The 56032-nt window shown below is 67.0% G+C and carries 54 protein-coding genes (2 of these 54 cut by a window edge); 24 read left to right on the top strand and 30 right to left on the bottom strand.

Features of this window, described 5'->3' with window-relative positions; all coding sequences use genetic code 11:
- From fhcD to AC1RU4_RS15400, 3 genes are all read right to left on the bottom strand, one after another.
- On the bottom strand, window positions 1-33 hold the start of the coding sequence (gene fhcD, locus AC1RU4_RS15390; RefSeq protein ID WP_492891975.1) for a formylmethanofuran--tetrahydromethanopterin N-formyltransferase. Its footprint begins 879 nt before the window's first position; the window shows 33 of its 912 coding nt (coding positions 1-33); the start codon lies at window positions 31-33; the stop codon falls past the left edge of the window.
- A 151-nt stretch (window positions 34-184) separates the two neighbouring features.
- Window positions 185-1837: a formylmethanofuran dehydrogenase subunit A gene (locus tag AC1RU4_RS15395; RefSeq protein ID WP_492891976.1), complete on the bottom strand. Its 1653-nt coding sequence runs from the start codon at window positions 1835-1837 to the stop codon at window positions 185-187.
- Between the two features lies 1 nt (window position 1838).
- Entirely contained in the window at window positions 1839-2786 is a 948-nt protein-coding gene (locus AC1RU4_RS15400; protein WP_492891977.1) for a formylmethanofuran dehydrogenase, read from the bottom strand.
- Here AC1RU4_RS15400 and AC1RU4_RS15405 point away from each other — a divergent pair.
- Complete coding sequence (locus AC1RU4_RS15405) at window positions 2745-3098, top strand: hypothetical protein (RefSeq protein ID WP_492891978.1); 354 nt, start codon at window positions 2745-2747, stop codon at window positions 3096-3098. The two genes, AC1RU4_RS15400 and AC1RU4_RS15405, sit on opposite strands and share 42 nt — an antisense overlap.
- Here AC1RU4_RS15405 and AC1RU4_RS15410 read toward each other — a convergent pair.
- A complete protein-coding gene (locus AC1RU4_RS15410) occupies window positions 3085-3465 on the bottom strand; it encodes a 4a-hydroxytetrahydrobiopterin dehydratase (RefSeq protein WP_492891979.1) in 381 nt (126 codons plus the stop codon). The two genes, AC1RU4_RS15405 and AC1RU4_RS15410, sit on opposite strands and share 14 nt — an antisense overlap.
- A 165-nt stretch (window positions 3466-3630) precedes the next feature.
- Between AC1RU4_RS15410 and AC1RU4_RS15415 the strand changes: the two genes are divergently transcribed.
- The 3 genes from AC1RU4_RS15415 to mch all read left to right on the top strand — a co-directional run bounded on the left by AC1RU4_RS15415 (window position 3631) and on the right by mch (window position 6877).
- The gene (locus AC1RU4_RS15415; RefSeq protein WP_492891980.1) at window positions 3631-4659 is read left to right on the top strand and encodes a beta-ribofuranosylaminobenzene 5'-phosphate synthase family protein; all 1029 of its coding nucleotides are present in this window, start codon (window positions 3631-3633) and stop codon (window positions 4657-4659) included.
- 92 nt (window positions 4660-4751) lie between these two features.
- The gene (locus AC1RU4_RS15420; protein ID WP_492891981.1) at window positions 4752-5648 is read left to right on the top strand and encodes an NAD(P)-dependent methylenetetrahydromethanopterin dehydrogenase; all 897 of its coding nucleotides are present in this window, start codon (window positions 4752-4754) and stop codon (window positions 5646-5648) included.
- A gap of 272 nt (window positions 5649-5920) precedes the next feature.
- Window positions 5921-6877 (top strand): methenyltetrahydromethanopterin cyclohydrolase, encoded by a 957-nt coding sequence (gene mch / locus AC1RU4_RS15425; RefSeq protein ID WP_492891982.1) that lies wholly within the window; start codon window positions 5921-5923, stop codon window positions 6875-6877.
- Between the two features lie 43 nt (window positions 6878-6920).
- On the opposite strand, the gene AC1RU4_RS15430 is transcribed toward mch, so the two are convergent.
- Window positions 6921-7877, bottom strand: coding sequence for a LysR family transcriptional regulator (locus AC1RU4_RS15430; RefSeq protein ID WP_492891983.1), 957 nt, complete (start codon window positions 7875-7877; stop codon window positions 6921-6923).
- A 179-nt stretch (window positions 7878-8056) separates the two neighbouring features.
- On the opposite strand from AC1RU4_RS15430, the gene AC1RU4_RS15435 reads away from it, so the two are divergent.
- The 9 genes from AC1RU4_RS15435 (at window position 8057) to AC1RU4_RS15475 (ending at window position 17806) form a co-directional block, all read left to right on the top strand.
- Entirely contained in the window at window positions 8057-9121 is a 1065-nt protein-coding gene (locus tag AC1RU4_RS15435) for a class 1 fructose-bisphosphatase (protein WP_492891984.1), read from the top strand.
- Between the two features lie 10 nt (window positions 9122-9131).
- Window positions 9132-10007 (top strand): phosphoribulokinase, encoded by an 876-nt coding sequence (locus tag AC1RU4_RS15440; RefSeq protein ID WP_492891985.1) that lies wholly within the window; start codon window positions 9132-9134, stop codon window positions 10005-10007.
- An 83-nt stretch (window positions 10008-10090) separates the two neighbouring features.
- Window positions 10091-12046, top strand: a complete 1956-nt coding sequence (gene tkt / locus AC1RU4_RS15445; protein WP_492892063.1) for a transketolase — start codon at window positions 10091-10093, stop codon at window positions 12044-12046.
- Window positions 12047-12057: 11 nt separating this feature from the next.
- Window positions 12058-13143, top strand: a complete 1086-nt coding sequence (gene fba / locus AC1RU4_RS15450; protein WP_492891986.1) for a class II fructose-bisphosphate aldolase — start codon at window positions 12058-12060, stop codon at window positions 13141-13143.
- 102 nt (window positions 13144-13245) lie between these two features.
- Window positions 13246-14715 carry a form I ribulose bisphosphate carboxylase large subunit gene (locus tag AC1RU4_RS15455; RefSeq protein ID WP_492891987.1) on the top strand — a complete coding sequence of 490 codons (1470 nt, stop codon included), beginning with the start codon at window positions 13246-13248 and terminating at the stop codon, window positions 14713-14715.
- Window positions 14716-14744: 29 nt separating this feature from the next.
- Complete coding sequence (locus tag AC1RU4_RS15460) at window positions 14745-15164, top strand: ribulose bisphosphate carboxylase small subunit (protein ID WP_492891988.1); 420 nt, start codon at window positions 14745-14747, stop codon at window positions 15162-15164.
- Window positions 15165-15383: 219 nt separating this feature from the next.
- A complete protein-coding gene (gene cbbX, locus AC1RU4_RS15465; protein ID WP_492891989.1) occupies window positions 15384-16316 on the top strand; it encodes a CbbX protein in 933 nt (310 codons plus the stop codon).
- 88 nt (window positions 16317-16404) lie between these two features.
- Window positions 16405-17085 (top strand): ribulose-phosphate 3-epimerase, encoded by a 681-nt coding sequence (gene rpe / locus AC1RU4_RS15470; RefSeq protein WP_492891990.1) that lies wholly within the window; start codon window positions 16405-16407, stop codon window positions 17083-17085.
- A 4-nt stretch (window positions 17086-17089) separates the two neighbouring features.
- Window positions 17090-17806 (top strand): HAD family hydrolase, encoded by a 717-nt coding sequence (locus AC1RU4_RS15475; RefSeq protein WP_492891991.1) that lies wholly within the window; start codon window positions 17090-17092, stop codon window positions 17804-17806.
- Between the two features lie 62 nt (window positions 17807-17868).
- Here the strand turns inward: AC1RU4_RS15475 and AC1RU4_RS15480 are convergent, their stop codons facing one another.
- Window positions 17869-19443: a DHA2 family efflux MFS transporter permease subunit gene (locus AC1RU4_RS15480; RefSeq protein WP_492891992.1), complete on the bottom strand. Its 1575-nt coding sequence runs from the start codon at window positions 19441-19443 to the stop codon at window positions 17869-17871.
- Window positions 19444-19453: 10 nt separating this feature from the next.
- Window positions 19454-20638: an HlyD family secretion protein gene (locus AC1RU4_RS15485; RefSeq protein WP_492891993.1), complete on the bottom strand. Its 1185-nt coding sequence runs from the start codon at window positions 20636-20638 to the stop codon at window positions 19454-19456.
- A 127-nt stretch (window positions 20639-20765) separates the two neighbouring features.
- On the opposite strand from AC1RU4_RS15485, the gene AC1RU4_RS15490 reads away from it, so the two are divergent.
- Window positions 20766-21416: a TetR/AcrR family transcriptional regulator gene (locus tag AC1RU4_RS15490; RefSeq protein ID WP_492891994.1), complete on the top strand. Its 651-nt coding sequence runs from the start codon at window positions 20766-20768 to the stop codon at window positions 21414-21416.
- A 61-nt stretch (window positions 21417-21477) separates the two neighbouring features.
- Here AC1RU4_RS15490 and AC1RU4_RS15495 read toward each other — a convergent pair whose 3' ends face one another.
- The 10 genes from AC1RU4_RS15495 to AC1RU4_RS15540 form a co-directional block, all read right to left on the bottom strand.
- Window positions 21478-23673: a xanthine dehydrogenase family protein molybdopterin-binding subunit gene (locus AC1RU4_RS15495; RefSeq protein ID WP_492892064.1), complete on the bottom strand. Its 2196-nt coding sequence runs from the start codon at window positions 23671-23673 to the stop codon at window positions 21478-21480.
- A gap of 17 nt (window positions 23674-23690) precedes the next feature.
- Entirely contained in the window at window positions 23691-24158 is a 468-nt protein-coding gene (locus AC1RU4_RS15500; RefSeq protein ID WP_492891995.1) for a (2Fe-2S)-binding protein, read from the bottom strand.
- A gap of 38 nt (window positions 24159-24196) precedes the next feature.
- Entirely contained in the window at window positions 24197-24583 is a 387-nt protein-coding gene (locus AC1RU4_RS15505) for a c-type cytochrome (protein WP_492891996.1), read from the bottom strand.
- A gap of 282 nt (window positions 24584-24865) precedes the next feature.
- Window positions 24866-25759 carry a LysR family transcriptional regulator gene (locus tag AC1RU4_RS15510; RefSeq protein ID WP_492891997.1) on the bottom strand — a complete coding sequence of 298 codons (894 nt, stop codon included), beginning with the start codon at window positions 25757-25759 and terminating at the stop codon, window positions 24866-24868.
- A gap of 125 nt (window positions 25760-25884) precedes the next feature.
- Entirely contained in the window at window positions 25885-27096 is a 1212-nt protein-coding gene (locus tag AC1RU4_RS15515) for a (R)-mandelonitrile lyase (RefSeq protein WP_492891999.1), read from the bottom strand.
- Window positions 27097-27139: 43 nt separating this feature from the next.
- A complete protein-coding gene (locus AC1RU4_RS15520) occupies window positions 27140-27847 on the bottom strand; it encodes a DUF4405 domain-containing protein (protein WP_492892000.1) in 708 nt (235 codons plus the stop codon).
- A 70-nt stretch (window positions 27848-27917) separates the two neighbouring features.
- A complete protein-coding gene (locus AC1RU4_RS15525; RefSeq protein ID WP_492892001.1) occupies window positions 27918-28388 on the bottom strand; it encodes a cytochrome P460 family protein in 471 nt (156 codons plus the stop codon).
- A gap of 59 nt (window positions 28389-28447) precedes the next feature.
- On the bottom strand, window positions 28448-29776 hold the full coding sequence (locus AC1RU4_RS15530; RefSeq protein WP_492892002.1) for a multidrug effflux MFS transporter: 1329 nt from the start codon (window positions 29774-29776) through the stop codon (window positions 28448-28450).
- Window positions 29777-29781: 5 nt separating this feature from the next.
- Window positions 29782-30522, bottom strand: a complete 741-nt coding sequence (locus AC1RU4_RS15535; protein WP_492892003.1) for an SDR family oxidoreductase — start codon at window positions 30520-30522, stop codon at window positions 29782-29784.
- Window positions 30523-30581: 59 nt separating this feature from the next.
- Window positions 30582-31571, bottom strand: coding sequence for an aldo/keto reductase (locus tag AC1RU4_RS15540; RefSeq protein ID WP_492892004.1), 990 nt, complete (start codon window positions 31569-31571; stop codon window positions 30582-30584).
- A 364-nt stretch (window positions 31572-31935) separates the two neighbouring features.
- On the opposite strand from AC1RU4_RS15540, the gene AC1RU4_RS15545 reads away from it, so the two are divergent.
- The 3 genes from AC1RU4_RS15545 to AC1RU4_RS15555 are packed head-to-tail and all read left to right on the top strand — an operon-like array spanning window position 31936 to window position 35675.
- Entirely contained in the window at window positions 31936-32685 is a 750-nt protein-coding gene (locus AC1RU4_RS15545; protein ID WP_492892005.1) for a gluconate 2-dehydrogenase subunit 3 family protein, read from the top strand.
- Between the two features lie 3 nt (window positions 32686-32688).
- Window positions 32689-34455: a GMC family oxidoreductase gene (locus tag AC1RU4_RS15550; RefSeq protein ID WP_492892006.1), complete on the top strand. Its 1767-nt coding sequence runs from the start codon at window positions 32689-32691 to the stop codon at window positions 34453-34455.
- The gene (locus tag AC1RU4_RS15555) at window positions 34452-35675 is read left to right on the top strand and encodes a c-type cytochrome (RefSeq protein ID WP_492892007.1); all 1224 of its coding nucleotides are present in this window, start codon (window positions 34452-34454) and stop codon (window positions 35673-35675) included. The genes AC1RU4_RS15550 and AC1RU4_RS15555 overlap by 4 nt, the downstream gene beginning before the upstream one ends.
- A gap of 171 nt (window positions 35676-35846) precedes the next feature.
- Here AC1RU4_RS15555 and AC1RU4_RS15560 read toward each other — a convergent pair whose 3' ends face one another.
- The 3 genes from AC1RU4_RS15560 to AC1RU4_RS15570 form a co-directional block, all read right to left on the bottom strand.
- On the bottom strand, window positions 35847-36692 hold the full coding sequence (locus AC1RU4_RS15560; protein ID WP_492892008.1) for an aldo/keto reductase: 846 nt from the start codon (window positions 36690-36692) through the stop codon (window positions 35847-35849).
- A gap of 129 nt (window positions 36693-36821) precedes the next feature.
- Complete coding sequence (locus AC1RU4_RS15565; RefSeq protein ID WP_492892009.1) at window positions 36822-37421, bottom strand: cupin; 600 nt, start codon at window positions 37419-37421, stop codon at window positions 36822-36824.
- Between the two features lie 30 nt (window positions 37422-37451).
- Entirely contained in the window at window positions 37452-38351 is a 900-nt protein-coding gene (locus AC1RU4_RS15570; RefSeq protein WP_492892010.1) for an NAD(P)-dependent oxidoreductase, read from the bottom strand.
- Window positions 38352-38489: 138 nt separating this feature from the next.
- On the opposite strand from AC1RU4_RS15570, the gene AC1RU4_RS15575 reads away from it, so the two are divergent.
- A complete protein-coding gene (locus AC1RU4_RS15575) occupies window positions 38490-39386 on the top strand; it encodes a LysR family transcriptional regulator (protein ID WP_492892011.1) in 897 nt (298 codons plus the stop codon).
- 147 nt (window positions 39387-39533) lie between these two features.
- Here AC1RU4_RS15575 and AC1RU4_RS15580 read toward each other — a convergent pair whose 3' ends face one another.
- Window positions 39534-40196 carry a GntR family transcriptional regulator gene (locus AC1RU4_RS15580; protein WP_492892065.1) on the bottom strand — a complete coding sequence of 221 codons (663 nt, stop codon included), beginning with the start codon at window positions 40194-40196 and terminating at the stop codon, window positions 39534-39536.
- 232 nt (window positions 40197-40428) lie between these two features.
- Here AC1RU4_RS15580 and AC1RU4_RS15585 point away from each other — a divergent pair, with 232 nt between their 5' ends.
- The 5 genes from AC1RU4_RS15585 to AC1RU4_RS15605 are packed head-to-tail and all read left to right on the top strand — an operon-like array spanning window position 40429 to window position 45450.
- Entirely contained in the window at window positions 40429-41406 is a 978-nt protein-coding gene (locus tag AC1RU4_RS15585) for a Bug family tripartite tricarboxylate transporter substrate binding protein (protein ID WP_492892012.1), read from the top strand.
- Between the two features lie 18 nt (window positions 41407-41424).
- On the top strand, window positions 41425-41943 hold the full coding sequence (locus tag AC1RU4_RS15590; RefSeq protein WP_492892013.1) for a tripartite tricarboxylate transporter TctB family protein: 519 nt from the start codon (window positions 41425-41427) through the stop codon (window positions 41941-41943).
- 10 nt (window positions 41944-41953) lie between these two features.
- A complete protein-coding gene (locus AC1RU4_RS15595) occupies window positions 41954-43507 on the top strand; it encodes a tripartite tricarboxylate transporter permease (RefSeq protein ID WP_492892014.1) in 1554 nt (517 codons plus the stop codon).
- Window positions 43508-43523: 16 nt separating this feature from the next.
- Complete coding sequence (locus AC1RU4_RS15600; protein WP_492892015.1) at window positions 43524-44345, top strand: sugar phosphate isomerase/epimerase family protein; 822 nt, start codon at window positions 43524-43526, stop codon at window positions 44343-44345.
- A 58-nt stretch (window positions 44346-44403) separates the two neighbouring features.
- Window positions 44404-45450, top strand: coding sequence for an AbrB family transcriptional regulator (locus AC1RU4_RS15605; protein WP_492892016.1), 1047 nt, complete (start codon window positions 44404-44406; stop codon window positions 45448-45450).
- A 28-nt stretch (window positions 45451-45478) separates the two neighbouring features.
- Here the strand turns inward: AC1RU4_RS15605 and AC1RU4_RS15610 are convergent, their stop codons facing one another.
- The 9 genes from AC1RU4_RS15610 to AC1RU4_RS15650 form a co-directional block, all read right to left on the bottom strand.
- On the bottom strand, window positions 45479-46720 hold the full coding sequence (locus AC1RU4_RS15610) for an MFS transporter (protein WP_492892017.1): 1242 nt from the start codon (window positions 46718-46720) through the stop codon (window positions 45479-45481).
- Entirely contained in the window at window positions 46717-47556 is an 840-nt protein-coding gene (locus AC1RU4_RS15615; protein WP_492892018.1) for an SDR family NAD(P)-dependent oxidoreductase, read from the bottom strand. Before AC1RU4_RS15615 ends, AC1RU4_RS15610 begins: the two co-directional genes overlap by 4 nt.
- A 17-nt stretch (window positions 47557-47573) precedes the next feature.
- A complete protein-coding gene (locus AC1RU4_RS15620; protein ID WP_492892019.1) occupies window positions 47574-48833 on the bottom strand; it encodes an aspartate aminotransferase family protein in 1260 nt (419 codons plus the stop codon).
- Between the two features lie 31 nt (window positions 48834-48864).
- Window positions 48865-50151, bottom strand: coding sequence for a TRAP transporter large permease (locus AC1RU4_RS15625; protein WP_492892020.1), 1287 nt, complete (start codon window positions 50149-50151; stop codon window positions 48865-48867).
- Window positions 50152-50157: 6 nt separating this feature from the next.
- The gene (locus tag AC1RU4_RS15630; protein ID WP_492892021.1) at window positions 50158-50664 is read right to left on the bottom strand and encodes a TRAP transporter small permease; all 507 of its coding nucleotides are present in this window, start codon (window positions 50662-50664) and stop codon (window positions 50158-50160) included.
- Window positions 50661-51650 carry a TRAP transporter substrate-binding protein gene (locus AC1RU4_RS15635; RefSeq protein ID WP_492892022.1) on the bottom strand — a complete coding sequence of 330 codons (990 nt, stop codon included), beginning with the start codon at window positions 51648-51650 and terminating at the stop codon, window positions 50661-50663. Before AC1RU4_RS15635 ends, AC1RU4_RS15630 begins: the two co-directional genes overlap by 4 nt.
- A gap of 197 nt (window positions 51651-51847) precedes the next feature.
- On the bottom strand, window positions 51848-52786 hold the full coding sequence (locus AC1RU4_RS15640) for a LysR family transcriptional regulator (RefSeq protein ID WP_492892023.1): 939 nt from the start codon (window positions 52784-52786) through the stop codon (window positions 51848-51850).
- A gap of 140 nt (window positions 52787-52926) precedes the next feature.
- Complete coding sequence (gene aroE / locus AC1RU4_RS15645) at window positions 52927-53775, bottom strand: shikimate dehydrogenase (protein WP_492892024.1); 849 nt, start codon at window positions 53773-53775, stop codon at window positions 52927-52929.
- 23 nt (window positions 53776-53798) lie between these two features.
- On the bottom strand, window positions 53799-55364 hold the full coding sequence (locus AC1RU4_RS15650; RefSeq protein ID WP_492892025.1) for a GMC oxidoreductase: 1566 nt from the start codon (window positions 55362-55364) through the stop codon (window positions 53799-53801).
- Window positions 55365-55503: 139 nt separating this feature from the next.
- On the opposite strand from AC1RU4_RS15650, the gene AC1RU4_RS15655 reads away from it, so the two are divergent.
- Window positions 55504-56032 carry the 5' portion of a helix-turn-helix domain-containing protein gene (locus tag AC1RU4_RS15655; protein ID WP_492892026.1) on the top strand. The gene runs 332 nt beyond the window's last position, so only the first 529 of its 861 coding nucleotides appear in the window; it begins with the start codon at window positions 55504-55506; the stop codon falls past the right edge of the window.

Here is a 56032-nt window from a genome sequence, read left to right on the forward strand (position 1 = left end):
ACTGTCGCGGATTTCGACGCCGTTGACGATCATCGGACGGCTCCCGGAAGCATCCTTCGAGGCCCGGCGATGCCGGGCGCCTCAGGATGACGTCTGTCCTCCAGAGCCACGTCATCCTGAGGTGCTCGCGCAGCGAGCCTCGAAGGATGCGGCAGCCGAGCGCCATCTCTCATGAAACCCGCCATCACGACACCCCCTCGCAGGCGAGTACCGTCGGCCCGGCGCCGCCGCGCAATTCGTCGTCGCGCACGCGGAAGTGCCGCGCCTTCAGCCCGATGCTCTCGTCGAACCAACGGTCCAGCCGGCCCTCGATGCCGCGGTCGAATTGCGGCCGCACCACATGGGTCGTGCCCTTGGCGAGGTCCACCACCGCGCCGTCCCGGACGATCAGCCGTCCGTCCTTGAACACCAGCTTCGCCTTCGAGAACATCGCCTCGCGGTTGGCGTCCTCGTCATGCACGGCGATGTCGGCCACCGCGCCGGGCGCCAGATGGCCCTTGTCCTTGAGCCCGAGAATGCGCGCCGGCGCCGCCCGCGTCAGGATGGCGATCTCCTCCAGCGAATATTCGCGCTTGATCTCCGCCAGCAGCGTGTGCTTCTGCGCCGCCTTGTTCAGCCCGGCCAGCTGGGCGTTGCGGAAGTCGCGGTCCATCAGCAGCCGGATCAGGTGCGGATAGGTGGTGAACGGCCCGCCATTGGGATGGTCGGTGGTGAGGAAGATCCGCCACGGGTCCTCCACCAGCAGGAACAGCTCCAGCCCGATCGCCCATTGCAGCGCGTTGACGAAATTGCTGTCGCGATAGGCGAACGGCACCACGCCGCAGCCGGCATCGAGCTCGATATCCATGCCGATGGATTTCTTCGGGCTGGCGAGGCCGCGATTGCGGTACTGCGCCATGTAGTCGGCCGAGGCCGTCACCGTCTGGCCGAACATCACCTGCCCGACATCCACCGAGATGTTCGGATGGGCATTCACCATCGCGGCGATGCGCGCCGCGGCGGAGGAGAACCGCCGGTCGCCCTCGGTGCCGTAGGAATGGAACTGCAGATGGGTGAGGTGCAGCCGCTGCCCCTCGGTGGCGGCGATGGTGGCGAGCGTGGTCTCGTCATTGCCCGGCACGCCGAGATTGCAGCCATGCAGGTGGATCGGGTGCGGCACGCCGAGCTCGGTCACCGCGCGGATCAGCGTGGTCAGCACCCGGCGCGGCGTCACCTCGTAATGCGGGTTGGCCTCGTCGAGATCGAGCGAGCGGGCGTTGAACTTGAAGGCGTTGATGCCACCGGGGTTGACGATCTTGACGGCGAAGGCCTGCGCCGCCTCCAGCATCCAGCCGACATAGGCATTGATTTCCCGCTGCGGCGCGCCTTCCGCGATCAGGTTCAGGATGAAGTCGTCATTGCCGAGCACCAGATAGGCGCCGGTGTCGAGATTGGGGATGTCCGCCATTTCCAGATGCGCGGCGCGCGCATTGGAGCCCAGCATCGCCGGCTCGAACACCGTGGTGTAGCCGAGCTCGGCATAGCGGCAGCCGGTGGCATGGGCGGTGGGCACCGCCCGCCCGCCGCCGCAGCCGCAGAAACTGCCGGGCAGCTCGGGAAAGGCCCGCCGGTCCTCCTGCATCAGCAGCCGGGCGAGGTTCATCTTGCCGCCGGCGATGTGGCTGTGCAGGTCGATGCCGCCGGCCATGACGATGGCGCCGCCGAGTTCGTACCCGGCGTCGACCTTCTCCCGCGTCGCCTCGACGATGCGGCCGTCGAGAATTTCCACGTCGCGGGCCACGGCGTTCTCGCCGTTCGCCGGGTCGAGCACGCGCCCACCCGTCAGCCTGATGCGCATTCTATCCCCCCGCTATAAGGCGCACAGCCTCGGCGACGCTGGGGAGCGTCGCGACGCGCAAGGCGCCGAGCGGCAGGCTCACAATCGAATCCATTCTGAACACGGTGCCGGCATGGTCGACACCCGGCGTGCCCACCGGGATGAACACCGCCGGCTCGCGCTCGAACACCGTCTCCGGGTGGCCGAGCACGATCACCGGCCCGTCGAAAGCCGGCGGCGGCGCCGGCCGGAAGGCCGACACCCAGACCAGCAGGTCGGCATCCCCGAGCGCCGCGTCGGTCGAATACAGCGCCGGGTCATGGTCGGAGGCGGCGCCGCGAACGGCGGTGCGCAAGGGATAGCCGAGCCGCCACAGCATCAGCTGGTTGATGCCGATGAGGTTGTCGCGCCCGCCGAGCGGGAACACCCCCGCCCGCGTGGTGACGTTCAGCGCGTCCACCAGCCGCGTCGCCCGCTCGGCGACCAGGTCCGCCGCCTCCAGCGTCGCCGAATTCCACATCGCGACCGCGTAGGACGCGCCCTTCAGCAGGACGGCGGCCTCGACCAGGTCGGAAGCCGGCACGCCGCCGAAGCTCTCGCCCTTCGGCGCCGGCCCCGACACCGCCTGTGCCAGGGCCGCCAGCGCGGCCGGCAGGTCGCTCGCCGGCAGGGTCGTCATCTGCGCATCGGCGAGATGCGCCCGCACCCTTATCCCCGGCTCCTCGCCGAGGAAGATCACCCGTCGCGAGCCGGCAAACAGCGGCGAATGCGGCAGCGCCCGCTCGAACAGCCGTCCGAAGGACGCCGTCGGGTCCTCGCCGATCACCAGCAGCACGTCGCAGCGGTTGCGAAGCTCGGCCAGCGTGGTCGCCAGCCAGCCGGTGCGCTGCGCCGCAGCGTAGTTGGCGAACAGCCCGGCGGAGGCGGCATGATCGATCACCCCGCCGAAGCGGACGGCAAGGTCGAGCACCGCCCGGCCGCCGTCTATGTCGGCGCCGAGCCCGGCGAAGAGCGGCGCGCGGGATTTTTCGAGCAATCGGCGCGCTTCGCCAGCCGCATCGGCCTGATCGTACACCTCACCATACTGACTGCACATCCGGTCGGAGGTATCCAGACGCCGCAGAAGCCGCGCCGCCTCCGGGCATATGTTCGCCGCCGGACGCACTTCCCGGCCAGCCACCTCGACGGAAAGGTCGTCGCAGCCGAGCCCGCAGAAACCGCAGACCACGTCGTTCACGATTTTGGATGCGGCAATGCTCATCGGACGCTCAATCGTACTTGATATAGGCGAAGCGCAGGTCGCCATGCGGCGTGCCCTCCAGCGCGCTCCCCTCCTCCGCGCCGGGACGCCAGCAGACGAATTCCTCAATCTTCTTCGCCAGTTGCAGGTCCCGCTCGGTGATGCCCTTGGCGTCGTGGCTCATCAGCCGCACCTCGACCCAGGCATAGGAGGCGGTGATGTCGGGATGGTGCCAGGCCGCTTCCGCCAGATGGCCGACGGCGTTGATCACCATCAGCGTCCCCTTCCAGCTATTGGTCCGGTAATGCCGCCGGATCCAGCCGTCCTCAAGCCGCCACTTGGGCAGTTCTGCCGCAAGCCGTTCGACTATCTCACTGTCCGGCAAGGTCTTTTTAGGATCGGTCGCCATGGCGTCACATCCTCCGAGGCGTCTCAGCCCGTTCTGTCGCGGGCGTCTTTGTCAATTCGGTAGCATGCGGAGGCCCGCCGCCGCAAACACGCAAATCGACTTCCCTCAGGTCCCCGCTTGTCGGCGAAAGCCGGCTGGCCTTACCATGTCGGGGAGGAAACGCTCGTGAACAAGACAACGCTCACCTTCGAGGCGGCACACGAGACCGGTCGGCACGTCGCGGTGCGCGTCGCCGCGCCGGCCCGTCTGCACCTTGGATTCGTCGATCTCGCGGGAACCCTGGGCCGGCGCTTCGGCAGCCTCGGCATCACGCTGGAGCGCCCGACGACCGTGGTCTGCCTCCAGCATTCCGACCGGCTCGAGGCGTCGGGGCCGGATGCGGCGCGGGCGCTGGCCGCGGTCGAAAAGGCCGCACGTCGGTTCGGCCTCGACAGCGCGGTGAAAGTCACCGTCGAATCCGCCCTGCCGCCGCATTCCGGGCTCGGCTCCGGCACCCAGCTGGGACTTGCCGTCGCGGCCGCCCTCGCCGCGCTGCACGGCCGAGAGATCGGTCCGCGCGAGATCGGCGCGGCGCTGGGGCGCGGCGCCCGCTCCTCGATCGGCATCGGCGCCTTCACCGAGGGCGGCGTCATCCTGGACGGCGGCAAGGCCGTCGGACCGAAGGCGAGCGATGCGCCGCCGCCGATCCTGAGCCGTCTTCCATTCCCGGATTCCTGGCGCATACTGCTCGTCTATGATCGCGGCCATCATGGACTGAGCGGGCCGGCGGAGGTCGCCGCAATGGACGCCCTGCCTCCCTTTGCCGACACGCTGGCAGGTCACATGGCGCGGCTTGTCCTGATGTCGGCGCTCCCCGCCCTCGCGGAGGGAGACGTGCGGCATTTCGGCAAGGCCGTTGGAGAAATGCAGAGATTGCTCGGCGAACACTATGCGGGTGTGCAGGGTGGCCGCTATACGAGCCCTCGGGTCGCCGAGGTGATGGAATGGGTGGAAGATGCCGGCATCGCCGGCGTCGGCCAGAGCTCCTGGGGTCCCACCGGCTTTGCCATCGTCGGCACGCCGGAGGAGGCCGAGCGACTGATGAATGAGGTTCGCGCGCGGTTCGGCGCGTCGCCTCACCTGGCTTTCGACTGCGTACGCGGCAGCAATGCCGGCGCGCGGATCGAACGGCTTGCCTGCTACGAGCAGCGCTGAGCGGCGGATTGGCGGAAAGCCCGCGTCGCTATTCTTCTCTCCCCCGATCAGAGGCCGCAACGGCCCGATTCCACCTAGGAGAATGAAACGTCATGGCGGACATCGCGCCGATTCTTCACATCGTCTCGCCACTCCGGAACGTCAGCCCCTTCGACGTGAACATGGCCGTCGACGCCGGCTACACGACCATCCTGCCCTATCCCTACGTGAAGCTCGAGGAGATGACCGACCTGACGCAGGACATGATGTTCTCGCGTCCGCCGGATCACGCCGCCCGCACGGGTCTCTTCATCGGCGGCAAGGATGCGAGCCTGGCGCTCGACATGGCAAAGGAGGCTCGGGCGGCGCTGTTCCCGCCGTTCCAGATTTCCGTCTTCGTCGACCCGGCGGGGTCGTTCACCACGGCCGCGGCCATGATCGCCGAGGTCGAGCGCAAGCTGCGCGGGCGGCGGCGGGACGGGCTCAAGGGCGCGAAGGTCCAGGTCTACGGAGCGACCGGCGTCGTCGGCGGCATCGCGGCGGTCATCGCCGCCCAGGCGGGCGCCGAGGTGACGCTGGTCAGCCATCGCGACGTCGATACCGTGCGGCTGAAGGCGGCCGACTTCAAGGTTCGCTTCGGCGTCGATCTCGCCAGCGCCGCGGCAAGGGACGACAGCGAAAAATGGAAGCTGCTGCCCGACGCGGAAGTGGTGCTGGCCTGCGGCAAGGCCGGCGTGCAGATCCTCACCGCCGACCACCTCGCCGAGGCGCACGGGCTGCTGGTGGCCGCCGACGTGAACGCGGTCCCGCCCTCGGGCATCGCCGGCATCGACGCGCTCGACGACGGCAAGCAGATCGGCGGCGGGGCGCTTGGCATCGGCGCGCTGGCCATCGGGCATCTCAAATACCGCGTGCAGCACGAGCTTCTGAAACGGATGCGCTCGACGGACAGCGCGCTGACCATCGGATTTGAGGATGCCTTCGACCTCGCCCGATCACTCGTCGCCTAAGGATCGGCTCGCGGGAGCCGACACCGCGGCATCGCCGTCGCCGCCCGCGGCCGTGCCGGCACGTCGCGGCGGGGGGGCTGCGTGTCCTGCCCGCCGGTCTGTTCGCCGACGAGCACATTTCGAACTCGATGACCGTGGAGACGGCCGCGGGTCGCCATCCCGCGGCACCCTCATCGCGGTCGACGAGCCTGTCTGCACCATCCTGAAACGAAGAAACGAGCTGCGGCGCGCCGAATCCGTGCGCCGAACAGCCGCCGCACAGGGAGAGAAACATGAGCGACCGCCGCCCGAGCGTAGCTGCGCTATCCGCCCCCTTGGTCGAGGCGCTCGTCGCCGATGCCGACGTCCTGAGGCTGGGCGTGAGCCGCAGCCCCTGCGGAGCCCGGATCATCGACGCCGGCATCGCCGCCCGCGGCGGCATCGAGGCCGGCCGGCGCATCGCCGAGATCTGCCTCGGCGGCCTCGGCCGCGTCGGCATCGCCACCAGCGGGCGATTCCCGCGCTGGGGCACCATGATCACGGTGACGACGACCGACCCGGTCACCGCCTGTCTCGGCAGCCAATATGCCGGCTGGAGCCTGGCGGAAGGCGATTTCTTCGCCCTCGGCTCCGGTCCGGGCCGCGCCCTGTGGGCCAAGGAGAAGCTCTATGAGGAGCTCGGCTATCGCGACAGTGCCGACCACGCCGCCCTGGTGCTGGAGGTCGACCGCATCCCGCCGGACAGCCTCGTCGCCCGCATCGCGGAGGATTGCGGCGTCGCCCCCGATCGTCTCACGCTGATCCTGACGCCGACCACCAGCCTCGCCGGCACGGTGCAGATCGTGGCGCGGGTGCTGGAGGTCGCCCTTCACAAGACCCACACGCTGCATTTCCCGCTGGACCGCGTGGTGGATGGGGTCGGCTCCTCGCCGCTGCCGCCGCCGGCCCCGGACTTCGTCGGAGCGATGGGCCGCACCAACGACGCCACGCTCTATGGCGGCGACGTGCAGCTGTTCGTGACGGGTCCCGAGAGCGAGGCGCGCGATCTGGCCGAGGGACTGCCCTCCTCCTCGTCGCGCGACCACGGACGCACCTTCGCCGAGATCTTCACCGCCTATAATGGCGACTTCTATGCCATGGACCCGATGCTGTTCAGCCCGGCCCGCGTCACCGTAACGGCGCTGGAGACCGGGCGGAGCTTCACCTTCGGCGCCTTCCACGACGAGATCCTCGGGCGCTCCTTCGCCTGACGCTGGCCGTGCAAGATCTCGTCCTCATCGCCGACCACAGCGGCTAGGTCGCGGCCGGGGCGAGCTTGCGGCCGGGCGCCGGAGGAGAAGGTGCGATCGGCCTCGGCAGGAATTCCGAGCCGCGACGCGCGAGGAAATCGTTCAAGGCCGCGGCCGGCGGCGTCAGCCGCTTGGCCGAGCGCTTGACGACGAACCACTGCCGCACGACCGGCAGCCCCTCGACATCGAGCATCGCGAGGCGCCCATCCGACACTTCCGCCGCTATGGTGTGAGCGGAGATGAAGGAGAGGCCGAGGCCCGCCATCACCGCCTGCTTGATGGTTTCGTTCGAACCGATCTCCATGCCGATCCGCGGCTCGACACCGGCATCCTGGAAGAAGCGTTCCATCAGGGTGCGCGTACCCGAACCCGGCTCGCGGACGAGAAATGTCGACCCGATGAGAGCGTCGGCCGCGATCTTCCGCCCGAGCATCGGATGGTCGGCGGGGGCGATGATGACGTGCGGGTGCGGGCCGAGCAACGTCTTGTCCACCTCGATGTCGAGGGGCGGACGCCCCATGATCGCGACATCGATGACGTCGCCCCGCAGCGCAGCGATGATCTCGCCGCGGTTGCCGACGACGAGCGCCACGTCGATGCCGGGATGATTGCGGGCGAAGACGCCAAGCGCGTTCGGCGCGAAATACTTGGCGGTCGAGACGATGCCGACGGAGACGCGGCCGGCATCCAGGCCCTTCATCGCATCGAGCACCGCGCCGCAATCGGCCAGCGCCCGCTCGACGCGGGCGACGGCGGCCAGCACCTCGCGGCCGGCGTCGCTCGGCTGAAAGCGGTCGCCGGCGCGGTCGAGCAGCGGAAGCCCGAGCTGGTCCTCCAGAAGCTGGATCTGCATCGTGACCGCCGGAGGCGTGACGTTGAGGACACGCGCCGCCGCCGTCACCGTGCCGGTGTCGAGCACCGCCGCCAGGGCCCTGAGCTGCTTGAGCGTCACGTTGCGCATGATTTGAATATCCTTCAGCTAAACTGAACGTGCGTGAAAGATTATTCGAATTTCCTTACGATACCAAGTCAGGCAATCTACAAGCAATAAGAGGCGTCCGCCGCTTCGGGTCCCCGCCCGGAGGTTTAACGGAAACGACACGCCAGGGTCGAAGACCAACCAAGAACTGGGGAAACGCCGTGACACACGAGACATTGCAGGACCACCTCGAGGGGTGGGCCGGTGCCGATTCCCTGCGCCAGGGAGTTGCCAAGACCGTGCTTGCCCTGGCAGGCGCAGGCATCGCCATATCCGAACTGATCGCCGCCGGACCGCTCGCCGGCGCCCTGGCCACGGTTCGTGGCTATCATGAGGACGGCGACAGCCAGAAGGAGCTCGACGCCATCGCCGATCGGCTGGTGGCGGACGCCCTGCGCGCCGCGCCGGTCGCCGTGCTCGGCTCGGAAGAGGCCGAGGAGCCGGTGGCAATCGACCCGCACGGGACGCTGGCGGTCGCGGTCGATCCGCTTGACGGCTCGTCGAACATCGACACCAACATCTCGGTCGGCACGATCTTCTCGATCCTGCCGTTCACCGGCCCCAATGCGCTGCTGCAGCCGGGCTCGCGCCAGCTCGCCGCCGGCTTCCTGGTCTACGGACCGCAGGTTGCGCTCGTGCTCACGCTCGGCGCCGGCACGCATGTGTTCATTCTCGATCCGTCCTCGCTGCGCTTCGTGAAGGTGCAGGATCCGGTCTTGCGGAATCCCGTCTTCCTCAAGGTGCGCGACAGCGTCATCGTTCCGCCGGAGACGACGGAATACGCCATCAACGGATCCAATGCCCGCCACTGGGACAACGCGATCCGCTACTATGTCGAGGATTGCCAGGCCGGCGCGGAAGGCCCGCGCGGCAAGGACTTCAACACGCGCTGGACGGCCTCCATGGTCGCCGAAGCGTTCCGCATCCTCACCCGCGGCGGCGTCTATCTCTATCCGGGCGATGCCCGCAAGGGCTATGCGAAAGGGCGCCTCCGGCTGGTCTACGAGGCCAATCCGATCGCCTTCCTGATGGAGCAGGCGCGCGGCGGTGCCACCGACGGACGTCGGCGCATCCTCGACATCATCCCCTCGCAGCTGCACCAGCGCATCCCGCTGGTGTTCGGTTCGCGGGCGGAAGTCGATCGCATCGCCCGCTACCATTGCGATCCTAGCCAGCTGCCCGAGCGCTCGCCCCTCTTCGGGCGGCGCGGCTTGCTTCGAGCCTGAGGGGGACAGCATGTCGATCCATCATCCCATCATCTCCGTCACCGGCTCCTCGGGCGCCGGCACCACTTCGGTGCGCCGCATCTTCGAGCAGATCTTCCGCCGCGAGGACGTCGCGGCCGCCTATATCGAGGGCGACGCCTTCCATCGCTACGACCGCGCCGAGATGAAGCGCGTCATGTCCGAGGAGGCTGGGCGCGGCAATCACCACTACAGCCATTTCGGACCGGACTCGAACCTGTTCGAGGAGCTGGAGGAGACCTTCCGCAGCTATTCGCAGACCGGCTCCGGCAAGACCCGCCACTATGTGCACGACGACAAGGAGGCCGAGGAATTCGGCGGCCCGCCGGGAACGTTCACCGCATGGGAGGATATTCCCGCGCCGACCGATCTGCTCTTCTACGAGGGCCTGCACGGTGCGGTCGCCAGCGGCAATATCGACGTCGCCCGCTATGCGGACCTGAAGATCGGCGTCGTTCCGGTCATCAATCTGGAGTGGATCCAGAAGATCCATCGCGACCGCTCGCATCGCGGCTACTCCACCGAGGCGGTGACCGACACCATCCTGCGGCGCATGCCGGACTACGTGCACTACATATGCCCGCAGTTCACCCATACCGACATCAACTTCCAGCGCGTGCCGACCGTCGACACGTCGAACCCGTTCATCGCCCGCTGGATCCCGACCGCCGACGAATCGATCGTCGTCATCCGCTTCAAGACGCCGCGCGGCATCGACTTCCCCTACCTGCTCTCGATGATCGAGGGCAGCTGGATGTCGCGCGCCAACTCCATCGTGATCCCCGGCGGCAAGCTGGACATCGCGATGCAGCTGATCTTGACGCCCATGATCCTGAACCTCGTCGAAAAGAAGCGGCGCGCCGCGTGAGCCCGGAGGACACCATGCTGACCAAGACCACTGTGCCGGTCCTGTGCCCGCAGGAAGGGGCGACCGAAATTCCGTATGGCGACATGGCGAATGCCCTGCGCGCCCTCGCCATGGATGCCGTCGAGAAGGCGAAGTCCGGTCATCCCGGCATGCCGATGGGCATGGCGGATGCGGCGACCGTCCTGTTCACCCGGTTCATGAGGATCGATCCGACGCGGCCGCACTGGCCGGACCGCGACCGTTTCGTCCTCTCGGCCGGCCATGGCTCGATGCTGCTCTACGCGATAAACCACATGCTCGGCTATGCCGACATGGACATCGAGCAGATCAAGCGGTTCCGCCAGTTCGGATCCCGCACGGCTGGCCATCCCGAATATGGCCACACGCTCGGCGTGGAAACCACGACCGGTCCGCTGGGACAGGGTCTGACCACGGCCGTCGGCATGGCGCTGGCCGAGCGCATGATGAACGCCCGCTTCGGCGACGACCTCGTCGATCACTTCACCTATGTGATCGCCGGCGATGGCTGCCTGATGGAAGGCATCTCCCACGAGGCGATCGACCTGGCGGGGCACCTGAAGCTCAGCAAGCTCATCGTCCTGTGGGACGATAACGGCATCTCGATCGACGGCTCGACCTCGCTGTCGACCTCGACCGACCAGCTCGCGCGCTTCGAAGCGGCGGGCTGGGACGTGCTCCGCATCGACGGCCATGCCCACCATGCGCTGATCGACGCCATAGCCAAGGCACGCAACACCAAGCGGCCCTCGCTCATCGCCTGCCGTACCGTCATCGGCTACGGCGCGCCGAACAAGGCAGGGTCCGAGGCGGTGCACGGCGCGCCGCTCGGCGCCGCCGAGATCGAAGGCGCACGCGACCGGCTCGGCTGGCATCATCCTCCCTTCGAGATCCCGGCCGGGGTCCGGTCGGCCTGGGAGACGATCGCCGACCGTGGCCGCACGGCACGCGAGGCGTGGGAGGACCGGCTCGCGGCCTCCGACAAGCGCGAGGCTTTCGAGACGGCGATCGCCGGCCGGTTGCCCGCGGACTTCGAGGAGAAGATCCTCACCTACAAGCGCACCCTTTCCGAGAGCGCGCCGAAGGTGGCGACCCGCAAAGCATCCGAGATGGCGCTCGGGGTCATCAACGAGGCCACCGACCTGACCGTCGGCGGCTCCGCCGACCTGACCCATTCCAACCTCACGCTCACCAAGGGGCTGGTCTCCGTCGCGCCGTGCAAATATGCCGGCCGCTACATCCATTACGGCATCCGCGAGCATGCGATGAGCGCGGCAATGAACGGGATAGCGCTCCACAAGGGGTTCATTCCCTATGGCGGCACGTTCCTGGTCTTCGCGGATTATGCGCGTGGCGGCATAAGGCTTTCCGCCCTCATGGGCCAGCGCGTCGTCTATGTATTGACGCACGACTCGATCGGCCTCGGCGAGGACGGTCCCACGCACCAGCCGATCGAGCATCTCGCCATGCTGCGGGCAACGCCGAACTTGCAGGTTTTCCGGCCCGCCGATGCCGTGGAGACGCTGGAGGCCTGGCAGATCGCGCTCGCCTCCGAGGGCACGCCCTCGGTGCTCGCCCTGTCGCGCCAGAACCTGCCAACCTTCCGCACGGAACATACGCAGGAGAACCTGACGGCGCGCGGCGGCTACGTCATCCGCCGTCCCGAGCGCAAGCGCGACATCACACTGCTGGCCACCGGCTCGGAGGTGGAGATCGCCCTCAACGCGGTGCCTATGCTCGCCGAGCGCGGGCTGGATGCGGCGGTGGTCTCGATGCCGTGCTGGGAACTGTTCGAGCAGCAGAGCGCGGACTACCGCAGCGCCGTGCTCGGCAAGGCGCCGCGCATCGCCATCGAGGCGGCGGCGCGGATGGGCTGGGACCGCTGGATCGGCGAGCGCGGTCGCTTCATCGGCATGGAGGGCTTCGGCGCCTCCGCGCCGGCCTCGGAACTCTACGAGCATTTCGGCATCACGCCGGAGGCGGTGGTCGACACCGCCTGCGACCTCCTGACCTGCGCCTGAGGAGACACCCAATGGCCCGCATCACCCTTCGCCAACTCCTCGACCACGCGGCCGAGCACGGCTACGGCGTGCCCGCCTTCAACATCAACAACATGGAGCAGGGGCTCGCCATCATGGAGGCAGCCAACGCGGTCGATGCTCCCGTGATCATGCAGGCGAGCCGCGGCGCGCGCTCCTATGCCAACGACATCATGCTCGCCAAGATGATCGAGGCGCTCTCCGAGATGTATCCGCACATCCCGCTCTGCATGCACCAGGACCACGGGAACAACGAGGCGACCTGCCTCTCGGCGATCCAGCACGGCTTCACCTCGGTGATGATGGACGGCTCGCTGAAGGAGGACGCCAAGACCCCGGCGGACTACGACTACAACGTCGCCATCACTCGGCGCGTCGTCGATGCGGCGCACTGGGTCGGCGCCTCGGTGGAGGGCGAGCTCGGCGTGCTCGGCTCGCTGGAGCATGGCTCGGGCGAGCAGGAGGACGGCCACGGCGCGGAAGGCACGCTGTCGCACGACCAGTTGCTGACCGACCCCGACCAGGCGGTCGACTTCGTCGCCCGCACCAAGGTCGACGCCCTCGCCATCGCCATGGGCACCTCGCACGGCGCCTACAAGTTCTCGCGCAAGCCGGACGGCGACATCCTCGCCATGCATGTCATCGAGGAGATCCACCGTCGCCTGCCGAGCATCCACCTTGTGATGCACGGCTCCTCCTCGGTGCCGCAGGAGCTGCAGGACCTGTTCAACGCCTCGGGCGGCGAGATGCCCCAGACCTGGGGCGTGCCGGTGGAGGAGATCGTCCGCGGCATCCGTCACGGTGTGCGGAAAGTGAACATCGACACCGACTGCCGCCTCGTCATGACCGCGCAATTCCGTCGCGTGGCCCAGGCGAACAGATCCGAATTCGACCCGAGGAAGTTCCTCAAGCCCGCGATGGACGCAATGCGCGACCTGTGCCGGGAACGTTTCGAGCAATTCGGCACCGCCGGACAAGCCTCGAAGATCAAGGTCCTGCCGCTCGCGGCAATGGCCAAACGCTATGCCAGCGGCGCGCTCGATCCGATGATCAGCGGTGCGCGGGTGGCGGCGGAGTGAACCGACCCCTCCGCTGAGGGACCACGACGACAGACGAACGGCAATGATTCCCAGGCGCCAGCACCGCTGCGCGTCGACGGGAGAACTATGGGAGCCCGCCTGATGAGCACGCTCGAGACGACCAAGCCCACCGAGAAGAAGCGCGACCGCTACAGCGCCGGCGTCATGGAATACCGCAAGATGGGCTATTGGCAGCCCGATTACGAACCGAAGGACACGGACGTCATTGCGCTGTTCCGCGTCACGCCCCAGGACGGCGTCGATCCGATCGAAGCCTCGGCGGCGGTCGCCGGCGAAAGCTCCACCGCCACCTGGACGGTGGTGTGGACCGACCGGCTCACCGCCTGCGACAAGTACCGCGCCAAGTGCTACCGGGTCGACCCGGTGCCGAATACGCCGGGCTCCTGGTTCGCCTACATCGCCTATGATCTCGACCTGTTCGAGAATGGCTCGATCGCCAACCTCTCGGCATCGATCATCGGCAACGTGTTCGGCTTCAAGCCGCTGAAGGCGCTGCGCCTCGAGGACATGCGCCTGCCGGTGGCCTACGTGAAGACCTTCGACGGCCCGGCGACCGGCATCGTCGTCGAGCGTGAACGGCTCGACAAGTTCGGCCGGCCGCTGCTCGGCGCGACGGTGAAGCCGAAGCTCGGCCTCTCCGGCCGCAACTACGGCCGCGTGGTCTACGAGGCGCTGAAGGGCGGGCTCGACTTCACCAAGGACGACGAGAACATCAACTCGCAGCAGTTCATGCACTGGCGCGACCGCTTCCTCTACTGCATGGAGGCGGTGAACAAGGCGCAGGCGGCGACCGGCGAGGTGAAGGGCACCTACCTCAACATCACCGCCGGCACCATGGAAGACATGTACGAGCGTGCGGAGTTCGCCAAGGAACTCGGCTCGACCATCGTGATGATCGATCTGGTCATCGGCTACACGGCGATCCAGTCCATGTCGAAATGGGCGCGCCGCAACGACATGATCCTCCACCTGCACCGCGCCGGCCACTCGACCTACACGAGGCAGAAGACCCACGGCGTGTCGTTCCGCGTCATCGCCAAGTGGATGCGGCTCGCCGGCGTCGATCACATCCATGCCGGCACCGTGGTGGGCAAGCTCGAGGGCGATCCCCACACGACGAAGGGCTATTACGACATCTGCCGCGAGGATTTCGTGCCGCAGAACCTCGCGCATGGCGTCTTCTTCGACCAGCCCTGGGCCTCGACGCGCAAGCTGATGCCGGTGGCGTCCGGCGGCATCCATGCCGGCCAGATGCACCAGCTCATCGACCTGCTCGGCGAGGATGTCGTGCTGCAGTTCGGCGGCGGCACCATCGGCCACCCGATGGGCATCCAGGCCGGCGCGATCGCCAACCGGGTCGCGCTGGAAGCGATGATCCTGGCGCGGAACGAGGGGCGCGACATCCTCAGCGAAGGCCCGGAGATCCTGAAGGCCGCCTCCCGTCATTGCCTGCCGCTGAAGCAGGCGATCGACACCTGGAAGGACGTCACCTTCAATTATTCCTCGACCGACACGCCGGACTTCGTGCCGCAAGTCACCGCGGCGGAATGACGGGCACGAAGAAACAACAGGAGACAGACATGCGCATCACCCAGGGAGCCTTCTCCTTCCTGCCCGACCTGACGGACGAGCAGATCGGCAAGCAGATCCAGTATTGCATCGACAATGGCTGGGCGGTGAACATCGAGTTCACCGACGACCCCCATCCCCGCAACACCTATTGGGAGATGTGGGGCATGCCGATGTTCGACGTGAAGGATGCCGCCGGCATCCTGTTCGAGCTGAACCAGTGCCGCAAGGCGCATGCCGGCCGGAATTACATCCGCCTCAGCGCCTTCGACTCGACCCATACGTGGGAATCGGTCCGGCTGTCCTTCATCACGGATCGGCCGGCCGAGGAGCCGGGCTTCGCCCTGGAACGCCAGGAGGTGGACGGCCGGTCCATCCGCTACACGACCCGCGCCTACGCCGCCCAGCGTCCCGAGGGTTCCCGCTACTGAGGACGACCCGAGCAGGCCGTCTTCACGACCGACTGGTTCGCTGATCGACCCGTTTCCTCCCCGGCAGCGAACGAACCGGTCCGGGATACCGCCCCCCGGACCGGTTCTTTTTCCTCCCGTCACGGCCTGTCGCAGAGCCGGCACGGCATCGGAGGCAGTCTTCGCGGCGCCCGCGACGCGGTCGCACCGTTGGGACGACACAGAACGGAGAGATGTCGCATGGATGCCCTGATCGACGATCGTAAGACCGCCCCCGCGAGCGAGGCGGTGGATCTGGCGGCGGAGTTCGCCAGTTCCGGCCTTGGCGAGATGTTCGACGAGCTCGATCGCGACCTCGTCGGCCTCGCGCCCGTGAAGCAACGCCTGCGGGAAATCGCGGCGCTGCTGCTGGTGGATCGCGCGCGGGCACGTTTCGGCCTGTCGGCTACCAGCCCGACGCTGCACATGAGCTTCACCGGCAATCCCGGAACAGGCAAGACGACCGTGGCCCTGCGCATGGCGGAGATCCTTCACCGCCTCGGCTATGTCCGCAAAGGCCATCTCGTCACCGTCACCCGCGACGATCTGGTCGGCCAGTACATCGGCCACACCGCGCCGAAGACCAAGGAGATCCTCAAGCGCGCGATGGGTGGCGTGCTGTTCATCGACGAGGCCTATTACCTCTACCGGCCCGAGAATGAGCGCGATTATGGGCAGGAGGCCATCGAGATCCTCCTGCAGGTCATGGAGAACCAGCGCGACGACCTGGTCGTCATCCTCGCCGGCTATGCCGACCGCATGGAGCGCTTCTTCCAGGCCAATCCGGGCTTCCGTTCGCGGGTCGCCCACCACGTCGACTTCCCCGATTACTCGCAGGGCGAGCTGTTCGCCATCGGCGAACGGATTCTCGCAGGCATGAACTACAAGTTCAGCGCCGAGGCCGGCGAGGTGTTCGCCCGGTATATCGAGCTCCGAACCCCGCAGCCGCACTTCGCCAATGGGCGCTCGATCCGCAACGCCCTCGACCGCGCCCGGCTGCGCCAGGCCAACCGGCTCTTCGCGGCCGGCCGGCCGGTCACCGCCCAGGATCTCGTCACCATCGAGGCCGACGATATCCTGGCGAGCCGTGTCTTCACCGGCGGCATCGACAGTTATCCGCCGTTGAAGCCCTGACGACATCTCGCTTTTCCTCTCCCCGTCGGGGAGAGGGAGCGAACGCGGTCCTTATCCCGAAGATCCGTGGCACGGAAAGGCAAATGCTATGACCACCCCCCTGATCGCCCCTTCGATGCTCGCCAGTGACTTCTCCCGGCTCGGCCAGGAAGTGCGCGATGTCGTCTCGGCCGGCGCCGACTGGATCCATCTCGACGTGATGGACGGCCATTTCGTGCCCAACATCACCTTCGGGCCAGATGTCATCAAGGCGATGCGCCCGCATACCGACAAGCCGTTCGACGTGCACCTGATGATCTCGCCGGTCGAGCCCTATCTGGAGGCCTTCGCCAAGGCCGGGGCCGACATCATCACCGTGCAGGCAGAGGCGACCGACCATCTCGACCGCTGCCTCCAGGTGATCCGCTCGCTGGGCAAGAAGGCCGGCGTCGCGCTCAACCCGGCGACGCCCGAGAGCGCCGTTGCCTATGTGCTCGACAAGGTCGACCTGATCCTCGCCATGACGGTCAACCCCGGCTTCGGCGGCCAGGCCTTCATCGGTGACGTGCTGCCGAAGGTGGAGAAGCTGCGCGCCATGATCGGCGATCGCCCGATCCGGCTGGAGATCGACGGCGGCGTCAACCCCGAGACCGGCGCCCGATGCGTCGCTGCCGGCGCCGACGTGCTGGTGGCCGGCTCCGCCGTTTTCAAGGGCGGGATCGAAGGCTATCGCGCCAATATCACCGCCATCCGCTCGGCCGGCGAACAGGCGCGCGCCAAGGCGGCATGAGGCGATGCGCGCCGAAGCGATCATATTCGACGTCGACGGCACTCTGGCCGAGACCGAGGAGATCCACCGACAGGCCTTTAACGAGACCTTCGTCCGGTTCGGTCTGGACTGGTATTGGGACCGCCCGCTCTATCGCCGCCTGCTCGACATCACCGGCGGCAAGGAACGTATCCGCGCCTTCGTCGTCGATCATCAGCCGCCCGACGGCCTTCGGGGGCTCGAGCGGGTCGGCGAGATGCACGCGACGAAGACGGACATCTATACCGCGCTCATCGCGGAAGGCGCCGCCCGCCTCCGGCCCGGCGTCCTCCGCCTCATCTCCGAAGCAAAGGCCAAGGGAGTGAGGCTCGCCATCGCCACCACGACGAGCCTGCCCAATGTGGAAGCCCTGATCGAGGCCGCTTTCGGCGCGCGCGCCTCCAGCATTTTCGAGGTGATCGGCGCCGGGGACGTGGTGCCGGCGAAGAAGCCGGCGCCGGACATCTACCGCCATGTGCTGGACGAGCTGCGCATGCCGACCTTTGCCTGCATCGCCATCGAGGATTCGCGCAACGGGCTCGATTCCGCGCGGGCCGCCGGCCTGCCGACGCTGATAACGCCCAGCGTCTATACCAGCCACCAGAGCTTTCCCGGCGCGCTGGCCATCGTGCCCGATCTCGACACGCCCCCCGTCTCGCTGGAAACCATCGCGCGATGGCGCGCCGCGGACGCCGGATGGTAGGCGATCGACGCGTTAAACGGCACCACCGCGCGTCGAGGGACTCCCCGCTCGTCGGCCCTGCGTCAATGGCCACCGCCGCCGGCTTTGTTCACCGGACGACTCATCAGCGGAGCGCAGAGGAAGAGCAGGCAAAATAGCACCGTCAACACCAGGAACACGTCGGAAAACGCCATGACTTCCGCCTGGATGCGGACCTGCCCGGCTAACTTCTTCAATGCCGCCAGATCGGCATCCGAACCGAGCGGGGAAAGCGCCTTGGTCATGGAATCGAGCCGCTCGACCGCCGCCGTATTGGCCCATTGAACGCTTTCATGCAGCCGCGCCAGATGCAGGTCCCAGCGGTTGTTGAGCACGGTGTTGATGAGCGCAAGCCCGACCGCGCCGCCGAGATTGCGCATCAGGTTGAACAGGCCCGAGGCGTTCTTGAGCTGCGCCGGCGGCAGCGTGCCGAGCGAGATGTTGTTGATCGGGATCATCGCCAGCATCAATCCGACGCCGCGCAGCACCTGCGGCACCAGCAGCTCCCAAAAATCCCAATCCTTGGTGATGCCGGTCACCTGCCACGTGCCGAGCGCGAAGGCAGCAAAGCCGATGCCGATCATCAGCCGGGGATCCATCTTCGCGACCATCCGTCCGGCGATCGGCGCGGTGAGGAACATGGCGAGGCCGGAGACGAACATCGTCTCGCCGATCATCAGCGCCGAGTAGCCCCGCACGCGTGCGAGATAGAGCGGATAAAGATAGGTCAGGCCGTAGAGGCCGATGCCCATCACGAAGCTGAAGGCCGACCCGACCGAGAAATTGCGGTTGGCGAAGGCCCGCAGGTCCACCACCGGCTCGCGGGCCATGAGCACGCGGGCAAAGAAGGCCAGCGAAGAGACCGCACCGACAATGGCGAAGATGAAGATCGCCCGGTCCTCGAACCAGTCATTGGTCGGCCCCTCCTCCAGCACGAATTCAAGGCTGCCGAGGAAGCCGGCCATGAACAGGAGGCCCCACCAGTCGAAGCGATCCAGCAAATCGAGGTCCGGCTCGTCGAAATCGACCAGCAGCGTGCAGGCGACGACGACGAAGATGCCGGGCACGATGTTGATCAGGAACAGCCAGTGCCAGGAGAACAGGTCGGTGAGATAGCCGCCGATGGTCGGGCCGATGGTGGGGGCCAGCGTCGCCACCAGGCCGATCAGCGGCGTGATGACCGGCTGCTTCTCACGCGGGAACACCGAATAGGCGGAGGCGAAGACAGTCGGGATCATGCCGCCGCCGAGGAAGCCCTGCAGCGCGCGGTAGACGATCATCTGGTCGATGCTGGTCGCCGTGGCGCACAGGAAGCTCATAACGGTGAAGCCGGCCGCCGAGCCGACGAACAGCCAGCGCGTGGAAAGCGCGCGCGACAGGAAGCCCGAAAGCGGGATCATCACCACTTCGGCGATGAGATAGCTGGTCTGCACCCAGGAAATCTCATCGGAGCTTGCGGCGAGACCGGCCTGGATCTCCGCCAGCGAGGCCGAGACGATCTGGATGTCCAGGATCGCCATGAACATGCCGAAGACCATGCAGAGGAAGGCGAACATGCGCCGCCCCTCGGAGGAGGCAGCGCGCCGCGCCGGTCCGGCTGCGATCAGCGCGTCGCTCATCGCAGCCTCCTCAGGCGCCGCCGCGCGTGTCGACGATGGCGTTCACCGACATGCCCGGCCGCAGCTCCGCCTTGGCGCGAGCCGCCTCGTCGAGCTCGATCCGCACCGGGACGCGCTGCACGATCTTGGTGAAGTTGCCGGTGGCGTTCTCCGGCGGAAGCAGGCTGAACACCGAGCCGGAAGCCGGCGCGACGCTCGCCACCCGGCCGTCGAACTCCTCGTCAGGATAGGCATCGACCTCGATCCTCACCTTCTGGCCCGGATGCAGGCGGCCGAGCTGCGTCTCCTTGAAGTTCGCGTCCACATAGACTTGGGTGATCGGCACCAGCGCAGCCAAACGGGTGCCGGCCTGCACCAGCTGGCCGACCTGCACCGCGCGGTTGCCGACGATGCCGTCGAAAGGCGCCCGCACCACGGTGAAATCGAAATTGCGCTGAGCCTGGTCGCGCGAAGTCTTGTTCTCGTCGAGCACGCGGGCAGCCTCGGTCTGCTGTGCCTGCAGCACGGCGATATTCGCCTGCGCCGAGGTGACGGCAGCCTGCGCGGCGTCGACCGCCGCCTGTGCCTTGTCGCGGGCGGCGCGGGCGTTGTCGAGCGTCGCCCGGCTGGAATATTGCGACTTCACCAGCTCGGACTGGCGGTCGAATTCGAGCTGGGTGCGGTTCAGCTCGGCCTGCTCGGAGACGAGCTGGGCCTTGGCCTGGTCGACGCCGGCCTTGCCCGCCTCGACCTGTTGGCCGTAGCGCTCGATGGTTGCCTGCTGGGTGGCGATCTTGGCGTTGGCTGCCTGCAAGACCAGCGCATAGTCGCCATCGTCGATGCGGGCGATGACGTCGCCGGCCTTCACCTTCTGGTTGGTGTCGACGTCGATGCCGACAATATGCCCGCTCACCTTGGCCGCGAGGACCGAGGTGTCGGCACCGACATAGGCGTCGTCGGTGGAGACCATGAAGCGGCCGACGCGCCACCAGTCGAGCCCGTAATAGCCGCCGCCCGCCAGCGCGGCGGCGAGGAGAGCGGCGAACACCACCTTCTTGCGCGAGCGCCGTGGCGGCGCGGCACCGGTGGCGCCCAGCGCGCCGGCTTCCGAGGGAGCCGGATCGGACGGCCGGCGCGCGGTCAGCGGCACCGGCGCCGCGTCGCCCGGGCGTTCAGCCTCGATCACTTCCATCTTCTTCGTTCCCGCCTGAGCCATGGCGTCCTCACGGAGCGTAAACTAAACCGTTCAGTTCAATCTTGCTTTACATATCAAACTAAACCGTTTAGTCAATGGCTTTGACAAAGTTTGCCGGAGCAGCCTATGCAAAGGGCTGGAGAGTGCGATGAGCTCGAGCGAAACCGATACCCGCAGCGCCCCGCGCCCGGAGGCTGAATCCTCCAAGCGCCGCGACATAATCGACGGCGCGCGGCGCGTGTTCTTCGACAAGGGTTTCGACGGCGCCAGCATGGACGAGGTGGCGAAAGCCGCCGGGGTCTCCAAGGCAACGATCTACGTCTATTTCGGCAGCAAGGAAGAACTGTTCGAGGCGCTGGTGCATAATGACCGCGCCCGCTCCGCCGAGCATCTCTTCGAGGTCGACGCGTCGATCGACGACATTTCCGTCCTGCTGCACCGGATCGGCATGTCCTTCATGACGATGATGGTGCAGCCCGATCATATCCGCCTCGTGCGGATGGTGATCGGGGTGGCCGAGAAATTTCCTCGCATCGGCCAGGTCTTCTTCGAGGCGGGCCCATGCCATGGCGGCCGCCGCCTCGCCGACATGCTGCGCCGGCAGGTGGAACTTGGGCGGCTGGAACTCGACGACGACGTCGCGGCCGCGCACATGTTCCTCAACATGTGCCAGGGAAAACTGGTGAAGGGCCAGTTGTTCGGCGACCCGGAGCCGCCGACCGTGGCGCAGATGGAAGCCACGGTCGATCTGGCCGTGCGGGTGTTCCTGAAAGCCTACGGGACGACGCCTGTAGCCTGATGCAAGCGCGCCGCTCAGGCGCACGTGCATCCAGACGTTGCCCCTCCCCCAAGGCGCGGTCTCAGCTCATGTTGAGATCGACATTCTTCAGCGGCAGGTTTCGCACGCGCTTGCCGGTGGCGGCGAAGACGGCGTTGAGCACGGCGGGCGCCGCCACCGCGATGGTCGGCTCGCCCACCCCGCCCCAGAAGCCGCCCGAGGGAACCGTGATCACGTCGACCACGGGCATCTCGTCGAGGCGCACCACGTTGTAGGTGTCGAAGTTCTCCTGCTCGATGCGCCCGTCCTTCACCGTGCACTCGCCATAGAGCATGGCGGACAGCCCATAGACGAAGGAGCCGGCGACCTGCGCCTCGACCTGCTGCGGATTGACGACGTAGCCGGGATCGGTCGCGGCCACGATGCGGTGGATCTTCAGCCGGCCGCCCGTCACCGACACTTCCGCCGCCGCCGCGACATAGCTGCCGAAACCCATGACCTGGGCAAGACCGCGATGGATACCTTCGGCCGGCTTGGTGGTTTCCCAGCCAATGCCCTTGGCGGCGGCTTCCAGCACCGCCAGATGCTTGGGATGGTTCGCCATCAGCTTGCGGCGGAACGCCAGCGGGCCCTGACCGGCGGCGTGGGCCAGCTCGTCGATGAAGCACTCCATGTAGACGGCGTTCTGGTTGAGGTTGACGCCGCGCCAGTAACCCGGCCGGATGTGCGGATTGCGCATCGCATAGTCGATCAGCACGTTGGGGATCGTGTAGCCGAGATGCCCCTCGGGACTATCGGAAAGCAGCCCCTGGTAGATGAAGGGATCGCCATTGCCGGTGATGGCGCCGGGAGCGGCAAAGGTCGCGATCGACTGGCCGGAGATCCGCATGTGCAGGGCCTCGACACCGCCCTTGCCGTCGAGGGTGGCACGGAACCTCGCCTGCGTGACCGGGTGGAAGCGGCCCTGCAGCATGTCCTCCTCGCGGGTCCACATCATCTTCACCGGCGTGCCGGGAATCTGCCTGGCGATCAGCGTGGCCATGCGCAGATAGTCGGTCGCAAGCCGCCGGCCGAAGCTGCCGCCGATGCGCATGACGTGTATCTCGCAGGCTTCCGGCGGCAGGGCGGCCGCGGTGGCGACGGTGCTGAGCGCCGCCTCGGGAACCTGTGTGGGTCCCCACACATCGCAGCGCTCCGGCGTCCAGCGCACGGTGGCGGAGAGCACCTCCATCGGCGCGTGGTTCTGGTAGGGGAAGCTGTAATCGGCCTCGATCACGCGAGAGGCGCCGGCCAGAACGCCCTTGGCATCGCCGGCACTGTTGCCGGTAAACGGCGTGTCGGCTGAAAGCCCCTCGCGCAGCATGGCGGCAATGGTCTCGCTGGAGACCTTCGCGTTAGCCCCCTCGTCCCAGACGATGGGGAGCGCGTCGAGCGCCGTCTTGGCGCGCCAGAAGGTGTCGGCCACCACCGCCACCGTCTCGTCGTCGACCCGCAGGACATGCTTCACGCCGCGCAGGCCGGATATGGCGGCCGCGTCGAAGCTCACGAGCTTGCCGCCATGGACCGGGCAGGCCTTCGGCACCGCCACCAGCATGCCGGGCATCGTGTAGTCCATGCCATAGACCAGCGATCCGTTCAGCTTGTCGGCGGTGTCGAGGCGCTTCAAGGGCTGCCCGGCAATGGTCCAGTCCTTCGGGTCCTTGAGCGGGACCTCGGCAGGCGGCGCGATCCTGTTCGCCGCCTCGGCGACGGCGCCATAGGTGGTGGAGCGCCCGCTGGCGGCGTGGGTGATCACGCCCTTGGCAACGGTGCAGTCCGCCGGCGCCACGCCCCAGCCCTGGGCCGCCGCCTGCACCAGCATGATCCGCGCCGCCGCCCCGCCGGAGCGTACATAATCGTGCGACCCGCGGATGGCGCGCGAGCCGCCGGTCGACTGCGCGCGCCACACATTGGCGCGGCGCTTGTTCTCGCCCGGCTTCACCAGTTCGAAGCGCACCTTGTCCCAGTCGCATTCGAGCTCCTCGGCGACGAGCTGGGCGAGGCCGGTGAGCGAGCCCTGCCCCATCTCGATGCGGGCGATGCGGAGGATCACGGTCTCGTCCGGCTGGATCACCACCCAGGCATTGACCTCCGGCGCCGCCGTCTGCGCGATGGCCTGCCTCGGTAGCGGGAACGAGAAGCCGAGGGTGAAGGTGCCGGCCGCGGCGCCGGCGCCGACGATGAAGCCGCGACGGGAGAGGCGGACATGGGTGGCGGACGTCCTGGTCTGTGACGGCATCATCATGGCCCTCTCCCTCAACCCTTGTTCGCGGTCATGCGCTCGGCGGCGAGCTTCACGCCGGCCAGCACGCGCGGATAGGTGCCGCAACGGCAGATATTGGTGATCTCGGCGCGGATATCGTCGTCGCTCGGGTTCGGATTCTGCGCCAGCAGCGAGGACGCGGCCATGATCATGCCGACCTGGCAATAGCCGCATTGCGCGACGTCGAGCTCGGCCCAGGCCTGCTGCACCGGGTGCGGCTTGTCGGCGCCGAGGCCCTCGATGGTGACGATCCTCTGGTCCTCGGTCACCGCGCTGACCGGCAGCGCGCAGGACCGCGTCGCCACGCCGTCGAGATGCACCGTGCAGGCGCCGCACTGGGCGACGCCGCAACCGTATTTGGTGCCGGTCAGGCCGACATGCTCGCGTATGGCCCACAGCAGAGGCGTGTCGTCCTCGACATCGACCTCGACCACCCTTCCGTTGATGTTCAGCTTCGTCATCTCGCTCGCGCTCCCGGCTTGAGGATGAAGTGTTTCAGCTAGTTGGGGGTCGCCAATCCAGAGAGATAGGCGACGATGCTGGCCCGGTCGGCTGCATTGGTGACCGAGACCGTCATGGTCGTGCCGGAGACCATCGCGCGGGGATTGGCGAGGAAGGTGCCGAGCTGCGCCGCGTCCCAGGTCAGCCCGATATCCTGCATGGACTTGGAATAGCGGGCGCCCTCGACGCTCCCGGCCTTACGGCCGACGATGCCGGCGAGCGTCGGGCCGATCCGGTTCTGTCCCGGCTGCACGGTGTGGCAGGCCCCGCAGCGCTGGCGGAACAGCCGCTCGCCCGCCGCCGCATCCTGGGCGGCCGCCAGGCCAGGCACGAGCAGAGGCAACACAATAATACTCAAGTAAACGGCAACGCTCTTCACGTTCATTCAGTTATCCTGCTTCGATCAAGATCGCAGAAGGGCGTTGACGCCAGGAAATCGCGCATCAGATTGCGATTACATGTTCTCTCTGGACGACAAACGTCCACCGGCGCACAGTCCACCAGCCCTCGGAATCGATAGGCGTTACGTTAGCGCAGGTGGTTGCAGGCGATTAGGCGGCAAAGGCCGCATAAGCCTATATCCGCGGTTCATGAATGCTGCGGCTTCGGATTGCTCGTCGCGTCAACGTCGAGGCGCCACACAAGCGGTCGCGACCACTTGCCGTTGTCATCCACGGTAGCGGAGCGCCTCCACCAGCACCGCGAAGGCGGCCGAAGGCTGGCGCCGGCTGGGATAATAGAGGTGATAGCCCGGAAATGACGGGCACCAGTCTTCCAGCACGCGGACAAGACGCCCGTCCGCGAGATGCGCTTCGACCCGGTCCTCCATGACGAAGCCAAGGCCAAAGCCGGCGGTGGCGGCGCGGATGATCGCGCCCGTGTTGTTGAAGGTCAGTTGCCCCTCGACGCGGACGCGAACCTCGCGGCCATCCTTCTCGAGTTCCCAGGCATAAAGGCCTCCCGCGCTCAGCATGCGCTGATTGATGCACTGGTGTTCCGCCAGATCATGCGGGGTACGGGGAGGCGGCCGTCTCTCGAAATATGCCGGCGAGCCGACCACCACCAAACGCAGTTCCGGGCCGATCCGCACCGCGACCATGTCCTTGGCCAGCGCTTCGCCCAGCCGGACACCGGCATCGAATCGCTCGGAGACGATGTCGGTCAGGCTGGAGTCGATGCTGAGCTCGACATGGATGTCGGGATATCCGGGCAACAGCTTCTCAAGAGCCGGCCACAGCACGGTTTTAACGGCGTGGTCGGATGCGGTGATGCGAATCGTGCCCGCCGGTTTCTCGCGCAGCTCGCTCAGCGAGGCGAGCTCGCTGCCGATGCTGTCCAGCGCCGGCCTCAGCGTGCCGAGCAGCCGCTCGCCGGCCTCGGTCGGTGCGACGCTGCGGGTGGTGCGGGTCAGGAGGCGCACGCCGAGCTGCGTCTCCAGCCGTCGGATCGTGTGGCTCAGCGACGACTGGGAGGTGCCAAGTCTGGCGGCGGCACGGGTGAAGCTTCTCTCTTCCGCCACGGTGAGGAAGGCGTTGAGATCGACCAGGTCCTCGCGCCGCATTCATGAGCTCCGGATATAGCTCCGTGCGGTTTATACCAATTTCCTCCCGGAATACCTCACGACTAGGTTATCGGCCGCGATCGTCGTACCGGGGACGCGGCGGCGACCGGCCCCGGCACCGCTCATCAACCCGGATTGGCGTTGGTCGGTCGCGGCTCTGCAAGGTATTCTGCGTCGGAAACCTGCTCCAGCCAGGTGACGGCGCTTCCGTTGAGCGCTTCGGCAACCGCGAAATGCGTCATCGCCTCGTCGGCTGCCGCTCCATGCCAATGCCGCACATTCGGCGGGATCCAGACCACGTCGCCGGGGCGGACTTCGACGATCGAGCCACCCTGCTTCTGCACCCAGCCGCGACCGGAGACGATGAACAGCGTCTGCCCGAGCGGATGGGTGTGCCAGGCCGTCCGCGCCCCGGCGGCGAAGGAAACGGTTCCGCCGCCGATCCGCGCCGGCTCGTCGCCCTGATATCGGCCGGTGACCCGCACCTCGCCGGTGAAGTTGGCGGCGGGACCCGGAGTACCGCTGCTGGCCGGCGCGGCGCGGGTGATCCGCAGGTCGGCTTCCACCGGTGCCGCCGCGGCTTCCCGGCTGGCGAAAACCCGCTGGAGGACGGGTACCGCCGACATCGCACGGGGCCAGCCAGCGTAGAACGCGGCATGCGCCGGCACCTCGGCCGCCTGTTCGCGCGTCAGCCCGTTGTCCATGGCGCGATTGGCATGGAACGGAAGCTGCTCCGGCTGGCCGATGGCGATCAACGCCGCCATGGTGACGAGGCTGCGGTCGCGCGGCGAAAGATCCGGCCTCTGCCACAGATCGCCGAACAGCACGCGGTTGGTCAGTTCGGCCAGCGCGGGGGCCGTCGGGGCCACATTGGCCTCGACGGTCGCGGTGCGGGCGGCTTCCGCCGCCGCCTCCAGCTCGATCCGCGCCGCCGTGCTGTCGGTGACCGGGCCGATCTTGCGCTCGTCGAACACCTTCTTGGTCTCGGCGACGGCCGAGATCGCGTTCGGCCAGCCGGAGTAGAAGGCGAGCTGGGTGATGAGTTCGCCAATCTCTTCCGGCTTCACGCCATTGTCGAGCGCCCGGCGGACATGCCCGCCAATCTGCGCCGTCTTGCCGGTGGAAACGATCGCGGAGACGGTGACGAGGCTGCGGTCGCGCGGCGCGAGGTCCTCGCGCAGCCAGACCTCGCCGAACAGGACATCGTCGGTGAAATGACCGAGGCCGGGCGCCACCTCGTACACGGCCGGCGGGGCGACGCGGCGCCGGGTCTCCTGGGCCTCGGCCGCTGTCGCGGCAAGGGCCGAGAGCGCAAGGCTGGCAGCAATGCTCTTCATGCGAGCACCTCCTTCGATTGTGCGGGAATTCTGGTTTCGGTGGTCATGGCCGGTGGGGAAGCCCGGCAACCGGGGACGAACTGCGCCTGCGCCTCTGGATCAGGGCGAGGGTGTAATGTGCGAGCACGGCGTAGAGGCCGACGATCGACAGGTAGTTCACGAAGAAGCGCGGCGTCTCCTCGTTGAAATCCCACATGTCGAGCGTGTAGCGCAGGAAGAGCTTCGAGCCGAAGGTCATGCCGAAAGAACTCTGCACCCCCAGAATCGCAATCGCGCCGGTACATGCGCGCAACAACCATGTGTGCGCCGCACTCCTCGTCGTCATGCCGAGCGCATTGCGCACCGCGTTCATGACGATGGGCCAGTTCAGACCGAGATGAATGCCGAGAATAGCCACGGCCCAATAGGCGGCTAGCTTGTGAAGCTCGCGTAGAGCGAAGTCGTCGTCGAGCTCCACGACGCTGAACAGCGAGCGCGAGATCGTCAGGCTGGTGACGACCAGCACCAGCATGACGGCGAGGAACGACAGATTGACCGCGATGCCGATCCGCCGCCGGACATCGTGCCGGCCATTGAAAAGCGCGGCATACCAACGCCGGTTGAAGGCGGCATGTACGAGGAGCAACAGGAACAGGCCGGCACCGATCAGCTCATGCGCAAGATTGTCCAGCCAGTAATAGGCGAGCCCGGCGAGCAGCAACCCCGCCGCAAGGAAATCAAGCGCCAGACGCAACAGGAACCTGTAGCTCACGGTCTGCCCTTCGAGTTCGGTATTGCGCTACGGGCCGCTCGGCCATCCATGAAGACCGCTTTTTGCCGGCCTACTCGAACTCCACCATGTCTCTGAAGGTGAACATGTATTCGCTGTCCGCCCGCGACTGGTGGCAGGACTGGCAGCGGGAGGTGCTCTCGTTCATGTTGATCGAGCGGTCGGGCCAGAACCACTGGAACTGCCAATCGCCGGTACTCCGGCGCGGCTCGAAATCCCCTCCCCAGCCCTCGCCCTTCTGCATGATGAAGTATCGATAGATCTTGCCGTCCCGGTAATCGACCAGAATGACATGCGTGCCGGCCGGCACCGGCTGGCCGTTCTTGACCGCCTCGATCGCTTCGCGGCTGGTCAGCATGCGCTCCGTGACCTCGCCGCGGGTGACGGTCGTGAAGTGGACCAGTTGATCGATGTTCTCGGGAAACACGACACGATTGCTCTCGGCGCTCACCTGCCAGCCGACGAGCGTCGCGATGCCGAGTACAGGAGCGATCAATGCCAGGCGCCGTACGATGGTTCTCATGCGTTTCCTCAGCTCAGCCATAGGGTGGTGGCCGATGGCGTCCGGGTTGCGCCCGCGTCTCAATGCACATCCGCACGGTCGCGAGCGGGCATGAGCCGCGTGCACAGCAGGCTCCCGATGCCGGTGATCGCGATCACCCAGCCCATCGGCCATGGCGTGCCGTCGGCGAAGGCTCCGACCAGCGCGGAACCGACGATGCCGCTGCCATAATGGATCGCGCCGATCAGTGCGGAGACCGCTCCGGCGCGATCGGGGAAGCCGGACAGCGCACCCGCGATCGAGTTCGCGACGATGAAGCCGGTCGCCGAGACGAATATGAACAGCGGAACGACCAGCCCCCAGAGTCCGCCCCAGCCCGTACCGGCCGAAACCGCAACGAGCACGCCCGAACATGCGGCTGCCGCGGTGCCGGCCGCCAGCAGCCGGTCGCTGCCGAAGCGCATCACCAGCCGCGCATTGACGAGGTTGGTCGCCATGATGCCGACGATGCCGATAGCGAACAGCACCCCGTAGAGTTCGGCCGGCACATGATGATAGGTGATGTAGGCGAAGGGCGTGCCGGCGATATAGGCGAACATGCCGCCATAGAAGAAGCCGCCCACCCCCGCATAGCCCAGCAGGCGACGATGGCGCAGCAATTCGCCATAACGATGCAGGGCTCGTCCCAGCGGGGCATGGTTGCGTTGTCCGGGAGGCAGCGTCTCCGGCAGCAGCAGCACCGCCACGAGGGTGGCGAGCCCGACGCCAACCAGCACCCAGAATATCGCGTGCCATCCGGCAAGGGCGAGAATCTGCCCGCCGACGAGCGGGCCGATGAGCGGCGCGATCGCCATCACCGTCATCAGCGTGGACATCATCTGCGCGGCGCGAGGCCCCTCGTAGAGGTCTCGAACCATCGCGCGCCCCAGCACGACCCCGGCGCTGGCACCGACCGCCTGCACGATGCGCCAGCCGATCATCGTCCAGGCGTCATATGACAGCGCGCAGCCGGCCGAGCCGATGACGAAAAGCACCAGCCCGATAGCGACCGGAAGGCGGCGGCCATAGCGGTCGCTGATCGGCCCCCACAGGAGCTGGCCCAGGCTGAAGCCGATGAGATAGCCCGAAACCGTCAGTTCGATCGTGCCGCTGTCCGCGCCGAGCGACCGGCCCATGACCGGCATGGCCGGCAGATAGAGGTCGGTCGAGATCGAAGCGAAGCCCATCAGCGCGCTCAAGGTCCCGAGCATGCGCCAACCGTGGCGGGCGGCCTCCGTCCGTGCCGGGGCGCTGGAGCCGACCGCAGCGGCGGCCTCGACGGCATCGCCAGGGAAAATGTCCGCGGCAATCGGGACGTCGTCGATCGCAGCGGTCTCGGCGTCCTCTTCCTCCGGTCGGCGGTCGAACATCGGCGTCACAATTCCTGCGCGGTGGGGCGGAACAGGATCTCGTTGACGTCGACGTCCTCAGGCTGGCTGATCGCGAAGGCGACCATGCGCGCAAAGCTGTCCGCCGGTATGGCGTAGGCTTCGTAGAACGCCTCGATGCCCTTGGCGACGTCGGCCTCGGTGATGCTCTGCGGCAGTTCGGACTGCACGGCGCCCGGCGAGATGATGGTGGTGCGGATGTTGTAGGGCTTCACCTCCTGGCGCAGCCCTTCCGACAGCATGCGCACCGCCGCCTTGGTGGCGGCATAGACCGCGCTCCCCGGGCGCACCTTGTGGCCGGCGACCGAGGACACGTTGATGATGTGGCCGCTCTTCTGGCTGGTCATGTACGGCAGCGCCGCGGCGATGCCGTAGAGCACGCCCTTGAGATTGACGTCGATCATCCGGTCCCAGTCGCCGATCTTGCCGCGCTCCAGCGGCGAGTGCGGCATGAGGCCAGCATTGTTGATAATGACGTCGACCCGCCCGTGCGCGGCGACCGCCGCGTCGACAAGGCGCTTCACCTGAGCCGGATCGGTGACGTCGGTCTCGACGGCGGCAGCGGCGGGCAGACCGATCTCGGTCGCGAGCGCCTGGAGCCGGTCGAGCCGGCGCGCGCCGAGGACGAGCCGGGCTCCCTCGCGCGCGAGATGGCGGGCCGTCGCTTCGCCGAGCCCGCTGCTCGCGCCGGTGATGACGACGACTTTGCCGTCGATGTTCTGCGACATGATGAGTCCCAATCGTGAAAAGCGGTGCCGCGCCAAGCGCGGCACCGGTCGGCCGGAGTTCAGCGGCCGGTGGTCGCCATGAGCTGCTCGGGGTAGCGCTCGCCCTCCACGTCGATCTCGGCAAGCGCCCGTCGAATCTCGGCGATGTCGGCCTCGGTGAGCACGACGTCCGCGGCGCCGAGATTTTCCTCCAAGCGGTGAAGCTTGGTCGTGCCGGGGATCGGCACGACCCATGGCTTTTGGGCCAGCAGCCAGGCGAGCGCGATCTGGGCGGGGCTGGCCCGCTTCTCGCCGGCGATGCGCTTCAGCAGATCGATAAGCGCCTGGTTCTTCTCCATGGCCTCGGGCGTGAAGCGCGGCAGGATCTTGCGGAAATCGTTCTCGCCGATCTTGGTGTCCTTGCCCATCGTACCGGTCAGGAAACCCTTGCCGAGCGGGCTGTAGGCGACAAGGCCGATGCCGAGCTCCTCGCATGCCTGGAGAATGCCGTTGGTCTCGGGGCCACGGGTCCAGAGCGAATATTCATTCTGCAGCGCCGAAACGGGCTGCACCGCGTGCGCGCGGCGCACGGTCTGCGCGCCCGGCTCGGACAGGCCGAAATGCTTCACCTTGCCCGCAGCGATCAGCTCCTTGACCGCCCCGGCGACATCCTCGATCGGGACATCGGGATCGACACGGTGCTGGTAGAAGAGGTCGATGACCTCGATGCCGAGCCGCTTGAGCGACGCGTCGCAGACCTCGCGAATGTGCTCGGGCCGGCTGTTCATGCCCGCCATTTTGCCGTCGACGATATTGAAGCCGAATTTGGTGGCGATCACCACGTCGTTGCGAACCGGCCGCAGAGCCTCGCCGACGATCTCCTCATTGGTGAAGGGACCGTAGACCTCGGCGGTGTCGAAGAAGGTGACGCCGAGATCGACCGCTGCATGGATGAGCCGGATGCTGTTCTCCTTGCTCAGCGCATGGCCGTAGCTGAAATTCAGCCCCATGCAGCCGAAGCCGATGGCGGAAACTTCAAGACCGCCCCTTCCAAGTACCCGTTTCTGCATTGCTCGCCTCCGACACGTTACCGGCAACGGCCATTGCGTCGGCATTGGCCATTGCGTCGGAATGCAGGATAGACCGGGCAACGCTGATCAATTAGCCGCCATAAACCGCATGAAGTGATATCGGCGGTTCATGAATGCGTGGGCCAGCCGTGACGACCGAAGCGTTCGTCACCGGCAACGTCGCAAGCGGCGCGTCTTGTTCCGAGAGACGAGTCTTGACCTGCCGACGTGATGGAGCCCGATAATTGGCGGACCCACCCATGCGATTTTTGCATGGCTAAAGCCTGTATCTGGAATTGTACTTATTTATAACTTCGTTGAGTCGGGCGGGACGGTTCGGCAGCGATCACCAGAGCGGGATGCGATGCGATCTTCCAGTCCTTCCGGTTTCACACGCCGCAAGCTCCTCACCTCGACGGCAATGGCCGCGCTGCTCGCCACAAGCGGCAAGGTGTTCGGCGCGGTGGTCAGCGGCACCCAGCCCTTTGCGCCTTTCGATTATTCGCCGCCGGAAACATTGCCGGGCGGTCGCTGGTATTTCTTCTCCCCGGAGGAAACGCGCGCCGTCGAGGCGATCGTCGAGCGACTGATCCCGGGTGACGACCTCAGCATCTCGGGCAAGGACGCCGGTTGCGTGGAATTCATCGACCGGCAGCTCGCGGGTTCCTACGGGTCCTACGAGCGGCTCTACATGCAGGGCCCTTTCCAGAACGGCACGCCCGAGCAGGGAGACCAGTCCGAGTTCGCTCCGCGCGATCGCTACCGCAAGGGGCTCGCGGCGCTCGACGCCTATTGCCGGACCAACCATTCGAAACCCTTTGCCGAGCTGCCGGGCGAGACCCGCGACGAGATCCTTTCCGGGCTCGAGGCCGGCAAGATCGAGCTCCCGGGCTTCGACGGCAAGCTGCTGTTCGAGACCGTGCTCGGCAACACGATGGAGGGCTTCTTCGCCGACCCGATCTATGGCGGCAACAAGGAGATGGTGTCCTGGAAGATGCTGGGGTTCCCCGGCGCGCGGTACGACTACCGCGACTATGTCGAACGTCACAACGAGAAGCTCGACCTGCCGCCGCTGTCCATTGCCGGCCGGCCGGAATGGAAGACGAGGGGCTAGGCCATGGCAACGAAACTCCCCCGCAAGGACGTCGTGGTCATCGGCCTCGGCTGGGCCGGCTCGATCATCGCGAACGAGCTGACCGACGAAGGGCTCGACGTGATCGCGATCGAGCGTGGTCCGTGGCGCGACACCGCGCGCGACTTCAACATCGCGACCGCCGCCGACGAATTGCGCTACAACCAGCGTCAGGAACTGATGGTGCGCACCGCGCAGAACACCATCACGGCGCGCAACAACGCCTCCCAGACGGCGCTCCCGATGCGGAACTGGGGCTCGTTCCATCCCGGCAACGGTACCGGCGGCGCCGGCAACCACTGGGCCGGCATCTCCTTCCGCTTCGGCCCGAGCGACTTCCGGCTGAAGAGCTATCTCGCCGAGAAATACGGTGCCGCCGCCATTCCCGACGAGCTGACGCTCCAGGACTGGGGCACCGACTGGGACGAGATGGAGCCGCATTATACCGCCTTCGACCGCCTCGCCGGCCTCTCGGGCAAGGCGGGCAACCTGAAGGGCGTGATCCAGGAGGGCGGCAATCCGTTCGAGGGGCCGCGCTCGGAGGAATACCCCACGAAGCCGATGAAGCAGCCCTATGGCCCGGTGCTATTCGCCGACGCCGCCCGCAAGCTCGGCTACAAACCCTTCCCGGTGCCCTCCGCGCTATTGTCCGAGCCCTATACCAACCCGCTCGGCGTCACCATGGGGCCGTGCACCTTCTGCGGCTTCTGCACCAATTACGGCTGCGCCAACTATTCCAAGGCGAGCGCGATAACCACGGTGCTGCCGGCACTGGTACGCAAGTCGAACTTCACCGCGGTGACCAATTCCGAGGTGCTGCGCGTCACGCTCGACCGCTCCGGCACGCGGGCGACCGGCGTCGTCTATGCCGACACCTCCGGCCAGGAATGGGAACAGCCCGCCGACCTCGTGGTGGTCAGCGCCTTCACCTTCGAGAATGTGCGGCTGATGCTGCTCTCGGGGGTCGGCAAGCCCTACGATCCGGCCTCGAACACCGGCACCACGGGGCGCAACTACTGCTACCAGACGGCCAACGGCGTCCAGATGTTCTTCGACGACAAGAACTTCAACTCCTTCATCGGCGGCGGCGCCGTCGGCATGGGAATCGACGAGTTCAACAACGACAATTTCGACCATTCCGGCCTCGGCTTCTTCGGCGGCGGCTCCATCCGCGTGACGCCGATCGGCGCCGCGCCGATCGCCAGCCGCCCGGTGCCGCCCGGCACGCCGCGCTGGGGCTCGAAATGGAAGAGCGAGACGGTGAAGGCCTATCTGAGCACCATCAGCATCGGCTGCGAGGCGTCGAGCTATGCGACCCGCGGCAACTATCTCTCGCTCGACCCGACCTACAAGGACCGGCTCGGCCGGCCGCTGCTGCGGGTCACCTTCGACTTCCCCGAGAACGACCTGAAGATGGCTCAGTACTGCACCTCCAAAGTCGCCGAGATCGCCCGTGCCATGGGGCCGCGCCAGATCGTGGAGCGGCCGATGAAGGGGCACTGGAACACGGCTCCCTACCAGTCCTCGCATGTGGTGGGAGGGTTCGTCATGGGCACGGACCCGACGACGAGCTCGGTCAATAAATACCTCCAGACCTGGGACGTGCCGAACCTGTTCGTGGTCGGCGCCTCCGCCTTTCCGCAGAACCCCGGCTACAACCCGACCGGCACGGCGGCAGCGCTCGCCTTCAAGGCGGCGGACGCCATCCGCAACCTCTATCTGAAGGCGCCGGGCGCGTTGGTGCCGGCATGAGGAAGGCCGCTTTCCTCGTCGTCGCGGCCCTCGCCGGCATCGGGGGTATCGCGCGGGCGGGCGATCCGAGCGATTTCGTCACGGTCGAGCGCGGCCGCTATCTGGCGGTGCTGGGAGACTGCGCCGCCTGCCACACGGCGCCGGGCGGCAAGCCCTTTGCCGGCGGCGTGCCGATCGAGACGCCGTTCGGCCGGCTCGTCGGCGCCAACATCACGCCCGATCCCGAGACCGGCATCGGCAAATGGACGCCGGAGGATTTCCAGCGCGCCATGTCGGAGGGTGTCGCCAAGGGCGGCTACCATCTCTACGGCGCCATGCCCTACACGGCCTATACGAAGGTGACGGCCGCGGACAACGCGGCGCTGTTCGCCTATCTCAAGACGATCGAGCCGGTGAGCAACGAGGTCGAAACCAACCAGTTGCCCTTCCCCTTCAGCATGCGCCTCAGCCTCTTTGGCTGGAACCTGCTGAACTTCTCGAAGGGTGAATACGTCCCCGACCCCAAGCAGAGCGCCGAGTGGAACCGCGGCGCCTATCTGGTGCAGGGCCTCGGCCATTGCGGCACCTGCCATACGCCGAAGAACGTCCTCGGCGGCGACAAGGCCGGCGAGGAGCTGCGTGGCAATGTGGTCGACGACTGGCTCGCGCCCGACATCACCGGCAACGCGCATGAGGGTGTCGGCAAATGGTCGGTCGATGAGCTGGTCCAGTATCTGAAGGACGGCGCCAACCGCTACGACATCGCCTCCGGTCCGATGGCGGACGTGGTGGAGAAGTCGTCGAGCCATTGGACGGATGCCGATCTCAAGGCGGTGGCGGTCTATCTCAAGAAGGTTGGCGGCTCCGCTGCCGCCCCACCCGCCCCGCTTGCTGCGGGCGATCCGCGCATGGCGGCAGGCAAGGCGATCTATGACGATCGCTGCTCGGGCTGCCATATCGGCAATGGCGAAGGCATAGCCGGGCTGTTCCCGAAGCTGGCGGACACGCCCTTGGTGAGCAATGCCGATCCGTCCTCGCTGGTGCGCGTGGTGCTCGCCGGCAGTCGGGCCGGGACCACCGACGCCCGTCCGACGGGACCGTCCATGCCGTCCTTCGCCTGGAACCTGAAGGACGACGACGTCGCCAATGTGCTCACCTATGTGCGCAACAACTGGGGCAATGCCGCCCCGCCGGTGACGGCCGATGAGGTGGGCAAGCTGCGGGGCGCACTGCAACCCTAGAATGCCTGTACGGATCGAGGCATGCAGCGGGGATTTTCGACCGCCGGAGGTTGGAGATGTTCAGGCGGCGAGAAGGCGGATCGGAACGTCGCCTCCGTCGCTCTCGCCATCGGCCTGGCCTGGTAAAAGCCGTCCGCACCACCGAACGGGCGGCACCGTTCGGCCTTCCGTCTAGAGTTCCTCGTAGCGCGCCGGGTCCTGGTCGAAGGTGCGCCCATTCGGGTGCGCCAAGGCGGCAATCGACGACATGTCCTCGGACGAAAGCTCGAAATCGAAGATCGACAGGTTCTCGACCTGCCGCTCCCGGCTCGCCGCCTTGGGCAGCGGCACCGCATTGAGCTCAACATGCCAGCGCAGGATCACCTGGGGAATCGTCCTGCCGAGGCGTTCGGCGATCGCCTCGATCGTCGGGTCCCGGAGAAGCTGGTTCGCGCGGCCGAGCGGGCTCCAGGACTCGGTGACGATGCCGTGGGCCTTGTCGAAGGCGCGCTGCTCGGCCTGCGGAAAATAGGGGTGCAGTTCCACCTGGTTGATGGCCGGAGCCACGCCGGTCTCGCCGATGATCTTTTCTAGATGCACCGGCAGGAAGTTGCAGACGCCGATCGAGCGGACGAGGCCGCGCTTGCGCGCCTCGATCAGCGCCCGCCAAGCCTCAACATAGAGACCCTTGCTCGGGTTGGGCCAGTGGATCAGGTATAGGTCGTAATAGTCGAGCTGGGCGCGGTAGAGCGATTCCTCGATGGTGGCGATGGCTTCGTCATATCGATGATGCCGTCCCGGCAGCTTGGAAGTCACACGCAGTTCCGCGCGCGGGATGCCCGCCTGCCGGACGGCTTCGCCGAGCGCGCCCTCATTCTCGTAGTTAAACGCTGAATCGAGCAGCCGATAGCCGTTGCGGATGGCGCTCACCATCCCCGCGACACCCTCGGCGCCGTTCAGCCTGTAGGTGCCGAAACCAACCCTCGGCAGGATCGTATTGTCGTTCAATGTGATGCTGGGGATGTCGACATGGGACATGATGCATTCCTTTTCTTGTAGGCATGCGCGCCGGCGACGGGCGCACGGAGACTACGCGGTGAAACGCCGTTCCGCCGACGCCTTGAAGGCGGGGAGACCGAATTTGTGGCCGAGCGCTTCGGGATCGCGTCAGGCGCCATGCCATAGCGTGGAGATCGGGCCGCCCGCCCCGGCGACGGGATCGGTGTCGGGGAATGGCAAGGTGGCCATGCGTTTCAGCATCTGCAGCGATGCCGCTTCGCGGCAGAGGTCGGGGCTCTGGCCCGGCGGGTAGGCGCCGACCACCAGGAAACCGGAGCTCGCCTCCAGGTGGCAATGACCCGTGCCCACCGGCAAGAGCGCGACATCCCCGGCCCTGACGGTGACCTCGTGCCCGCCCGGTCCACCGAGCATCAGTCGCGCGGTGCCGCCGGCGAAGCCAAGCACTTCATGGGCGGTCGAATGATAATGGTGGAAGGAATAGACGCCGTTGCGCCACGCCGCCGGCCAGCCGTTGCGGTCGAATGTGGCTTCGAAGGCGGATGCCGGGTCGTCCCCCGAAACCGGAACCGCACCGCGATAGAGCAGGACCGGAAGCTGTGAATTGTTCGGCATCCAGCCATTGGGGTCGAGCTGCAGCACCTCCGGCTTCACCGGGGCGGCGCCTTGCGCCAGCACAGGCGGCGCGGCTCCGGCAATGCCGAGGCCGGTAAGCAAGATGTTGAAATGGCGCCTGTCGATGTCGTTCATGGAAGGTCTCCTTTCGGAACGGAGTCCGCCTCACTCCTTCGGGAGCGTGACGGCGGCGAGACCGGCATCCCGGCCTGCGAGGTCGCCAATGGCGGACCAATCGAGCGTCTCGCCGCCATGGGCCAGCAGCGTCAGGAACCGATCTCTCAGAAGGCTCGCAAGCGGCAGCGGCACACGCAGATCCTCGGCGGCGGCGAGCACGAGCCGGATGTCCTTCTGCCCGAGCGATGCCGCAAAACCGGCGGGCTCGAACTTCCGGTCTGCGATCGCCGCGCCGTAGGTCCTGTAGACCGGTGCACCGAACAGCGTCGAGGTGAGGATCTCGAAATACTGCCGCCTGTCGACGCCGCCCTTGTCGACGAGCGCCATGGCCTCGCCAAGGGTTTCGATCACCGAAGCGATCAGGAAGTTGCCACTGAGCTTGACGAGGTTGGCGGCCTTCGGGGTCTCGGAGATGACAAAGGTCCGCTGCCCGATGGCATCGAGGACTGGACCGACCGCTTCCACCGCCTTGCGGGCACCGGCGGCGACCACGAAGAGAGCGCCGGCTGCGGCGACGTCGGGGCGGCCGAACACGGGGGCCGAGACGTAGCCCTGCCCCGCATCGGCGTGAGCGGCTTCGAGCTCCTCCGCCAGCGCCACACTGATCGTGCTCGACGAGATATGGACCGCACCTCCCGGCAGGGAGGCAAGGACCCCGGCCTTGCCGAAGACGACGTTCCGCACGGCTTCGTCATTCGCCAGCATGGTGAAGACGACGTCGCCCCGGCAGGCCTCGCCGATTTCGGCGGCAATGACGGCTCCTTTTCCGGCCAGAGGCTCGGCCCGCGCCCGTGTCCGGTTGTAGACGGTGACCTCGTGGCCGGCCTTCAGCAGGTTCTCAACCATGCCGGTGCCCATATGGCCCAATCCGATGAAGCCGATCTTCATAGCCGCAATCCTCTTCGGTTCCGGTGGTGACTGAACCCGTGGCCCGGCATCGAAATGCCGCAATGCGATATGCCCCTTCGCACAAGCAAAAATAATGGGGTAAATCGGAAGGGACCTTTCTGAAAATGGGGGCAATCGATGCGCGACGTCGCCGAGATCGATGTCTTCCTCGAAGTGGTGCGCCAGGGCGGAATCTCCGCCGCCGCGCGTCGGATAGGCATAGCGCCGTCGGTGGTGGCCGTCCGCATCAGCAATCTGGAGAAGCGGCTGGGCGTGCGGCTGCTGGCGCGCACGACCCGCCGCCAGTCGCTGACCGAGGCAGGGATCCTCTACTACGAGGAGGCGAGCCGGATCGCGTCGGAGCTCCGACATCTCGAGCAACGTGTCGCCGAGAATGCCGTATCAGCCAGCGGCTCCCTGCGCGTCACCGCACCGACGCCGATCGGGCGATGCTGGATCGCTCCGTGCGTGGCGCGCTTCGCAGCCCGCTACCCTGATATTTCGGTGCATCTTACCCTGGAGGATCGCTTCGCCGACATTGTCGACAAAGGCTTCGATATCGCTATCCGCGGCGGGTCGAGCGTCGATTCGAGCCTGACCGGCCACAGGCTCTTCGAGAGCCGCCGCGTCGTCGTCGCGAGCCCGGCCTATCTCGCGCGCCACGGAACGCCGCATACGCCCGACGAGCTTGCCCGGCACCGGTGCCTCGTCTTCAACGGAGCACCGCATTTCCATTCGGAATGGCGTTTCGGGCGTGGGGAAGCCGCGCGCAACATGCGGATCACCGGCACCCTCGCCAGCACCAGTTCCGACCTGCCGGTGATGTGGGCGCTGGAAGGCCTTGGCGTCACCCAGAAGTCCTGGTGGGAAGTCGCCGAGCACGTTGATGCCGGCCGGCCGGTGACGATCCTGGAGCGCTTCGAGCCAGATCCCGCCGTCTTCTTCGCGATCCACCCCGTCAGCCGCGCCCAATCGCGCAAGGTGGACCTTTTCCTTCAGGAGCTGAAGGACGCTCTACGCCCCCTTGGCGGTTGACTTCGACGTTCCGGACGACCCACGGCGCATCGGAGCGGGCCGCCACAGCGGGAGACCCGCCGGAACTCGTCGGCGCCACCATCTTCCTCGCTTCGTCGGCGTCGGACTTCGTGACCGGACCGGTGCTGTTCCAAGCGGCTCGACGTTTCACGATCCATGCCGTTGCGCGGCAGGCACCGTATCCGCAGAGAGAAACCGCGCCCGCGCCTTGGCGACATGCCGCCGCATCAGCAGCTCGGCAAGATCGGCATCCCGGTCGCGCATGGCCTCGAGAATGCGCGCATGGTCGCGATAGGACTTGAGCTGGCCGGGCATCGTCCATGTCCTGAAGCGGCATAGCCGGATCAACGAATAGAGATCGCCGCACAGCAGCTTCTTCAGTCGCGCCGAACCGCTCCCCTCCGCGACCCGGAAGTGAAAGTCCTCCGCTCCCATCACGTGCGAATACACGGTGTCGCTCAGCTGCTGCTGCTCGATCAGCAGCTGTTCGAGCGATTGGAGTTCGGCATCCGACATGCTTTCGGTGGCAAGGCGCGCCGCAAGACCCTCCAGGCTCTCGCGCAGGGCGTAGAGCTCGATGAGATCGCGCAGTTCGAGCATGACCACGCGCGTGCCGGAATGCGCTGTCCGCTCGACAAGCGAGCGCCCTTCCAGCCGCCGCAGCGCCTCGCGCAGCGGACCGCGGCTCACGCCGAAACGCGCCGCCAGGGCCTCCTCGCCCAGCTTGGTCCCCATAGCGATCTTGCCGCTGACGATGTCCTCCTCCAGCACGCGGAAGACGCGATCGCTCAATGTTTCGGTCGGGAGCACATGGATTGATGACAAAATTCAGTTCTCCAGCGAGTCCATGCGAGCATCGTAACTCATTACGGGAATTTTTCAACGTAAAAACAAACATTTATTGGAATCATCAAATCCACGCACATACCATCTCGCAAATTTTGTTGACAATCTAGGCCGCCGCGCAATGATCCCCGTGGACTGACAACCATGTCGGCCTCGAAGCGGATCAACCGCTCATCACATCCCTGGGGAGGGAAATATGCTGCTTCGCCACGTGGCCGGCGCTGCCGTGCTCGGCTTAACGATGCTCGTCTCCACCGCCGGCTTCACTCAATCCCCCGGCTATCCGCCCTATCCGCACAAGACCGTCACCTTGATCACGAGTTCCGGCCCCGGCGGCGGCGGGGATGTCTTCCTGCGCAATCTCGTCAAGGTGCTCGGGCCGCGCTGGGGCATCAATTTCGTGGTCGAGAACGTTCCGGGCAGCGGCGGCGCCAACGCCATGCGCCGCATCGTCGAGGGACCGGCCGACGGCTCGCTGCTCTACGGGGTCTCGACACAGCACGTCGTGGTCACCGTGCTCAGCAATCCACCCTACAAATATACCGACATGCAGCCGGTCGTGAACGTGCTGTTCGATTCGCCGATCTTCTTCGTGCGCAGCGATAGCCCGTTCAAGACCATGGGCGACGTGATGACCTATGCGCGCGCCAACCCCGGCAAGCTCAAGTTCGGCGTCGGCACCGCCGCCTCCATCGACCGCATGGTCGTGGAGACGCTGAAGGTCAAGGAAAAGCTCGACATGGTGGTCGCCACCCATGACAGCGGCGGCCAGCTCACGCTCAGCGTACTGAGCGGCGCGGTCGACATCGGCTCGGGCGACGCCCAGGAGATCGCCTCGCAGATCGAGGCCGGGAAGATGCGGATCCTCGCCGCCGTCACCGACAAGCGGCTGCCGAACTTCCCCGACGTTCCGACCGCCAGGGAACAGGGCGCCGACGTCACGGCCATCGGCTGGCGCGGCTTCGTGGTCAAGAAGGGCACGCCCCCGGAGATCACCCAGGCCTGGGAGAAGGCGATCCAGCTGGTGCTGCAGGATCCCGACTACAAGGCCTTCTACATGAAGAACAACTCGATCCCCGGCTACCTCTCGGCAAAGGATTTCGACGCGCTGACGAACAAATTCGCCGTCGATCTCGACGACTTCTTCAGCCAAGTCGGCATCAAGCAGAACTGAGCCCGCGGAGCACGCGCAATGATCGGAAACCTGGTTTCGGGCCTGGTGATCTTCGCCGCCTCGGCCGGCTACTACCTGACGGCGGCAGCCATGCCGACGAGCATTCTCGACACGACCGTCAACTCGGCGGCCTTTCCGAAGCTGCTCGGCATTGCCGGCATGCTGCTCTCGGCCGTGCTCGTGGTGCAAAGCCTCGTCATGAGCCATCCGGCTCCGGCAGACGACCTGCCGCCGGAAAAGGGAACGGCATCCGCCGGGGAGACATGGCGTCCGCACCTGCGGGCGCTCGGTCTCCTCGTCATCACCTGCCTGTTCATCGGGGCGATCGAGCTCGTGGGTTATCCGGTGGCCGTCGCGGCTCTCATCCTCGCGGTGTCGGTCTACCAGGGCTACCCGCTGTCCTGGGTATCCGTCGCCGTGGCCGTCGCCGGAGGCCTCGCCTTCTGGCTGTTTTTCATGGTGCTGCTCGGCATTCACCTGCCGCTGGGCATCTGGAGCCGGCTCGGTGCGCTGGCGCCGGCCATCGTCGCAAGCTGAGGAGGCGATCATGGAAGGTCTCTCTATCGCCCTTCACACCGTGTTCGGCTCGCCGGCGGTGTTCTATGCCCTCGCCGGCGTCGCCTGGGGCATCGTCGGCGGGGCACTGCCGGGGCTGTCGGCCTCGATCATCATGGCACTGCTCCTGCCCTTCACCTTCGGCATGGATCCGACCATGGCGATCATCCTGCTCGCGTCGACCTATGTCGGGGCCGAGTATGGCGGCTCCATCCCGGCGATCCTCATCCGCACGCCGGGAACCAGCGCGGCGGTGACGACCGTGCTCGACGGCTACGAAATGCACAAGCAGGGCAAGAGCGGCGAGGCGCTCGGCATCTCGCTGATGGCGGGCGTGGTCGGCGGGCTCATCGGCATGGTGCTGGTGGTTGCGCTCACCGAGCCGCTCTCGTATATCGCGCTCTACTTCACCGCACCGGCCTATTTCGCCCTCGGGCTGTTCGGCCTCAGCCTCATCGCGGCGCTGTCGGACGGCTCGGTGATCAAGGGCTTCCTGGCCGCCATCATCGGCCTCGCCATCTCCACCATCGGCATCGACCCCCTGTCCGGCGTGCAGCGCTTCACCTTCGGTTCGGCCGAGCTGCTCGGAGGCATCGAGCCGATACTCGTCATGATCGGCATGTTCGCCATGGCGGAGCTGTTCGTGCAGTCGAACACGCCGGACTGGGACAAGACCTCCCACAGCATGCGGATCAAGCTGCCGGACCTGAAGATGTGGAAGCGCATCTACATCCCGACGCTGATCGGTACCGCCATCGGCACGGTGGACGGCGTGACGCCGGGCGGCGGTTCGACGCTCGCCTCCTTCATCTCCTACAACGAGGCCAAGCGCTGGTCGAAGCATCCCGAGGAATTCGGCAAGGGCTCGCCCGAGGGCATTGCCGCGCCGGAGGCGGCCAACAACACGGTCGCCGCCACCGCGCTGATCCCGACGCTGAGCTTCGGCATTCCGAGCTCCGGCTCCACCGCCGTGCTGCTCGGAGGGCTCATCCTGCACGGAATCGAGCCGGGACCGGCGCTGCTGACGAAGAACCCCGAATTCGTCTACGGGCTGTTCGGGGGGCTGTTCATCGCCAACCTGTCGCAGATGCTGCTCGGCTTCATCATGCTGCCGCCCTGCATCTGGCTGGTGAACCGGCCGAAGGCATTCCTGATGGCCTTCATCATCGCCCTCGTCTCGTCGGGCGTCTATTCGGTCAACGCCGACATCTACGACATATGCATCATGGTCGGGATGGGCGTGGTTGGCTACGTGATGCGCGTCCTGCGCTTCCCCGTTCTTCCCCTGGTGCTCGCCCTCGTCCTCGGCGGCATCGTGGAGCGCAACTACCGCCGCGCCGTCGACCTCGGCTACGGCGACCACTCGATCTTCCTCACCGATCCGATCTCCGCCGGCCTCATCGGCCTCACCGTCCTGTTCGTCGGCCTGTCCATCCTGTTCGGCATCCGCAAGCGCCGCCGGGAGAAGGCCGCCGAGCGGGCGCTGGAACGCGAGGTGCGCGAAAGCGCGATCGGCCACGCGGCAACCCATTCTTCAGGCATCTGAGATTTTGGAGACGAACATGAACTTCAAGGACCGCATCGGCGTCGACCTGGGTCAACGCAACCGGATCGAAGACGGCCTCGCCGCCGCCGTCACGCACGGGATCCGCTACCTCGACCTCAAGATCGACGTCGCCCCGAATGCCATCGAGACGCTCACTCCCGAGCGGATCGGCGGCATCCGGGCAATCTGCGACGCCAACGGCATCCATGTCGGCATCCACACCATGTCCGCCGTGAACGTCGCCGAGGTGGCGCCGCATGTGCGGGACGGAGTCGAGCGCTATCTGCTCGGGCATCTGGAGGCCTGCAAGAGCCTCGGCGGCGAGTGGATGGTCGTGCACGCGGGCTATCACTTCACCTCGGACGTCAATATGCGCATGGAGGCCGGCCTCGAGCGCCTCAAGCGGCTCTCGGGCCGCGCCGAGGAGCTCGGCGTCACCCTGCTGCTCGAGAACATGAACTGGGAGCCGGACGACGCCGAGGTTCATTACCTCGCGCATAATGTCGAGGAGACGCTCTACTATTTCGACCGGCTCCACTCGCCCAACCTGCGCTGGGCCTTCACCGCCAACCACGCGCATCTGGTCGAGGAAGGCGTCGACGGCTTCCTCGCCAACATGGACATCCGTCGCTGCGACGAGGTGCGCCTCGCCGACTGCTGGCGGAACGGCAAGGAAATTCATCTGCGCCCCGGCGAGGGTGACTTCGACTTCCCCGACCTCTTCCGCAAGCTCGATGCCGCCGGCTTCGAGGGCCATTATATGAACGCCTTCGGCTCGCTCGACGACATGATTGCCGGCCGCGAAGCGCTGGCACGAATGGCAGAGCCGGTCAGCTGACCCGGACGGTGAGGCAAAGGAGCGAGGCGGCCCGCCTCGCTCTCTCCATGGAAAGCACATGTCAATGCTGCTTCGCGCCGTCGCCGCGCTCATCGTCGGCTTTGCCGGCGGCGGCGTGTTCCTGATCCTGCACGCGCCGCTGCCCTGGACCCTCGGCTCGCTGGCCGCCACCGCGACCGTCGCGCTGCTGGGGCGGCGCTGGTTCCTGCCGCCGATCGCCTGGAGTCTCGCCCGCCCCTGCGTCGGCGTGCTGGCGGGCAGCGCCTTCACCCTGCCGGTGCTGCTGTCGATTGCCGGCTGGTGGGACGTCATCGCCCTGTTGCTCGCCTATTCGCTGATCATGACGATGCTCGGCTCGCTGCTCTTCCGCCGGCTGGCCGGGTTCGATCCCGTCACCTCGTTCTTCGCGTCCGCCCCCGCCGGACTGGGGGAGCTGAGCCTTCTCGGCTCGACGCTGGGCGGCAATCTGCGCGCCCTCGTCCTCGTCCATGCCGTGCGCATCGTGATCGTGGTGTTCACCGTCCCCTTCGCGGTGCGCTGGCTGCTGGCGGACGGGTCGGCACCGGCAGCTCCGGTCGCCGTCCTCGCGACGGCGGGCGGGCTGAGCGACTGGCTGGTGCTCGGCGCCTGCGGGGTACTCGGCTATTTTCTCGGTCGACCCTTCCGCACGGTCGGCGGGGTGATGCTTGTTCCCATGCTGCTCAGCGCGGCCGCCCACGTCGCCGGCCTCACCGCCATGACGCCGCCCGGCTGGCTGATGGCGCTGGTGCAGGTATGCATCGGGTCGATCGCCGGTTCGCGGTTTGCCGGCCTTACCTTCGAGGAATTCCGCACCACCGTCGTCTACGCATTCGGCTGGGCGATAAGCCTGCTCGCGACCGCCTTCCTCGCAGCGCTCGCCTGCACACGCTTCACGGACCACTCGCTGGCCGAACTTGTGCTCGCCTTCGCTCCCGGCGGCATCGTCGAGGTCACCATCGTCGCCTATGCCATGAGTGTCGAGGTGGCCTTCGTCGTGACCTGCCAGTTGTGCCGGGTCAGCCTGGTCCTCCTCTTCGCGCCGGCGCTGTTCCGACTGACCGGCCGCCATCAGCCTGCCGAGTGAGCCCGGCACCGGCCCGAGATCACTCCTCTCATGCCGACCGTGCACGGTGGATGCCGATCAATCCGATGCCGATCGCCGCGCAGACGGCGCAGGCCGCGAAGATGCCGCGATAACCGACCAGCGGCAGCAGAAGCCCGGCAAGCGGCCCGGTTGCGGCGAGCGCGACGTCGAGGAACACCGTGTAGGCGCCGAGCGCCGCGCCACGGTTGGATGCGTCGACACGCTTCATCAGTTCCACGCCCAACGAGGGGAACACCATCCCGAAGCCCAGGCCGGCCAGCGCTCCGCCGACAAGGGCATAGACGGCGGCCGGGGCAAGCCAGATCAGTCCCAGTCCGATGCATTCGAGCGCCAGGGCGACCGTGGCGATGCGATAGCCGCCGACGTGATCGACGCTGCCGCCGAAGAACAGACGCGAGCCGGCAAAGGCGAGGCCGAACAGCGACACCAGCAGGGACGGACGATCCCATCCCGCGTTGATGAACATCAGGCTGCCGAAGCTCGCGACCGCAGCGAAGCCGATGGCGCCCAGCGTGAGGGCCGCACCGAACGGCAATACCAGCCAGAGCGTCGCGCCGGGCCGCGCGCGCACCCCGGCCACGATCGGCGTCGCGGCATGGCACGCGGCGACGACGAGCCCGACCAGGCTGGCCAGCACGCAGGCACCGCCGACCGCCCACAGGCCGGTGCTCTGGTGGACCAGATCACCCACGGGCGCTCCGGCCGCGATGGCGCCATAGGCGGCGATTCCACCCCAGGACATCACCTGTGCCGTATGCGCCGTCCCGACCCGGCCGATGTTCCATGTGATGGTCGCCGTGCCGGAACAGCTCTCGCCGAAGCCGAGCAGAAGCCGGCTCGCCAGAATGAGCCCATAGGTCACCAGTGGCGCGGCGGAGACGAAGCCCGCCGCCATCAGGAGCAGCCCCGCCATCGTCGCGGCGACGAGGCCATGGATCACCGTGCGCTTGGCCCCGATCGTGTCCGAAAGCCGGCCCGCAAGCGAGCGGGTGAGCACGGTCGAGAGGAATTGCACGCTGACCGACAGTCCCGCGAACACCGGTCCCAGGCCGAGTTCGCCGACGACATAGGCCGGCAGCACCGCCAGCGGAATTCCGACACCGAGATAGGTGCAGAAATTGATGAACGCGACCGGCAGGATGCGCAGCAGCGCCGTTTTGTCACGCGTCCGGGGCCGAGCGCTCGCCGCAGGGGTCGCCAGCCTGGCAAAAGCCGTGGGTTCCTTTCGGGTAAACCGGTTCCAGCTCATCGATCTGGGGAAGCTTCCCGTGGGGACGGCACTCCGGGGAGACCGGGGATCCGGCCGAGGCTGGATTCGGTATAGCCGCCATCCATGCAGATGTTCTGGCCGACAATGAACGCAGCCTCGCGGCCAAGCAGGAAAGCGATCACGCCCGCGACGTCCTCGGGCTCGCCGACCCGTCCCAGCGGCACGATCCGGTTGCGTTCGGCGGCCAGCTGCGGATCCCGGTAGATCGCCTCCGTCAGCGTGGTGCGGATCATGCCGGGCGACACGCTGTTCACGCGGATTCCTTCCGGCGCCCATTCCTGCGCGAGTTGGCGGCACAGCATGATCAGCGCCGCCTTGCTGGCAGAATAGGCCCCCATCCGCGGATGCGGCGTCATGCCGGAGGCGGAGGCGACGGCGACCAGTGCGCCGCGGCTGGCGGCGAGATCGGAATGCGCCGCCTTCGCCAGCAGCCAGACGGCGCGCACGTTGACCGCGAACAGACGCTCCCATTCCGACAGCGGGAGCTCGGCGAGGGGAGCGGGCCCGGTCACGCCCGCATTGGCCACCACGCCGTCGAGCCCGCCGCAATGCGCACGCGCCTCGCGCACCAGCCGCGCCGGGACCTCGCTGTCTTCGAGATCGCCCACGATGCAGGCGACCGAGGCGCCGAGCCGGGCCAGGTCGGCCGCGACACCGTCGAGCGCGTCGCCCGGCAGGCGGCCGGCGAGCGCGATGCGCAGCCGGTCGCCATATAGATGCCCGAGCTCCAGCGCCGCGGCGGCACCGATGCCGCGGCTGGCGCCGGTCACGAGGACACGCATCGGCGCCGCGGCGGTGGCGGGCGAGCCCCTCATGGGCGAGCCCCTCATGGTCATGCGGGCAGGCCCGAACGGGCGAGGTCGCGCGCCGCCTGCCGGAAGGCCCGCACGGTGACGTCCATCTCGGACTCGCCATGGGCCAGCGACACGAAGAAGCGACCCCAGGGCGTCGGCAGCGCGACGACGCCGTTGCGGCGCAGGCTCTCGCTCACCAGCTTCGTCATGTCGGGCCGCACCTTGTGCTTCGCTTCGTCATAGGTGCGCGGTGCCTGCTCGGCGAACCACAGCGAGAACACGCTGTCGAACCCCGTGGTCAGCGCGACGACACCCTCGTCGGCGAACGCCGCCTCGATTTCCCGGCGCAGCGACGCCCCCCAGTCGAACAGCCGTCGATAGGCCTCGCCGTCCTCCAGCAGCTTCATCGTCGCCAGCACCGCCGAGGCGACGAGCGGGTTGCCGTGATAGGTGCCGAAACAAGGCACCGTGCCATTTTCCACCACTTCGAACGCCGCTGGCGTGCCCAGGACGGCGGCGACCGGCACGCCGCTGCCGATCGCCTTGCCGAGCGTGACAAGGTCCGGCATCAGACCGAGTTCCTCGGAGACCAGCCTCACCCCCCGCCGCAGCCCCACCATCACCTCGTCGGCGATGATCAGCGTACCGTTGGCCTGCGCGCGGCGCGTCAGATGCTCGAAGAAGGCGCGATCGGGAACCAGGCAGCCGGTATTGCCGAGCATGGGCTCGACAAGGATGGCGGCGAGCTCCTCGCCCATCTCGTCGAACATCTGGTCGACATCGGCGATATCGTTGACGCGGAACAGCGTCGTGCCTTCCTTGACCGGGCGCTCATTGGCGCGCTCGGCTTCCGGGGATTCCACCAGGCCGAAGCGCATCGGGTCGAACCAGCCGTCATAGCCGCCGACCGCCTTGGCGATCAGCCGCCGGCCGGAGACGGCGCGGGCGATGCGGCAGGCGAGGTGGACGGCTTCGGTTCCGGTGGTCACGAAGGTCGCGCGCGTCACCCGCTCCCCGCCGATGCGGGCCAGCGCGGCGCCGGCCAACTCCTCGCGATCATTGGGAAAACCCGGCATCGGGCCGTTCTGCAGCGCCGCGATGCAGGCCTCCATCACCGCCGGATGGGCGTGGCCGAGCAGCGTCGCGCCCATCGCCATGCCGTAGTCGACGAAGCTGCGGCCCTCGGTGTCGAAGAGGCGCGCGCCCTGGCTGCGGGAGACGACGAAGCCCTTGCCGTCGAGCTCCGGCAGGCTGCGCGCCCGGCTCGACACGCCGAACGGCACGGTGAGTGCGCCCATGTCAGTTACTCCAATGATATCAGCGGCTTGTTCAGAAGCCGAGAAGCTTCGGCAACCACTCGGTGGTGGCCGGCACGAAGGCGACGACCAGCAGGCAGATATTGCTGGTAATGAAGAAGGGGATCAGCCGCCGCGTGACCGGATTCACCCCGATCCTGGCGATGTTGCAGACCACGAAGATGTTGGTGCCCACCGGCGGAGTGAAGAGCCCGATACCGCCGGAGATCACGAAGATCAGCCCGAGCTGGTACGGCGCGAGCCCGGCCTCCAGACCGATGGGGTGTACGATGGGAGCAAGTATTATGATTGTTGGACCAAGATCGGCCCAGGTGCCGACGAAGGTCAGCAGCAGGATGATCAGCAGCACTGTGACCGTCGGACCGGCGCCGAGGTCGGTCAGCAGGCCCGCCGTCCAGGAGGGCACCTCCTCCACGGTGAGGATCCAGGAGAACGGCACCGACACCGCCATGATGATCATGATGGCGCCGGTCATCTTCACCGTCTCGTCGCCGACCTTCCACAGCTTGCCCCAGCCGATCTCGCGATAGATCAGGCACCCCACCGCGAGCGCCCACACCACGGCGACGAAGGCGGCCTCGGTGGGAGTGGCGAAGCCGGTGAGCATCGAGCCGAGCACGCCGGCCGGCATCAGCACCGCCGGCAGGGCACGGAACAGGTGCTTGGAGAAGGTGACGAGGGTCGGGCGGCTCTCGGATTTCGGGAACCCCTCGCGCACGCCGACCCAATAGGCGGTGAGCATGAAGGTGACGGTGAGCATCAGCCCCGGAATGATGCCGGCGGCGAACAGGCCGCCGATCGAGGTGTTGGTGATCACGCCGTACATGATCATCACCACGCTCGGCGGGATGATGATGCCGAGCGTGCCGGCCGCCGCCGTCACCGCGGCGGCGAAGTCCTTGGGGTAGCCGCGCTCGGCCATGGCCGGGATCATGATCGAGCCGACGGCGCCGGTATCGGCGGTGGCCGAGCCGGTAATGCCGCCATAGACCATGCAGGTGGCGACATTCACCAGGCCGAGGCCGCCGCGGATGCGGCCGAACACGTCGTCGGCGAGATTGATGATGCGCCGCGTCAGCCCGCCCTCGTTCATGATGCCGCCGGCGACCAGGAACAGCGGAATCGAGGCGAGCGCGATGGAATTGGCACCGCTGAATATCTGCTGCGCGAACCAGGCCGGCGGCAGCGGCACGAAGCCCAGCGTGATGACGGCGAGCGTCGAGATGGCGATCGACCAGGCGACCGGCACGCCGGTATAGAGCGTCGCGGCGAAGACGCCGAAGAGCACGATGAGGGTCATGAACGGCTACCGGAAGATACGGAACAGGCGCAGCAGCGCGATGACGCCGAGACAGGCGCCCATGAAGAGGATGACGCCCTGCATGGTCCATGAGGGAATGCGCATCACCGGCGTCGGCATGAAGCCGGTGCGCCCGAGCATGGCGTAGCCGCTGCGCAGCAGCGCCACGGAAACCAGCAGAAGCACCAGCGCGTGATAGAAGCGGAACACCCGCCCCCGGTCGCTGGTGGTGCCGTCGATCGAGACGTTCTCGCCGACGATCTCCGCCGCCACGGTGCCGATGGCGGTGATCCACAGGAACATGATCGCCAGCAGCTCGAACGACCAGGTGACGCCGCTGAGGTGCAGATAGCGCCCGACCACGCCGAGGCCGGTGGCGAAGAGCAGCACCACCAGCGCCGCCATCCCGGCCCAGGCGAGGCCGAGATGCACCGCCCGGCCGAACCGCTCGACCGGCGCGCGGCCCGCGGGCAGCAGGTCGCCGACGATGGGATCGCGCCCCGCCCCGCTCACGCCTTGCTCGCCGCGTCGCGTACCGCCTTCACGAGATCGGCGCCATATTCCTTGGAGAAGGTCTCGTAGACCGGGCCGACCATGGCGGCGAACGGCGCGGTGTCGACATCGTTCACCTTCAGCCCCTTCTCCTTCAGCTTGGCGATGACGCCGGCATAGGATTCCGAAATCGCGGTGCGGTACCAGGTCTGCGTCGCGGCGGCGGCGTCGGTGACCGCCTTGCGCTCGGCCGGGGTGAGGCTGTCGAGCTTGGCCTTGTTGGCGTACCACCAGTTCGCCATCCACATGTAGTTGGACAGCGAGAGATATTTCTGCGCCTCGTACCACTTGGCGTCGTAGAAATCGCGCAGTTCCGGCTCGGTGCCGTCGACCACGCCGCTCTGCAGCGAGGTGTAGACCTCGCCATAGGGGATCGCCTGCGGCAGCGCGCCCAGCGCCTTGATGGTCTCGATGGCGACCGGGATCGGCGGGGTACGCATCTTCAGCCCGGCCATGTCCTCCGGCTTCAGGATCGGATGCTTGCTGTTGGTGAAGCTGCGGAAGCCGGAATCCAGCACCCCGACCAGTTCGTAGCCCTTGGTCGACCCCATGGCGGTGAGCTGCGCCCCGACCGGGCCGTCGAGCACGGCATGCACCTTGGCGAAGCTGTCGAACAGGAAGGGCAGCGAAACGACGTTGAGGCGCGGGTCGATGGCGTCGACGACGCCGCCGAGGCCCATGTCGACCGAGCCGTCGCCGACCGCCTCGCAGACCGGCCCCTCGTCGCCGAGCGCGCCATTGGCGAAAAGCATGACCTTGACGCTGCCCCCGGTCGCCTTCTCGACATCGGCCTTGAACAGGATCATGGCCTTCTGGATGAGGCTGTCCTCGGGCGAGGAATGGGCGACCTTCAGCGTGGTGGCGGCCGTCGCGCGGCCGTTGATCGCGAAGGTGGAAAGCGCGGCAGCGCCTGCAATGAAAGTCCTGCGGTCTAGGCGCACGGTCATCTCCAGGTTTTCACCAGTTGCGACGAGTGTAATCCTCGGACGTCCACCCGAATTCTTGTTCTAAACGATCAACAGAATGCATATCCGCCAACATCTGGCCGATGAACATCGATGACGTGTTGATGACAATGTGGTCGGCGGAAGGCCCCGGCGTCAATCGCCCGCGAGGCGCGCCAACTCAACAAGTTCTTATACGTTCATAAGCTTGTTTTATTGCTCATGGGAGCGCCGGCACGCGATGCCTGCGCGGCATGAACCCAGCTGGTGCCGCCCGCGCCCGGCTCATAGGGGCGCGTGAACTCCGCCCTGAGGAACGCCGCGACGCGGCGCGCCGCCAAGCGCTCGCTGCGGCCGACGAGGAGCACCAATGGCAGCGCCGGCAAGGTGGGCAGCCCCTCCGCTTCGCCGAGGCGGCGCCACCCGGCGGGCACCGCGCTCTCCGGCAGCACGGTCAGCATGCTGCCGGAGGCGACGGCGAGATGGATTCCGCTGACATGCGACGACGTATGGGCGAGCCGCCAGGGGCGATTGGCGCGGTCGAGCGTCGCGAAGGCGCGCGGACGGGCCGAGCAATCGTCCGAGAACATGGCGAGGCGCAGCACGTCCTCGCACTCGGGACGGCCGTTGGGGCCGGTGCACCAGACCTGCCGCTCATAGCGGAACACGGCATCGGGCGGATCGTCGCCATTCTGGGTAACGACGGCGACATCGAGCTCGCCGGCTTCCATCATGACGCGCAGCTTGCGCGAGAAGTCGCATGAGAGGTCGATATAGATGGCACGGTTCTGCGGGCTGAAGCGATGCAGCAGCGCCTCGCCGAAGGAGGACACGAAATCGTCCGGCATGCCGAGCCGCACCCGGCTCTCGGTCACCCGGTCGGCGACGGCGGACAGCGCCTCCGCCTCGATCGACTGGATCTTGCGCGCATAGCCGATCAGGCATTCGCCGGTGACCGTCGGCGTCACCCGCCGATGGCTGCGTTCGAACAGCCGCTTGCCGAGGCGTTCCTCCAGCCGGGCAACCGACATGCTCACCGCGGCCTGGGTCTTGCCGAGGTGCTCGGCGGCCGCCGTGAAGCTGCCGAAATCCGCCACGGCGATCAGTGCCGCCAACGCATCGCTATCGAGATGACGCACTCGCGCTCCCTCGCCCGGTCCTCCGCATGTCGGCGGCTACGATAGCGGAGCGGCGGCGAAGCCCTAAGAATGAATAAGCCGCAGTCAGCCCTTTGGAATGATCATTTATTGGGCGGAACCCTGTCGGGCCGTCTCCGTCCTCACAGCTTCAGGTCGAGCAGCGCCTGGCGCATGACGGCGGGATCGGCGTCGACGCCCGTCCAGTACTTGATGCCGATCACCCCCTGATTGACCAGCATGCCGAGCCCGTCGACCGTGCGGCAGCCCCGCGCCTGCGCCGCCTTCAGCAGGTGCGTCAGCGGCGGATTGTGGATGCCGTCGGCCACCACCATCTCCGGCGCCAGCGTGTCGGTGTCGAGGTCGAGCCTCGCCTCGACATTCGGGTACAGCCCGATCGAGGTGGCGTTGATGACGATGTCGGTGCCGACCGGCACCTTGAACGCCCCCTCCCAGGGCAGGTACTCGGCCTTCGCGCCGGTATGGGCGTTGAGGAGGTCCGCCACCTCCTCGCCCCGCGCGCGGCCGCGATTGACCACCGAGATGCGCGCCGCCCCGGCGAGCGCCAATTCGACGCCGACCGCCCGCGCCGCGCCGCCGGCGCCGAACAGCACCACCGTCTTGCCGGCGGGGTCGATCACCTCGGAAAGCGCCTTCACGAAGCCCTTGCCGTCGGTGTTCTCGCCGATCAGCCGATCGCCCCCGCGCACGATGGTGTTCACCGCGCCGATGATGCGCGCCGACTCGCCGAGCCCGTCGAGATGCTCGATCACCGCCACCTTGTGCGGGATCGAGCAGTTGAAGCCGCGCCAGCCCATCGCCCGCGCGCCGCGGACCGCGTCGCCCAGCACCTCGGGGGCGACCTCGCAATTGATGTAGCGCCAGTCGAGCCCGTGATGGCGATAGGCCGCCTCCACCATGGCAACGGTCGGGTTCTCCGCCGCCGGCATGGCGAAGGAGCCGGTGAGCGGTTGCAGGAAATCGTGCGGCATCGGGAAGCTCCGAATGAGAGAGGTCAGGCCAGGGGAGCGGCGGCGGCCAGAGGGGCCGGCGCGGCGAACCAATTCTCGCGCAGATGCCGGCCGACCCTGAGCGCCTGCGCCGCCACGGTGAGCGCGGGGTTGACGGCGGCGGAGGACGGGAAGAAGCCCGCATCCACGACATAGAGGTTGGGATGGTCATAGGAGCGGCAAAAGGAATCGAGCGCCGCCGTCGCCGGATCCCCGCCCATGCGCACGGTGCCGCATTGATGCGATGGGCTCGCGGCACCGAAGCCGTGGGTCAGCACGACGGGGAAGCCGATGTCGCGAAGGAGCTTCTTCGTGCGGGCGACGAAACGCATATGCGGCGCGCGGTTCGTCGGCTGCCAGATCATTTCCGCCCGGTCGCCGGGCAGCGGGCGGATGGTGCTGTCCCAATGCGGCAGGTCCTCCGACATCGCCAGGAAGTCGACGCTGTGACGCGCCGTCCAGCGCCCGAGCGCCCGCGGCAGGCGGGGATAGGCGGAGCGGATCATCGGCTCCTGGACGTTGCCGAGCATCTGGACGTTGCCGAGCGGCACCGGATCGTCCGGCGCGCCGAAATAGAAGTCGTTGAGGCTCAGCGTCTTGGTATAGCGGGTGTCGTTGGCGGTGAAGGGCATGAGACCCATCAGGCCGGTCAAATGATGGTTCATGAAATGGCGCCCGACCACGCCCGAGCTGTTGGCGAGCCCGTGGGGATTGCGGCCATCCGCCGAGCGGAGCAGCAGCAGCGCCGAATTGAGAGCGCCCGCGCTCAGCACGAAAAGCGGTGCGCGCACCTCGAGGGTCTCGCCGCCACGCTCGACCTCGGCGGCCACGATGCGCGCGCCGCACTCATCGGCGATCAGCCGCGTCACCCGCGCCTCGCTCCAGAGCGTCACGTTCGGATGCGCCAGCGCCGGGGCGAGCAGCCGCGTTTCGGCATCGCCCTTGGCGCCGAAGCGGCAGGGAAAGGCGTCGCAGGTGCCGCAGCGCCGGCAGGCGCCGCCCGGCCTGAGGTCGATGGCCGCGGGCATGTGGAAAGGGCTGAGGCCGCGCGCCTTCAGCTTCCCGGCGATCCGCCCGATCACCGGCTCATGCGGCACCGGGGGATAGGGAAAGGCGGCGGACCGCGGCGGATCGGTCGGATCGGCGCCGGCGTCGCCGTGAACGCCGAACAGCCGCTCCGCCTCGGTGTAGTACGGCTCGAGCTCGTCATAGGAGATCGGCCAGGCCGGCGAGACGCCCTCCTCATGCTCCACCGCCTCGAAATCGCGGGCGCGAAAGCGGAACATCGCGGTGCCGTAGAACTTCGTGTGGCCGCCGACGAAATAATATTGTCCGGGCCGGAAGCGGCGGCCGGCGCCGTCCTGCCAGTCCTCCCGCGCCCGGTAGCGCTGCTGGACGAAGACCGCTTCGGCATCGGCATTCTGCGGTTCGACCGGGAGATGCGGCCCGCGCTCCAGAATGAGGATGCGGGCGCCGGTGGCGGCGAGGCTGAGCGCAACCGCTGAGCCGCCGACCCCCGAGCCGATGATGACCACATCGGGCTGCTCCGCCGCCCCTGTCTTCCCGGCCATGCCGCCCTCCCCGATTCCCGCGCACCGCAAGTGAGGCAAGCTACCGATATCGCGGGCCGCTGATGTTCCCGCCGGCCGCATGTTTTTGTAGGATTACCGCAACATCGACCGTTTCGATGCGGCTTGGAGGCCGGCAGCCATGCGTCCCTGGTTCGAACGGGTCACCATTCCAAAGAACCAGTCCTGGCTGCTGTTCGATCGCCGGCTGCCGGAATTCCCGTTCAACTGGCACTACCACCCCGAGTTCGAGCTGACGCTCACGGTCAACAGCCGCGGCATGCGCTTCGTCGGCGACCATGTGGAGACCTATGGCGACGGCGACCTGGTGCTGCTGGGGCCAAACCTGCCGCATGCCTGGCAGTCGCAGGCCGCCATCGACCATGCGGGACCTCACAGGGCGCTGGTGTGCTGGTTCACGCAAGGCTGGATCGAGGCGATGATCGAGCTCTCTCCCGAGCTCGCGCCGCTCCGCCCGCTGCTGGCCGAGTCGCGGCGCGGCGTGGTGTTCGGCCCGGCGGCGGCGCAGGCGGCACGCGCGCGCCTCGCCGGCCTGGTCGAGACCGGCATCGAGCAAAGGGTGCTCGACCTGTTGTCGATCCTCGTCGATCTCAGCCGGGACTCCGGGCGCAGCCCCCTCGCCTCCGGCGCCGTCACGCTCGGCGAGGTGC

Source organism: Ancylobacter sp. GW821-FHT10E12 (genome assembly GCF_058809335.1).

Excerpts from the sequence above, each read along its gene's own strand:
- AC1RU4_RS15460 (WP_492891988.1), top strand. The coding sequence starts at position 14,745 with ATGCGCATCACCCAGGGAGCCTTCTCCTTCCTGCCCGACCTGACGGAC.
- AC1RU4_RS15410 (WP_492891979.1), bottom strand. The coding sequence starts at position 3,465 with ATGGCGACCGATCCTAAAAAGACCTTGCCGGACAGTGAGATAGTCGAA.
- AC1RU4_RS15510 (WP_492891997.1), bottom strand. The coding sequence starts at position 25,759 with ATGCGGCGCGAGGACCTGGTCGATCTCAACGCCTTCCTCACCGTGGCG.
- AC1RU4_RS15495 (WP_492892064.1), bottom strand. The coding sequence starts at position 23,673 with ATGCCGTCACAGACCAGGACGTCCGCCACCCATGTCCGCCTCTCCCGT.
- AC1RU4_RS15405 (WP_492891978.1), top strand. The coding sequence starts at position 2,745 with ATGATCGATCACCCCGCCGAAGCGGACGGCAAGGTCGAGCACCGCCCG.
- mch (WP_492891982.1), top strand. The coding sequence starts at position 5,921 with ATGAGCGACCGCCGCCCGAGCGTAGCTGCGCTATCCGCCCCCTTGGTC.
- AC1RU4_RS15485 (WP_492891993.1), bottom strand. The coding sequence starts at position 20,638 with ATGGCTCAGGCGGGAACGAAGAAGATGGAAGTGATCGAGGCTGAACGC.
- AC1RU4_RS15490 (WP_492891994.1), top strand. The coding sequence starts at position 20,766 with ATGAGCTCGAGCGAAACCGATACCCGCAGCGCCCCGCGCCCGGAGGCT.
- AC1RU4_RS15560 (WP_492892008.1), bottom strand. The coding sequence starts at position 36,692 with ATGTCCCATGTCGACATCCCCAGCATCACATTGAACGACAATACGATC.
- AC1RU4_RS15650 (WP_492892025.1), bottom strand. The coding sequence starts at position 55,364 with ATGGCCGGGAAGACAGGGGCGGCGGAGCAGCCCGATGTGGTCATCATC.
- AC1RU4_RS15535 (WP_492892003.1), bottom strand. The coding sequence starts at position 30,522 with ATGTCGCAGAACATCGACGGCAAAGTCGTCGTCATCACCGGCGCGAGC.
- AC1RU4_RS15545 (WP_492892005.1), top strand. The coding sequence starts at position 31,936 with ATGCGATCTTCCAGTCCTTCCGGTTTCACACGCCGCAAGCTCCTCACC.
- AC1RU4_RS15515 (WP_492891999.1), bottom strand. The coding sequence starts at position 27,096 with ATGAAGAGCATTGCTGCCAGCCTTGCGCTCTCGGCCCTTGCCGCGACA.
- AC1RU4_RS15505 (WP_492891996.1), bottom strand. The coding sequence starts at position 24,583 with ATGAACGTGAAGAGCGTTGCCGTTTACTTGAGTATTATTGTGTTGCCT.
- AC1RU4_RS15455 (WP_492891987.1), top strand. The coding sequence starts at position 13,246 with ATGAGCACGCTCGAGACGACCAAGCCCACCGAGAAGAAGCGCGACCGC.
- AC1RU4_RS15525 (WP_492892001.1), bottom strand. The coding sequence starts at position 28,388 with ATGAGAACCATCGTACGGCGCCTGGCATTGATCGCTCCTGTACTCGGC.
- AC1RU4_RS15475 (WP_492891991.1), top strand. The coding sequence starts at position 17,090 with ATGCGCGCCGAAGCGATCATATTCGACGTCGACGGCACTCTGGCCGAG.
- AC1RU4_RS15625 (WP_492892020.1), bottom strand. The coding sequence starts at position 50,151 with ATGACCCTCATCGTGCTCTTCGGCGTCTTCGCCGCGACGCTCTATACC.
- AC1RU4_RS15600 (WP_492892015.1), top strand. The coding sequence starts at position 43,524 with ATGAACTTCAAGGACCGCATCGGCGTCGACCTGGGTCAACGCAACCGG.
- tkt (WP_492892063.1), top strand. The coding sequence starts at position 10,091 with ATGGCGAATGCCCTGCGCGCCCTCGCCATGGATGCCGTCGAGAAGGCG.
- AC1RU4_RS15430 (WP_492891983.1), bottom strand. The coding sequence starts at position 7,877 with ATGCGCAACGTGACGCTCAAGCAGCTCAGGGCCCTGGCGGCGGTGCTC.
- aroE (WP_492892024.1), bottom strand. The coding sequence starts at position 53,775 with ATGCCGCACGATTTCCTGCAACCGCTCACCGGCTCCTTCGCCATGCCG.
- AC1RU4_RS15565 (WP_492892009.1), bottom strand. The coding sequence starts at position 37,421 with ATGAACGACATCGACAGGCGCCATTTCAACATCTTGCTTACCGGCCTC.
- cbbX (WP_492891989.1), top strand. The coding sequence starts at position 15,384 with ATGGATGCCCTGATCGACGATCGTAAGACCGCCCCCGCGAGCGAGGCG.
- AC1RU4_RS15540 (WP_492892004.1), bottom strand. The coding sequence starts at position 31,571 with ATGCAGAAACGGGTACTTGGAAGGGGCGGTCTTGAAGTTTCCGCCATC.
- AC1RU4_RS15605 (WP_492892016.1), top strand. The coding sequence starts at position 44,404 with ATGTCAATGCTGCTTCGCGCCGTCGCCGCGCTCATCGTCGGCTTTGCC.
- AC1RU4_RS15610 (WP_492892017.1), bottom strand. The coding sequence starts at position 46,720 with ATGAGCTGGAACCGGTTTACCCGAAAGGAACCCACGGCTTTTGCCAGG.
- fba (WP_492891986.1), top strand. The coding sequence starts at position 12,058 with ATGGCCCGCATCACCCTTCGCCAACTCCTCGACCACGCGGCCGAGCAC.
- AC1RU4_RS15480 (WP_492891992.1), bottom strand. The coding sequence starts at position 19,443 with ATGAGCGACGCGCTGATCGCAGCCGGACCGGCGCGGCGCGCTGCCTCC.
- AC1RU4_RS15420 (WP_492891981.1), top strand. The coding sequence starts at position 4,752 with ATGGCGGACATCGCGCCGATTCTTCACATCGTCTCGCCACTCCGGAAC.
- AC1RU4_RS15635 (WP_492892022.1), bottom strand. The coding sequence starts at position 51,650 with ATGACCGTGCGCCTAGACCGCAGGACTTTCATTGCAGGCGCTGCCGCG.
- AC1RU4_RS15590 (WP_492892013.1), top strand. The coding sequence starts at position 41,425 with ATGATCGGAAACCTGGTTTCGGGCCTGGTGATCTTCGCCGCCTCGGCC.
- AC1RU4_RS15550 (WP_492892006.1), top strand. The coding sequence starts at position 32,689 with ATGGCAACGAAACTCCCCCGCAAGGACGTCGTGGTCATCGGCCTCGGC.
- rpe (WP_492891990.1), top strand. The coding sequence starts at position 16,405 with ATGACCACCCCCCTGATCGCCCCTTCGATGCTCGCCAGTGACTTCTCC.
- AC1RU4_RS15440 (WP_492891985.1), top strand. The coding sequence starts at position 9,132 with ATGTCGATCCATCATCCCATCATCTCCGTCACCGGCTCCTCGGGCGCC.
- AC1RU4_RS15595 (WP_492892014.1), top strand. The coding sequence starts at position 41,954 with ATGGAAGGTCTCTCTATCGCCCTTCACACCGTGTTCGGCTCGCCGGCG.
- AC1RU4_RS15555 (WP_492892007.1), top strand. The coding sequence starts at position 34,452 with ATGAGGAAGGCCGCTTTCCTCGTCGTCGCGGCCCTCGCCGGCATCGGG.
- AC1RU4_RS15615 (WP_492892018.1), bottom strand. The coding sequence starts at position 47,556 with ATGAGGGGCTCGCCCGCCACCGCCGCGGCGCCGATGCGTGTCCTCGTG.
- AC1RU4_RS15585 (WP_492892012.1), top strand. The coding sequence starts at position 40,429 with ATGCTGCTTCGCCACGTGGCCGGCGCTGCCGTGCTCGGCTTAACGATG.
- AC1RU4_RS15570 (WP_492892010.1), bottom strand. The coding sequence starts at position 38,351 with ATGAAGATCGGCTTCATCGGATTGGGCCATATGGGCACCGGCATGGTT.
- AC1RU4_RS15500 (WP_492891995.1), bottom strand. The coding sequence starts at position 24,158 with ATGACGAAGCTGAACATCAACGGAAGGGTGGTCGAGGTCGATGTCGAG.
- AC1RU4_RS15395 (WP_492891976.1), bottom strand. The coding sequence starts at position 1,837 with ATGCGCATCAGGCTGACGGGTGGGCGCGTGCTCGACCCGGCGAACGGC.
- AC1RU4_RS15530 (WP_492892002.1), bottom strand. The coding sequence starts at position 29,776 with ATGTTCGACCGCCGACCGGAGGAAGAGGACGCCGAGACCGCTGCGATC.
- AC1RU4_RS15575 (WP_492892011.1), top strand. The coding sequence starts at position 38,490 with ATGCGCGACGTCGCCGAGATCGATGTCTTCCTCGAAGTGGTGCGCCAG.
- AC1RU4_RS15620 (WP_492892019.1), bottom strand. The coding sequence starts at position 48,833 with ATGGGCGCACTCACCGTGCCGTTCGGCGTGTCGAGCCGGGCGCGCAGC.